This window comes from Nocardia miyunensis NBRC 108239 (assembly GCF_001613065.1).
Taxonomy (GTDB): Bacteria; Actinomycetota; Actinomycetes; order Mycobacteriales; family Mycobacteriaceae; genus Nocardia; species Nocardia miyunensis.
In genome coordinates this window covers 1-57,671 of sequence record NZ_BDBQ01000082.1, presented here as the reverse complement: position 1 = coordinate 57,671, position 57,671 = coordinate 1, and the positions used below count along the sequence as shown (strand labels likewise).

Here is a 57,671-nt window from a genome sequence, read left to right as displayed (position 1 = left end):
ACCGGCATGACCGGGGTGGCGTTCACCGCGATCGGTGACAGCTTCGTCGAGGGTCGCGGAGATGTGCGGCCGGACGGCGCTTTTCGTGGTTGGGTGCCGCGGCTGGGCAGTCAGCTCGGCCTGCGGGGCGGGGCCATCCGCAATCTGGGCGTCCACGGCGCTACCACCTCGACCGTGGTGGAGCGGCAGCTGCCCGCCGCGGTGTCCGCGCGGGCGACGGTGTACGGCGTGGTCGTCGGGGTGAACGATCTGGTCAGCGACTACGACCGGAATCGCTTCGCGGACAACCTCGCCACCGTCTTCAGCACGCTGAATCGCAGCGGCGCAACAGTTTTCACCGCCACCTACCCGGATATTCCGGCGCGGCTGCCGGTTCCGGACCGATTCCGGGACCTGCTGCGCGAGCGGTTCGCCTACGCCAACTCCGCGCTGGCCGAGGTGACCGACCGGACCGGAACCCTGCTGATCGATATCGCGGCCCGCTCGGAGTGGGCCCGGCCGGAGATGTGGACCGAGGACGGGCTGCACCCCAGTTCGCTGGGACATCGCGTCTTCGCGGCCGCTGCGGCCGACGCGATCTCGTCGACCACCGCCACCACCGTGGCCGCCTGACGCGGCCTACCAGGTTCGAGAGGATTACCTGTGACGGACGACAGACGCCTGGCGCGCGACCCGATCGCCATCGTCGGGATGTCGGGGCTCTTGCCCAGAGCCCACAATCATGTTCAGTTCTGGCAGAACATCGTCGACGGTGTCGATTGCATCGAGGAGGTCCCGTCGTCGCGGTGGAACCTCGACGACTATTACGACGCCGACCCCGCGGCGGCGGACAAGACCTACTCCCGGCGCGGCGCGTTCCTGCCCGACGTCGATTTCGATCCGCTGGAGTTCGGCCTGCCGCCGAATCAGCTGGAGGTCACCAGCACCATGCAGACCCTGAGCCTGGGCGTGGCACGGGATCTGCTGGTCGACGCGGGGGCGGTCGGCTCGGACTGGTACGACGCCGCGAGCACGGGTGTCGTGCTGGGCACCACCGGCCCGGTACCGCTGATGCATCCGCTGGCCGCGCGGCTGTCCACGCCGGTGCTCAAGGAGGCCGCGCTTTCGGTAGGTCTGAGCGCGAAGGACGCCGACGCGATCGCCGACCGGTTCGTCACGGCTTTCGCACCGTGGGAAGAGAATTCGTTCCCCGGCCTGCTGGCCAATGTGGTCGCCGGACGGGTCGCGAACCGGCTCGGCCTGGGTGGGATGAACTGCACGGTCGACGCGGCCTGCGCGGCCTCGCTGGCGGCGATCCGCACCGCGATCGCGGAGTTGCAGGACGGCCGCGCCGACATGATGATCACCGGCGGCGTCGACACCGAGAACACCATCTTCATCTACATGTGCTTCAGCAAGGTCGGTGCGCTCTCGCCGACCGGGCGGATCAGCCCGTTCTCCGATCAGGCCAACGGCACCCTGCTCGGTGAGGGCATCACCATGCTCGCGCTGCGCCGGCTGGCCGACGCGCGCCGCGACGGGAACCGGATCTACGCGGTGATCCGCGGCCTGGGATCCTCCAGCGACGGGCGGTCCAAGAGCATCTACGCGCCGCGCGCCGAGGGCCAGCGGGTCGCGCTGGACCGCGCCTACCGCGACGCCGAATGTTCGCCCGCCGACGTGGAACTCATCGAGGCGCACGCCACCGGCACCGCGGTCGGTGACCGGACCGAGCTGACCGCGCTGAACGGGCTGCTGACCGAGGCGACCGAGGAATCCCGGTTCGCGGCGCTGGGCAGCGTCAAATCGCAGATCGGTCACACCAAGGGCGCGGCCGGCACCGCCAGCGTGATGAAGCTGGCGCTCGCGCTGCATCAGAAGGTGCTGCCGGGCACGATCAACGTGGAGGCGCCCAATACCGACTTCGATTGGGAGACAGCGCCGTTCTATGTGAACACTCGCACCCGGCCGTGGATTCGCGATCCGCGACGTCCGGTGCGTCGCGCGGCCGCCTCCGCAATGGGGTTCGGCGGCACCAACTTTCACCTGATTCTGGAGGAGGCCGACGCCGATCGGTCCGCGCAGCGGGTGCTGCACCGGGTGCCGCGCGCCCAGCTGTGGCACGCGCCGGATGTGGCGAGCCTGGCCGAAGCGATGCGCACCACCGAACCCGGTGACGGCGGCGACATTCCGGAGGCGCACGCCCGGATCGGGTTCGTCGCCATCGATGACGAGCACGCCGACCACCTGCGCGATCTGGCGGCGGAGGAACTGCTGCGCAATCCGGACGCCACGGCCTGGGATCATCCCGAGGGCATCCACTTCCGCGCGGCGGCGCTGCCGCGGCGCGTGGCCGGTGCGCTCTTCGCCGGACAGGGCAGCCAGTACGTCGATATGGGATCGACCGCGGCACTGAACAATCCGCCCGTCGGTGCGGCCTTCGACGCGGCCAACGCGGCCTTCGCCGAGGCGTCGCGGCGGCTGGCGAGCGTGGTGTTCCCGGCCCCGGCGTTCGACGAGGACGAACAGGCCGAGCAGGAAAAGTTGTTGCGCCGCACCGATTTCGCGCAACCGGCGATCGGTGCGCTGGCGGTCGGCCAGTTCCGGGTACTGAACGAATTCGGCTTCCGGCCGGACGGGCTGCTGGGCCACAGCTTCGGTGAGCTCACCGCGCTGTGGGCGTCCGGCGCGGTGTCCACCGACGACTATTTCGCCCTGGCGCGGGCGCGTGGCGCGGCCATGGTGGTGCCCGAGGGCGAGGACGCGGGCACCATGACCGCGGTCGGCGCCACCCGCGAGGTGGTGTCCGAGCTGATCGACGGGGTCGGCGATGTGTGGATCTGCAACCACAACGCGCCCGATCAGGTGGTGATCGGCGGTGGTGCGGCCGGAATCGCCGAGGTGGCCGCCCGCGCCGCGCAGCGCGAGATCGCTACCCGGGAGCTGCCGGTCTCGGGAGCCTTCCACACCCCGTACGTGGCGCACGCGGTGGATCGCTTCGCCGCGGCGGTGGCCGAGGTGTCGATCGGCGCGCCCGCGGTTCCGGTCTACGCGAATTCCGCCGGCGCGGAATACAGCGACGATGTCGCGGCCAACCGGGACATACTCACCGGACAGCTCAGCAAGCCGGTGGAGTTCGCGGACGCGCTGAGCGCGATGCGTGCGGCGGGATGCAACGTCTTCGTCGAATTCGGGCCCAAGCAGATTCTCACCTCACTGGTCCGGCGCACCCTCGGCGACGAGGTGATCGCGATCGCCACCGACTCCGGGCCGATCGGCGACGGCGACCTCACCCTGAAGCGGGCAGCCGTGCGACTCGCGGTGCTGGGCTTCGACATTCGCGGGATCAACCGCTATGCCGCGCCCGCACCCGCCGCGCCGCCGAAGCAGCGGGGTATGACCGTGACCCTGTCCGCGCCGGAATATGTGCCCGAGACCCGCCGGGCCGCCCATGCCGCCGCCCTCGGCGACGGCTACCGGGTGACCGCCGCCGCGCCGCAGCCGGTGGCGGCGCTGCCGGTGTCGTCCTCGAATGACGCTGTTTCGCAGACTATTACAGCTATCGCCGCCGAGCCGGACGTCGTCCGCTCGACCGACCTTCCGGAGAATTTCGTGTCATCCCAACCGTCCTACCGCGACGCCGGGGCCACCGCCGTTCCGGACTACACCGCTCTGGACACCGCGCTGGTTCAGCATCTGGACACCCACCGCCAATACCTCGACGGTCAGTTGGATCTGGCACGGAGTCTGGCCGGTGCACTCGCACAGGGTGGCCTGGACGAAGGTACCGTCCGGGCCATCGAGGCGGTGAAGGATCACGGAATCGCCGTCAGCGACAGTCATTCTCGCGCCAGCGAGGTGCTCGCTCAGCTGGCCGGGCTGGAGAATGGTGTCGAGGTGGCACCGGTGCACCGGGTCGCTCCGGTGCCGGTGCGGCGGCCCGCGCTGCAAGCTCCGGTCGCTTCGCCGGTGGCGGAAAGTTCGGTGCCGCAGGCTGTTCCGGCTCCCTCCGCCTTCGTGCAGGAACCGGCTCGTCCGGCAGCTTCCACCGTCAACGGCACCGCTGCGGCCGATGCCGCATCGAACAACGCCGTTTCCAACGGTGCCGCGTCGAACGGTGCCGCGGCACCTGCGGTCGATGTGGCGACGTTGCGTCGTGCGCTGCAAGAGGTGGTCTCCGACAAGACCGGCTATCCGGTCGAGATGGTCGATCCCGCAATGGATCTCGAAGCGGATCTCGGCGTCGATTCCATCAAGCGGGTGCAGGTCATCGGGACGTTGCAGGAACGGTTCCCGGATCTGCCGAGCCTGGGCCCCGAGCAGTTGGGCACCCTGCGGACTCTGGATCAGGTGGCGACACTGCTGGCCGGTTCCGCCGCCGCGACTTCGGCTCCTGTCCCCGCTCCGGCTTCTGCGCCCGGCGCGACCGCTGACGAATTGCGCCGTGCCCTGCAGGAAGTCGTCGCCGACAAGACTGGTTATCCGGTCGAGATGGTGGATCCGGCAATGGATCTCGAGGCGGATCTGGGGGTGGATTCGATCAAGCGGGTGCAGGTGATCGGAGCCCTGCAGGAGCGGTTCCCGCAACTGCCCAGCCTGGGCCCCGAGCAGTTGGGCACCCTGCGCACCCTGGACCAGGTGGCCGACGCGCTCACCGCATCGTCCTCGGCTACTTCTGCGGCGGCTTCGGCCCCCTCGGCTTCCGCCGCCTCGGCCGACGAATTGCGTTCCGCGCTGAAGGAACTGGTCGCCGAGAAGACGGGTTATCCGGTCGAGATGGTCGATCCCGCAATGGATCTCGAAGCGGATCTGGGTGTCGACTCCATCAAGCGCGTCCAGGTGATCGGGGCATTGCAGGAGAGGTTCCCGGATCTACCCAGCCTCGGCCCCGAGCAACTCGGGACCTTGCGCACCCTGGACCTCATCGCCGCCCGGCTCGCGGAGACCGCCGGTGGTGATGCGGACCCAAAAGCTGAGGCCGCGGCCGGTGCGCCGCGGTACGCCATCGATCTGATCACCGTCGCGCCGGTGGACACCCTCGTCGACCCGTATCCCAGCGACGCTTTCGCGGTGGTGCTCGGGATCGGCGACGACACCGGGGCCGACTGCGCCGCGATCACCGACGCTCTGCGTGAGCTGGGCTGGACCGCCCGGCACACCACCGATCCGGCCGCACTGGCCGCCGATCCGGTGGACGCGGTGCTGGTGGTCGTCGGCGTGGCCACGGAATGGCGAGCGGCACAGGATATTCTGACCGAGGCCATCCTCGCGGCCGGTCGTGCGGTGCGGGTGCTGCGGCAGGCCGGTCAGCGGGCGGCCTTCTGCACCGTGACCCGGCTCGACGGGGAACTGGGCTATCGCGGCGACCGGGATCCGGTGTCCGCCCTGATCGGCGGGATCGGGGGCATGGTCAAGACGGTCGCGGCCGAGGAGCCCACGCTGTTCTGCCGTGCGCTCGATATCGACCCGGGGTTGGATGCGGCCTCCGCCGCGGCCCGGGTGGTCACCGAACTGTTCGACGCCGCCACCGATACCGCCGAGATCGGCATCGACGCGGCGGGGGTGCGCCGCGCGCCGGTGCCCAGCAGGCACGCATCCGCGTCAACGGTGACGTGGGTGGATCCGGACCGCGCTCCGGACCCGACGACGCTGTCGGCCGACGATGTCCTGCTGGTCACCGGTGGCGCGCGTGGCGTCACCGCGCTGTGTGTGCTGGCTCTGGCCCGGCGCAGTCCTGCGCGGTTCGTCCTGCTGGGCCGGACCGAACTCGCACCGGAGCCGGAATGGGCTGCGGGCGTCGCGGATCCGGATCTCAAGAGTGCCGCGGTGCGGGCCCTCGCCGGTACCGGCGTGACCCCGCGCGAGATCGACCGGAGTTGCGCCTCGGTGCGCGCGGTTCGCGAGATCCGTTCCACCCTGGCCGAACTCGGCGACCGCGCGGTGTACGCAGCGGCCGACGTCACCGATGCCGAAGCGGTCCGGGCGGCGGTCGAGCCCTGGCGGGACACCCTGACCGGGATCGTGCACGGTGCGGGAGTTCTCGCCGATTCGATGATCGCGGACAAGACCGCGGAATCGGTGACGCGGGTGCTGCGCCCGAAGCTCGCGGGACTGGCCGCGGCGCTCGCGGCGGTGCAGCGGCCACGACATCTGGTGCTGTTCACCTCGGTCGCCGGACTGTTCGGCAATGCCGGGCAGGCCGATTACGCGGCCGCCAACGAGGCGCTGTGCCGGTTCGCGACGAGTTGGCGCACCCGGCATCCGGATTGCCACGCCGTGGCGATCGACTGGGGCGCCTGGGATGGTGGCATGGTCACGCCCGAACTGCGCCGCTTGTTCCGGGATCGCGGAATTCCCTTGCTGGCACCGGAAACCGGTGTCGCGGCCTTCGCCGAACAGTTCACTCCGGCATGCCGCGCCGACACCGTGGTGCTGGTGGGCGAGGCGGTGGCCCTGTCCAGCGCGACGCCGTCTCCCGCACCGGCGCGGGTGCGACGCGGCCTCGCCGGGCTCACCGATGAGCCGGTGATCGCGGCGCATCGCATCGGCGAGCACATCGTGCTGCCCGCGACGTTCGCGCTCGGTGCGCTGATCAATGTCACCGAACGCAGATTGCCCGGACTGACCGTCACCGATGTGCACGATTTCGAGGTCGTCAAGGGCATCGTCTTCGACCGCCCGGTGGACGAGGTCGACATCGTGGCGGACCCCGCCGATACGGCCGACGACCAGGTCACGGTGTCGGTCCGCATGCTGGACGGCCGCACCACGCACTACCGGGCCACCCTGGTGTGCACCCGCGCGCCGGGCGAACCGCCGCGCATCACGGTGCCCGCCGGCCCCGGGTCCGCTGCGGAGTGGATCTACCAGGACGGGGTGCAGTTCCACGGCCCGGCGCTACAGGGGCTGCGCCGGGTGCGCAGCGCTTCGGACATCGCGATGGTCTTCGAATGTGCCCTGCCCGCAACGCGAGTCGGCGCGGGCGCGTACGGCGGGCGATTGCACGATCCGGTCTGCGCGGATCTGATCCTGCAATGCCCGCCGGTGCTGGGACACCGTTTGGTCGGCGCGGCATGCCTGCCACTGGGAATCGGCCGGGCCGAGTACTACCGGCGGCTGCCGGTGAGCGAGCCCTTCCTGGTGGTGGTCGACAATCCACGCGGCGGGTCGTCGTTCGAGGTCTGCATCGATGCGACCGCGACCGACCTGGACGGCACTGTGCTGCAACGGTTCTCGGGCGTCACCGTGGTGACCACCCCGGACCTGACGGAGAAGTTCCAGACCTCGGTAAGGCAGTGGCAATGACAATTCTGGAGTTCGACGGTATCGCCTTCGACCCGACGGGCGCGCCGCGTCCCGGGTCGGGGGTGGCCGAAACCAGCGGCCTGGGACCGGCCGGGATGTCCGACCGCACTCTCGCGCCGCCCGCTGACCCGATGGCCGCCGAGGTGAGGGCAACGGCCACAACATCTCCCGTTGCGGGGCAGTCAGCCGCACTGTATTCCGTTGCGGCCCCGGCGCCTGAGGGTGAGAGGGTCACGGCCGCCACGTATCCCGTGCCAGGCCCGCCATCGGCATCGCATCCCGCCGCCGCTCCGGCGACCGAGGTCGAGGAGGCCACGGCCGCAACGTATCCCGCTGCAATGCAATCGCGCGCGCCGCATTTCGCGGTGACTGCGGTCGAGAAGAGCGCGACCGCGACATATTCGGCTGGAGTGCGGCCGACCGCGCCGAATTCCTCTGCTCCGGCGAGTTCGGGTGAGAAGGATTCGTCAGCAACGTATTCCGACGGGGCTGATGTGCTGGCGGAGATCCGCGCCGGGGTGGTGGCTGCCCATCGGGCGGCGCTGGGCGCACAGGTCGCGGTACAACGCGCGCTGTGGGAGCGGGCTCGTGAGGGCGGAGCCTATTCGGCCGCCGCCGTCGAGCCGTTCACCCGATCCGGACGCACCACCCTCGATCGGGTGGCGTCGGACGCGCAGCGCACCCTTCGGCAGCCTGCCGGGGCAGCCGGAACCGGTATCGCCGGCCCAGCGGCGGCCACGCTTGCCACGGTGGCGACGAATCCTGCGGCGGCCACCGCAATCGCGGCGGAGGATGCCTTCAAGCCGCTCGCCCGATCCGGGCGCACAACACTCGATCGCGCGGCGCTGGAACAGCTGACCCGTGGCGAGGTGACCGACGTGTTCGGCCCGGCCTATCGGCGGGCGGGCGTGGTGTCGGCGGTGCGCGTCGGTGCCGCACAGCCGCTGGTCCTGACTCGGGTCGAGGCGCTGGAGTTGCGCGGCGGCGACGGAAAAGGCCGGGTGGCAGCCGAATTCGAGGGTGATGTGCGCGCGGCGGCCATCCAGGCCGCCGAGGTGTTCGCGATCTTCGCGGGTATTCACCTGTGCCTGTCGGGCAGCACGCTGACCGCCGCGGTGGACGGTGTCGACGGTGGCGGCGCGGGGCGGATCGAGCTGGTGGTCGGTGATATCGATCTGATCCCCCGGCCGCACGTGGCCGCGGTCGCACACACCGCGGCCGGGGTGCTGGCGGTTACGGTCACGGTGGTCGAAGCCGCGGGTGCCGGGGTCGGGCCGGGCGCGGCGGAATCCGGATCGCTGCTCAACGAATTCCACATGGTCCACCTCTCGCGCGGCGATCAAGCCATCGCGATGGGGCCGGAATTCGCGCGGTACACCGGGGTTCGCGCGACGCGGTTGCCGACCGGCGGGCTGCTGCTGGTGGATCGGGTGCTCACCTTCGACGGCGCGCGCGGCGTCCTGGACGGCGCCTCGTACACGAGCGAATACGATTCGCCGGGCGATTCCTGGTACTACGGCGACACCGCCAACGAATCGATGCCGCACTTCGTCTACATGGAGACCTCCTTGCAGGCGGCGCTGCTGATGGGCTACTACGCCGGGCCGACGCTGACCGAGCCGGGCACCACGTTGAGTCTGCGCAACCTCGGCGGCAGCGCACGTGTGCTGCGTCGAATCGATCTGCGGGACAGCACGATTCAACAGTCGTCGCGACTGTTGTCGACCACATTGTTGCCCGGATCCTCGTTGCAGACCTTCGATTACACGCTGTCGGTCGAGGGGGAGCCGTTCTACACGGGCGAGACCATGTTCGGCTATTTCAGCGACCAGGCGCTGGCCAATCAGACCGGACTCGACGCGGGCCGCTCGGTACCCAGCTGGCGGGCCGAGCATCCGCGGGAACCGGCCCGGGTGATCGACGTGGCCGCCCGCCGCGCCGATCCGGCCGCACCGCTGTGCGCGCGCCGGACGCTGGCGCTGATCGACCGCATCGAGGTGGTCGACGGCGGCGGCGAACACGAGGCGGGCTACCTGCACTCACTGCGTGAAATCGACAGCACCGATTGGTATTTCGATCGGCACTTCCACCTCGACCCGGTGATTCCGGGCTCGCTCGGAGTCGAATCGGTGATCCATGCGGTGCAGGAGTGGATGCTCGACGCGGGATTCGCCGACGGGATGACCGATCCGGTGTTCCGCATCCCGTGCGATATCGAATTCTCCTGGCGCTATCGCGGACAGTTCCTGCCCAGCGACGGCACCGTCGAGCTGGAGGCGCACATCAAACAGGTGCGGCGCGACGCGCACACCGTCACCGTGGTCGTGGACGGATCGCTGTGGAAGCCGGGTCTGCGCATCTACGAACTCATCGATCTGGCAATCGAACTCGCCGACCGGGCGGTGCTGCCGTGACCCTCCTATCGAAAGCCGTTGTCGTGCAATCGAAACAACAACACACCCTCGATCCGACTCGCTGTGAACGACTCGATCTCCGGGCGGTTCTCCGATGACGACCTTCGGTGTTCCCGCGCTCGTCCATGATGAGGCGGACATCTCGGCGATTCTGCTGGACGTCGGGGCGCCCTGCTGGGTGGTCCGGCACGAGGGCCGGGTCGGGGTGACCGCTTCGCAGGCGCTGGCGGCCCGCTCGGAGATCCTCACCGCGGTGGGTCCGCTGCCGCCGGAGCGGCTGGGCGACAGCGCGTTTCGGTCGGCGCACGGTGTGCGTGCCGCCTACGCGGCGGGCGCGATGGCCAACGGGATCGCCTCGCCCGGCCTGGTGACGGCCATGTCGCGGGCGGGATATCTGGCCTCCTACGGGGCTGCCGGTGTGTCGCCCGCGGTGGTGGACGCGGCGCTCGGTGAACTCGCCCGCATCTTGTCCGGACATCCGTTCGCCTGCAACCTGATTCACAGTCCGTCCGAACCGGCGCTGGAGCGCGCCATCGTCGACGCCTGCCTGCGACACGGGGTGGAATGTGTGGAGGCATCGGCGTTCATGGATCTCACCGCCGAGGTGGTGCGGTACCGCGCGGCCGGACTGGCGGTGGACCGGCAGGGCAACATCGAATGCCGACATCGGTTGATCGCCAAGGTATCTCGGGTGGAGGTCGCCGAATTGTTCCTGCGGCCCGCTCCCGCCCGGTTGCTCGCGGCGCTGACCGAACGCGGCGAGATCTCCGCCGAACAGGCCCGGCTGGCAGCGCAGGTCCCGATGGCGGACGACATCACCGCCGAGGCGGATTCCGGCGGGCACACCGACCGGCGCCCGCTGACCGTGCTGTTTCCGGAGATCGTCGCCGCCCGCGACCGGATCGCCCGCGATCTGGCGGCGACCGCGCGGGTGCGGATCGGTGTCGCCGGAGGGATCGGCACCCCGGACGCGGTCGCGGCGGCCTTCGCGATGGGCGCGGCCTATGTGGTGACCGGATCGGTGAATCAGTCCTGCCGCGAGGCAGCGCAGTGCGAGCACACCAAGAAGCTCTTGGCCACAGCGGAATTCGCGGACTGCACCATGGCTCCGTCCTCGGATATGTTCGAACTCGGTGTGCAGGTGCAGGTGCTGCGCCGGGGGACCATGTTCGCCTCGCGGGCGCAGCGGCTCTACGAGTTCTACCGGGCTCACGACGGACTCGACGACATCCCGGCCGACCAGCGTCTGGAACTCGAGCGGACGGTGTTGCGGCGGCCGGTGGACGAGATCTGGCGTGACTGCGTCGACTTCTTCTCCGAGCGTGATCCCGCGCAGTTGGCCGGCGCCGCCGAGGACCCGAAACATCGGATGGCCCTGGTGTTCCGGTGGTATCTCGGGTTGTCGTCGGGGTGGAGCATCCGGGGCGAGGCCGACCGTGCCGCGGACTATCAGATCTGGTGCGGCCCCGCGATGGGCGCGTTCAACACCTGGGCGGCGGGCAGTTATCTGGCGGCCCCGAGCAATCGTTACGTGGCGGATGTCGCCGACGAATTGATGTACGGCGCGGCCTATCTCACGCGCGTCGCGCAACTGCGGGCGGCCGGGGCCCGGTTGCCCGCGGGCTGTACCCGGTACGTGCCTCGACCTCTGGAGGAACGATGACCATCCTCGAGACCCGTCCCGCCGCGGCGAGTGCCTGGCGTGGCGACCGAATGCCGCATCAACGCCGAGGATCCCGGCCGCGAATTCGCCCCCGCGCCGGGCACTCTCGCCGAATGCGTGCTGCCCGGCGGGCCGTTCGTGCGGGTGGACACCCATATCGAGACCGGGTATTCGATCCCGCCGCATTATGATTCGCTGCTGGCGAAGATCGTGGTGTGGGCGCCGGACCGGGCCGCGGCCATCGCGCGGATGCGGCGGGCGTTGGCGGAGACCAGGATCGCGGGCCTCGGCGTCGTCACCACCGCGGAATTCCTGCACGACATCCTGGATCATCCGCGCTTCCGGGCCGGTGAGCACGACACCGCGCTGATCGGTTCGCTCACTACGGCGGTACCTGCGCGCTGAGCACGACACAGTTCGGGGCCGGTCCGGGAAATCTCCTGGACCGGCCCCGAAGTCGTTGTTACCAAGCTTATTTCAACCCGGACCGCACGAACGCGTTGACGATCTGCCGCTGCAACACCAGATACAGCAGCAGCACCGGCAGGCACGCCAGGCTGGCCACCGCCATCATCGGGCCCCACTGATCCCGCTCGGCGCTGGACAGGAAGCTGCGCAATCCGAGTTGCAGCACACCATTGGATTTGCGGAGCACGACCGCGGGCCAGAAGTACTCGTTCCACTCGTTGATGAACAGCAGGATCGCCAGGGCGGCCAGGGCGGGCCGCAGATTCGGCACCACCACCGTCCACAGGATCGACCAGGACGAGCGCCCGTCGATCTTGGCCGCCGCCACCAGCTCCTTCGGGAACGCCGCCATGTGCTGACGCAGCAGCAGTACGGCCATCGCCGAACACAGCGTCGGCAGGACCACGCCGATCAGGGTGTTGAGCAGTCCCAGCTGATTGAGCAGGATGTAGTTGGGCAGCATGGTGACCTGGAAGGGCACCAGCCAGGTACCGACGAACGCCAGATACAGCACCCGTTGCAGCGGGAAGGTGTACATGGTGAAGGCGTACGAGGCCAGCAGCGCGACCAGCAGCTGCCCGGCGGCCGACAGGGCGGCGATGAAGAACGTGTTCCCGATCAGGCCGAGCACGTCGACCTGGCGGGCGGCGTCGAGGTAGTTGGCCGTCGAGAGCGGCCACGGGATCGGTGACAGCGACCAGATGTCCTGCGGCCGCCGCAGCGCCGTGGCGAACAGCCAGTAGATCGGGAAGGCGCACAGCAGCGCCGTGACCGCCAGCAGCAGATGGCTGCCGGCGGTGCGCAATCGGTCAATCGTCATGGAAGGAAACCTTTTCCGAGATCCAGACCAGCACTCCGGCGATCGCCCCGAAGCCGAGGAACAGCAGCACGCCCGCGGCCGCGCTCAATCCGGCGTCGAAACTGTGGAAGGCGTAGTCCCACAACAGGTAATAGATATTCGTGGTGGACTGCGTCGGCCCGCCCTGGGTGAGGGTGTCGATCAGGGGGAAGGTCAGCACCGGGCTGAGCAGCACCGTGGTCAGCACCAGGAACAGCAGCGTCGGCGAGAGCATCGGCAGCGTGATCCAGCGCAGGATCTGACCGGGCCGGGCCCCGTCCACCCGGGCCGCCTCGTCGTAATCGCCACTGATACCGGCCAATCCGGCCCACACCACCAGCACCGCGAAACCCAGCAGTTGCCAGCCGGTGATCACGATGATCACCCACGGCGCGCTGGACGGCTCGTACACCCAGTTGCGGTCCGAGCCCAGCACCCGATCCACCACACCGCTGCGCGGGGTGAGCAGCCAGCGCCACACCGCGGCGGCGGCGACCGGCGCGACCAGGAAGGGCGCGAAGACGAATGCCTGGTAGACCGTGCGCGCCCGATCGGACACGCGCCGGGCGGCCAGGGCCAGCAGCAGCGGCAGCAGCACGGTGAACGGCAGCAAACCGGCGATCAGCACCAATGTGCGGACGATCGAGTCGCTGAACGCCGGAAGATCCAGCAGCCGAAGGTAATTCGCCGAACCCACCGATGTCGCCGGTGATGTGGGCAGCAGATTCCAGGAGTAGGTGGACAGCTCCAGCGCCTGAACCAACGGCCGATAGGTCCACACCACCAGCAGTACCAGCGCCGGGGTCAGGTACAGATACGGGACGGCGCGCCGTCCCGCCCGGCGAAGGGCGGGACGACGCACCGGAACCGGCTCTGCCGCAACGGAACTGTGCTGCTGCTCGGCAGTGGTGTCGACGACGAACGTCATTGTGCCTCGGCGGCCGCGGCCGCCAGTTGCTCGAGCATTTCGGACTGCGGCCGGCTGTAGACCTCCGGCGCGGGGGTGGCCTCCACGGCGGTGGCTACGAAGGTGTCGCCCACGACATCGATTCGACTGTAACCGAATCCGCTGATGCCCCGGTGCCGCCCCACGGGCGCCATCGGGTCGAGCCGGTAGGCCACCGCGGGGCCCAGCCACACCGGGATCCCGGCCAGGGCCGCGGCGGCGGTGAAATGGTTGTGCCCGCAGACGATCATCCGCACGTCACTGCCCGCGACGACCGCCGCCAGCTCCTCGGCATTCTGGAGTTTGAGCACCTCCGCCGCCGGATTCGCCGACGAAACCGGCGGATGGTGCAGCACCAGCAACGTGCCGCGCGGCGCGGAAGCGTCCAATTGCTCGGCGAGCCAAGCCAACTGGTCCGCTTCGAGGTATCCCGGGTGTTGGCCCGGGGTGGAACTGTCCAGCGTGATGATCCGCAGTCCGTAAACGCTGACGACCGAATCGTGCGGCTGCCGCGGATCGATGCCGTCCGCGTCCAGGCCGAGCAGTTCGGCCCCGAACGCGACGCGCTCGTCGTGATTGCCCATCGCGTAGACGACCGTCGCGCCGAGTTCGGCGGCCACCGGTTCGACGGCCGCGCGCAATCGGCGGTACGCCTCGGGCGCGCCGTTGTCGGTGAGGTCGCCGGACAGCACCAGCGCATCGATCCGCGAGCCGTTGCACAGCCCCTGCAACACGACGGTCAGATTGGCCATCGTGTCCACGCAACCGTGCAGCAGTTCCCCGGCGGCGCGGATGTGGGTATCGGTCAGCTGGATGACGGTGAGATTGTTCATGAGGCGGCCAGCAGCTGGGCGCCCGCGTTCTGGGCGGCGGTGAGGGTGGACTGGGCATCCTTGCCCTGGAAGACGATCGATTCGACGGCGTCCATCATGCCGTCGCGGACCTGGAGATAACTGTTGCCGGGCATGGACACCCACGGCTCCATCCGGTCCAGCTGGGCGACGTTCGGGGCGAGCAGCGGCTTCTGCTGTGCCCAGGTCTTCAGGCCGTCGGGGTCGTCGAGCAGGCCGGTGCGCAGCGGCAGGTAACCGATGCCCTTGGCGATCAGGGCGTACGCCTGCGGGCTGGTGAGGAACTCGAGCAGCTCCCAGGAAGCGCGCTGCTTGGCCGGGTCTTTGGACAGGATGTGCAGTCCCGCACCGGAATTGGTGGGCACGGTCGGCTTGCCGTCGAAGCTGGGCATCGCCGCGGACTGCAACGACCACTTGTTCTTCGCGCCGCTCTCGAACACGCCCTGGACCGAACTGGTCTCCAGGATCATCCCGACGTCACCGCGCGCGAAGCCCTCGTAACCCTGCTTCTGATCCAGTTTGGGCATCTCGCCGCTGCTCACCAGCTGCTGCCCCAGCTGGGCCACCTGGACGGCGGGAGCGTCGGCGTAGGTCAGCTTCTTGCGGTCCTGGGAGATCACCCGGCCGCCGTTGGAACGCACCATGGACTGGAAGCACCAGTCCTTCGCGGTCTTGGTCAGGCAGTCGATGTAGACACCGCCCTTGCCGGTCTTGTCCACGATGGCGCGGGCGGCGTCGGCGACCTGCTGCCAGGTGGTCGGCGGCTTGGCCGGATCCAGGCCGGCCTGCTGGAACAGCGAGGCGTTGTAGTACAGCACCGGGGTAGAGAACACGAACGGCACGCCGTAGGTGTGGCCGTCCCAGTCGTCCAGGGTCCGGGCGCGCGGCGCGTACGGGTACTTCGGCCCGTCGAATTCGGCCTGTACCGCCTGCTTGCCGACCAACTTGTCCAGTGGTTCGGCGCCCAGCTTGTGGATGGTGAAATCCAGGTCGCTGAAACCTAATTGGGCGACGTCAGGCGGTGTACCGGCGGCCATCTGGTTCTGGATGCTGGAGATGGTGTCGGTGGCCGGGTTGGGGCTGTTGCCCTGCGGCTTCTGGGCGGTGACCTTGATATTCGGGTGCTGCTTGGAGAATTCGGCGATCAGCGCGTTGAAGGTATTGGTCCACGATCCGGCGAGGCCGTAATTGTAGGACTCGAAAACGATCGACACCTGCTGATCCGGTTTCAGTTCCGGGATCTGCGCGACGTTCGTCGCGGTGGCGGATTCGCTGGTGCCGCCGATACCACCGCAGGCGCTCAGCGCCATGGTGCAGGCGAGTACCAGGCCCAGCAGGGGCATGGTGCGTTTCACGGTTTTCTCCTCATCGAGTGGCGGAGCTCAGGGGACCGGCACGACGGGTCGATCGTCGTGCGCGGCGTGGATCGTCGGCTGCGGCTCCTGCCAACGCAGCCGCAACCCGGACTCGGGATCGAACAGGTGCACCCGCTCGGGCGCGACGGTCGCGCCGATGCGGTCGCCGACCGAGACACCGGCCGGGCGTGGCACCCGTACGCACAGGGACTGCTCGCCGATCGAGAAATGGACCAGCTCTTCGCTGCCCAGATTCTCGACCATGCTGACTGTTCCGCGGATATCGGCGCTGCCGGGTTCCAGACGCAGATGTTCCGGGCGGATACCGGCGAGGACCTCGTGTTCTGCGATATAACCGGCGTCGCGTTCCGAATGGTCGGCGACGATATCGAGAGCGGCGTCTATTCCCTCGGCGATCACTCGCAGTCGGCCGTCGCGTTCGCGCACCACGGCGGGGAACAGATTCATCGGCGGCGAACCCAGGAAACCGGCCACGAAAACCGATCGGGGCCGGTCGTAGAGCTCCTCGGGCGCGCCAACCTGTTCCACCCGGCCCGCGTTGAGCAGCGCGATCCGGGTGGCCATCGTCATCGCCTCCACCTGATCGTGGGTGACGTAGAGGAACGTCGCGCCGAGGCGCCGATGCAGCGCTATCAGCTCGGCGCGGGTGGCGCTGCGCAGTTTGGCGTCCAGATTCGACAGCGGCTCGTCCATCAGGAACGCGCCCGGATCGCGAACCATGGCTCGCGCCAACGCGACTCGCTGTCGCTGGCCGCCGGACAGCGCGGCCGGGCGGCGGCCCAGCAACTCGTCCAGTTGCAACGTCGCGGCGACCGCGGCGACCTGTTCGCGGATCCGCGCGCGTCGTCGGCGACGCGCCCGCAGCGGGAAGGCGATGTTCTGCGCCACCGTCAGATGCGGGTACAGCGCGTAGCTCTGGAACACCATCGCCAGATCCCGGCGTTGCGCGGGAGCGTCGGTGATGTCGTTGCCGTCCAGCAGGATTCGCCCGGAGCTGGGTTCCTCCAGTCCCGCGATCATGCGCAGCAGCGTCGACTTGCCGCAGCCGCTGGGACCCAGCAGCACCAGGAATTCACCGTCGGCGATATCGAGGCTCACCTCGTGCACGGCGTGTGTTCCGCCGAACCGTTTGGAAACCGCCTCGAGGCGTAGTCCGGCCACCTACCGCTCCTCGGGCTCGGGCACGGAGCCCGCCGAAATCCACTGCGCCACACCGGCGGCGATCGCGGGGGAATCCTTGATCCAGGCGAAATGGTCGCGGTGCACGACGGCGGAACGCTCGTCCAGATGCCACCGGGTGACCCGCGCCGAGGGCATCCGCGAAACCAGGAAGTCCACATTGGATTTCGGGCCGAGCGGATCCTCCGACAGCGAGATCGCCAGCACCGGCAGCCGCATCGCGGCCAGCAGGGTGTTGTACCGGCGGCGGGTGCCGCGCGGGCGGTAGTAGCTGGTCAGCGAGTGCAGCGACCAGTCCCGCATGACCCCGCCGGGCATCGGGGCCGGGATCAGCACGCCGCCGGGCCAGTGGCCCTTGACCCGCGCCACCAATCCGATCCACTGGATCCGGCTCAGCGCCTCGAACCAGCGCCGCATCCCGAACGCCCACCAGAACACGGTGCCGGTGCCGATCACGGCCACCCCGGCGACCCGCTCCGGTTCGGCGGCGGCGAACAGCAGCGCCACCTGACCGCCCAGGCTGTGCCCGAACAGCCGCAGCGGCCCGCCCGGGAAACGCTCCTGCACCGCGGCCACGATGGCGGGCATGTCGATCTCGAGCATCTCCCGATAGCCGAAGTCGGTGTGCTCACCGAGTGTCGGCCGGGCCTCGCCCTGCGCCCGCAGATCGCAGGTCGCCACCGAAAGGCCCTGTGCGTGAAGCGCTTTCGCGAAGAAGAAGTACGCCTTGGCCTTCATCGCCATGGCGGGCAGCAGCAGCACCACGGGCGCGTCGGCGCGTTCGGCGGGCAGCCAGCGCAGCGTGAACTCCACCCCGTCCGAGGTGGTCACCGTGCTGGACTCCAATGTGCCGAAGCCGGAACGGGATTCGGGGGTGGCGGTGGTCATGACCGGTCCTCGCCCAGCACGACGTCGCAGACGTAGTCGAAGGTGAATTTGGCGACCACCACGTCGTTGTCGTCACGCAGCAGCGCCTTGCCGCCGAGTTCGAAACGTTCGGACCGCTCGGCGGCCAGGATGTTGGCGAGCTCGCGCTGATCCACCGTCGCGATCGCGCGGATGCGGCCCACGGCCGGTTTGCGGTAGGAGGCGGCGCCGCCGCGCAGCACCAGCCGCTCCACGGTGTGCAGCCGGGCGGCGGCCGCGCCGACGAAGGCCGCCGCACCCGCGATATCGGCGGCGGTGAACAACGCACCGGCGTGCACGGTGCCCATGTGGTTGCGGGCGTGGTCGACGGCGGGGATCTCCACCACCGCCTGCTCCGGGCCGACCTCGGTGATCAGGGTGCCCACGTGCCGTCCGAACGGCACCATGTCCTGCGATACCGCGCGCAGATATTCGTAATCGATTGCGGCCGGGTCGAGTTCGGGATAGGCGGCGGCGAATCCGCCGGTCACACGTGCGGTCATGATGTCCTCCTTCGGGTCAGCGCGGTCCGCGCAGGGCACGGCGGGCGATCGACCACCGCAGCACTTCGGACGGGCCTTCGTAGATGCGGAATGCCCTGGCCTCCACCAGGAATCGGGCAACCAGGTGGTCCTCGCAGACGCCGAGCCCGCCGTGCAGCTGCACGGCCCGGTCCAGCACGCGCCAGACCGCCTCGGAGACGAACGTCTTCGCGATCGAGGTCTCGTGCCGGGCCTGCGCGGACACCGCGCCCTCGGCGTCGATGGTGGCGGCGGCGGTTCGGATCAGGCCGCGCGCGGCGGCGATATCGATCTCGCTGTCCGCGATCAGGCCCTGGGCCAGACCGTGTTCGGCGATCGGCGCGCCGAAGGAGGTGCGGCGCACCACGTGATCCAGAGTCAGCTGCTGGGCCCGCACCGCCAGGCCGAGCCAGTTCATGCAGAACGTCAGCCGGGAGGGCGCGAGGCGCACCGCGGCCAGTTCCAGCCCGTGGCCGACCGTGCCGAGCACCGCCGAGTCGGGCACCTCGCAGTCGACGAATTCCACCTCGCAATGCCCGCCGGGGGCGCTGCTGTGGTCCAGCGTCGGCATCCGGCGGCCCACCCGCAGTCCGGGATTGTCCTGGTCGACCAGGAACATGGTCGGCCCGTCCGGAGTCGTGGCCACGCAGATGACGAACGCCGCGCCCTGGGCGCCCGTGGTGAAATGCTTGGCGCCGTTGATGATCCAGCCGCCGTCGGTCTCCTCCGCCGCCGTGCGCAGCATGCGCGGGTCCGATCCGGCGCCGGGGGCCGGTTCGGTCATGGCGATCGCCGAGCGAACCTCACCCGAGGCCAGCGGCGCGAGATAACGTTCCCGCTGCTCGGGGTCGGCGACGTGGGCGAGTAGATGGATGTTGCCGTCGTCGGGAGCCCAGGCGTTCACCGCGAGCGGGCCGATCAGACTGGCGCCCGCGGCCTCCAGCAGCTCGGCCTGCGCCCGGGTGTCCAGCCCCAGACCGCCGTACCGGATATCCGACAGCGGCCCGAAGACGCCCGCGGCCTTGGCCTTCTTCTGCAGGTCCAGGCGCAGCGCGTCGTCCATCACGCGGCCGTCGACCACGACTTCGCGCTCGATCGGTATGACATGCTCTCGAACGAACTCCCTGGTCTTGTCGACCAATTCCGTCACAGGGGTCATGCGCTCAGTGTCGGTCGGGTTCGTCTCGACAACGCGGGGCGATAGTCAACGCCGATCGGTCTAGAAGAGTCCGCGCAACGATCGTGCATCCGGTGCCCGTCTCGGCCACGGTAGTGGCGACGAACGACAGGTCTGAGGGGACAAGGATGACGGAGTTCGCAGTGCGGGTCCAGACCCGCACGGACGAGGCCGAAGGCGTGTTCGGCCTCGAACTCGCCGCCGTCGATGGAGCGCGGCTCCCGGTTTGGTCGCCGGGTGCGCACATCGACGTCGGCGTTGGTCCGCACGGCGTGCGGCAGTACTCACTGTGCGGGGATCCCGCCGACTCGCGGTGCTGGCGAGTCGGGATCCTGCGCGATCCGGCGGGTCGTGGCGGTTCGGAGCATCTGTTCCACACCGCACTGCCCGGTTCGGAACTGCGGGTATCGTTGCCGCGCAACAACTTCGAACTCGTCGAGGGGGCGAAGTACGTCTTCGTCGCGGGCGGTATCGGCATCACTCCGCTGTTGCCGATGGCCGCCGCCGCGGCGGCCGCGGGTGCGGAGTGGACGCTGTACTACGGTGCGCGCAGCCGGGCGCACCTGGCCTTCACCGCCGAATTGGCCCGCTACGGCGGCCGGGTGATGCTGGTGCCGCAGGACGAGGACGGTCTGCTGCCGATCGAGCGCATCCTCGGCGACGCCGGGGATGCCGCGGTGTACTGCTGCGGCCCGGAACCGCTGCTGACGGCGGTGGAGAACGCGGGCACGGCCTCGGACGTCCCGGTGCATCTGGAGCGTTTCGCGCCGAAAGCGTTGGCGCACAGCGAGAATCGCGCCTTCGAGGTGCGGCTCGCGGGTAGCGGCGGCACCTACCGGGTCGGTCCCGGGCAGTCGATCGCCGACGTGCTCGAGGCCGCCGGGATCCCGATCGTCACCTCCTGCCGCGAAGGCACCTGCGGCAGTTGCGAAACCCCGGTGCTGTCCGGCGATATCGAACATCGCGACAGCGTGCTGAGCGAGGACGAGCGCGAGCGCGGCGACACCATGATGCTGTGCGTCTCCCGGGCGCGCTCGCGGGTTCTCACCCTCGACCTGTAACAGCGCTCTATCCCCGAGCGCGTCAATCGGCTGTTCGCCGACGTCACAGACGTGCGCGCAATCGCGCGCCGAACCCACCCGAACACCGATGAGAAGAAAGCAACAAAAGATGAGGAAATTCGCAGCGGCGGCGACGCTTCTGGTCTCGGCGCTGGCCGTCACGACCGGCGTGGCCGGCGCGACGCCCGCAAACAGCGATGTGGTCGACTACAAGGCCACCACCACCCAGAAGGCGACGATCATCTCCACCGACGCGGGCTCGATGACCGCTCAGGACGGTGTCTTCAAGATCAAGGCAGCCAACGGCACGGTGCTGGCCGGCACCGAATTGTCTTTCCGCGTGGACGATTTCGTCTTCCCGATCGCGGCCGACATCCACGACCACACCGCGACGCTGACCCCGCAGTTCGACCTGGCGCACGCGGTCTACAAGCCCGTCGCGCTGCCCTACGAGAACAGCGCGCCGTGGAAGACCCCCTACGACCGTGAGCAGGCGGCCTGGAACCGCATGGTGACCACCATCTCGGCCGGCGCCACGATCGGCACCCTGGTCGGTGGCCTGACCGGCGGCGCGGTGGGCTGCCTGCTCGGCGGTATCGCGGGCGCCACCGTGGCCGCCGCTGCCATCGTCGGCCTGTTCGGCGCCTTCATCCCGGCCGCCGCAGTCGGTTGCCTGGGCGGCATCATCGCTGTCGGTGCGCTGGGCACTCTGGCCGGTCAGCTGCTGGTGACGGCCCCGGTCGCGATCGCGGCCGCGGCCCAGTACTTCACCACGATCAACCAGCCGTTCACCCCGGCCAAGTAGATAAACGCCCCGGCGGGAACGCCGGGGGGACACCAGGCCCCGCCCGGAAATTCCGGGCGGGGTTCTCGGTGTGAGCTCATGTGCGCCGGGTCGTGCGCTCGGGTAGTCCGGCGAGTGATCGCGGTCCCGCGCGTGCCGTCGAAGGTGCGTCGATGATCGCCGATTACCAGCCGCCCGGCGACGCGTTCGTACGTTCGACAGCGAGCAGCTCAGGCTCGTATATGCCTGTCGTGCAACAAGACCGGCAGTTCCACGAGTCCTCGGATCAGCGTGCTCTCGTGCCAGCGCGGGGGAGCGGCGTCGGGATCGGGGCGCAATCCCGGGAAACGCCGCAGCAGTGCGGTGAAGGCGGTGGCGGCCTCCAGGCGGGCCAGCGGGGCGCCGAGGCAGAAGTGGATGCCGTGACCGAAGGCGAGATGGCCGGTGCGGTCGGCGGCGGGGTCCAGGACGTCCGGGTGGGCGAATCGGGACGGGTCGTGATTGGCGGCGGCCAGGGCGATGTAGACCACCTCACCGGCCGGAATCTCGGTGTCGCCCAGAGTGATCGGCGCGGCGGTGTAGCGGGCCATGGACAGATCGATCGGGCCGTCGAAGCGCAGGAACTCCTCGACGGCGGCCGGGACCAGGGTGGGGTCGGCACGCAGTTCGGCCATGCGCTCGGGATTGCGCAGCAGCGCCGAGGCGCCGTTGCCGATCAGGTTGACGGTCGTCTCGTAGCCCGCCACCAGCAGCAGGAAGGACATGGACACCAGTTCGGCGGGGGTGAGGCGATCGCCGTCGTCGGTGGTGTGCGCGAGCGCGGACAGCAGGTCGTCCTCGGGGTGAGTGATCTTGTCCCGCACCAGATCTCCCAGGAACGACGTCATCGCCACCGTGGATTCGCGGCGCTGCTCCTCCCGGCCGACCACACCGACCAGATCGGTGGTCCAGCGTCGGAAGGAGTCCCGGTCCGTGACGGCAACTCCCAGCATCTCGCAGATCACCGTAATCGGCAGCGGCACAGCGAATTCCGTCAGCAGGTCCGCCCGTTCGCGCTCCCGCAGGTCATCGAGCAGGTCATCGGCGATCCGCTCGATCCGCGGCCGCAACTGCGCGATCCGCCGGGCGGTGAACGCCTTGGTGACCAGTCTGCGCAGGCGGGTGTGCTCGGGCGGGTCGCTGTTGAGCATGTGCGAGAGCAGCGCCAGGGTGCGCGGATCGGAGCGGGCGCCGGGGCGCTTGGCGCCGACCACCGCGTCCAGGCCGAAGATATCCTTGCGCAACCGCGAATCGACCAGTGCCACACGGGCTTCCGGATAACCGATCACCACCCAGCGATCGGTCCCGTCCGGGAATCGCACCCGGTGCACCGGCCCCCGGGCGCGCCAGCGCCGGTAGTAGGACTGCGGATCGGCGAAGAAATCGGCGCCCAGCGTCTCGGCCACGGCCGCGACGCTACCGACCGGGCGCGTCCGGCGACGGCCGTGCATCGTGTTCCGATCACCCGATCGGAGTTGGATATCGCCTGGGCGCAGGCCATGCGCAGTTCACCGAGCGCTGTTCGAATGGCTGCGTATCGTTCGGCAGGGAGGAAGAACCTATGACCAGCACCGATATTCAGGCCGATACGGCCGCGAGCCGGGTCGGCGAACTCACCGAGGTCTTCGAGCGTGGCCTGCGGGAGAAGCTCGGGGTCGGCGCGTCGCTCGGCATCCGGCTCGAGAGTGCCGGTCCCGGCTTCACCCGGTACTACCTGGACCCGAACCCGGCGACGATCAACGCCATGTTCACCGTGCACGGCGGGGTGCTCGCGACGCTGATGGACACCGCGATGGGCAGTGCGGTCTTCACCACCCTCGCCGACGGCGTGGCGTACACGACGCTGGAGTTGAAGGTGAACTTCATCCGTTCGGTCGCCCTGGACGGCAGCCGTCTGACCTGTGAAGCCACGGCCGTGCACGTGGGCCGCCGGACCGCGACCGCCGAGGGTCGGATCACCGACGCCGCGGGCAAATTGATCGCACACGGCTCCACCACCATCCTGGTGTTGCAACCGCAGTAGTTCCGCGCGGGTCGGCCCGATCGCCGCGGGGCGACCGGGCCGATCCGGATCAGGGCAGCGAGCGAGTGCTGTCCAGGAACCGAACCAGCTCATCCAGGGGTTCGGTGCGGGTGTCGACCGCCCGATCGATGATCTTCACCAGATGCGTATAAGCGGCGGTGTGGTCGTAGTCGGCGACGTCGGCGATCCGCAGCGCCCACCGCCAGTAACCACGCATGGTGTCCGCCAACGGCATCCGGAATCCGGCGATCACCTCGCGGATCGGCTCCACCACCGCATCGCCCTGGGTCCGCAGATAACGTCCCACCACATCGGCCATGAAACTGAAGTGCCGGGCCTCGTCGCGGGCGAGCCGGGTCAGCACCGCGCCGAGCACCGGATCGCCCGAAACCTCGCGCAGCTGTTGGTAATACATCTGCGTCGCCTTCTCCTGCACCAGCGCGTAGGCGAAGAACTGGACCGGATGCCGGTAGGGCAGATCGAAGGGTTTGCGGCCCTCTATCGCGAGTTCGATACGCAGCGTGGATCTTTCGGCCATTCCGGCAGCCTGCTGATAGCGCGTCAATGCGCGAGCGTGGGTGTCCTCTTCGACCGCCCAGCGCACGGTGAAGTGGTACAGCTCGCGATTGTGCACGAAGGTGTCAAGGTCGACGCGGTCGTCCACCGGGAAATATTGTTGATACACATCGAAATAGCCGGGCAGGTGATCCTCGATATAGGTGACGAACTGCACCGCCGAACGCTGTCCCTCGGTGAGCCGACCGGCATCGGCCGACTCCCAATCGAACGCGGTCTCCACGTCCCAGGCGCGGGCGGCGGGCGAGGCGGCCAGGAAGCCGTCCACCGCCGCGGTCACCTCGTCGGCGGGCAGCAGTACCGCCGCTGTGGGCAGCGCCGCCTCGGGTATGTCTCGGGTCATCGAAAATTCCTCGGGCTAGCGGGCGTTGCGGCAGGTCAGCGCGTAATGCTTGGTGGTGTAACCCCATCCGGCATTGGCGATTTCGAGATAGCGCCGCAACGTCGCGGCCAGGCCCGGACCGTGCGCATCGATCCGGTCGGCGGCGGCGTCCACATTGGCGATCCACGCCTCGATGGTGCGCCGGTAGTCCGCGGTCAGGTCGTCCACCGCGATCACCGAGAAACCGGCGTTCTCCGCACCGGCCACCAGCTCCGACAGCGGGCGCAGCTCGCCGAAGCCGAAGATATCCGACCTGACGAAACGGGTTCCCTCTCGATCATCGAAGGCATTGCGCGCCAATTCGTTCCGGAAACAGCTCTCCGATACGTAGAGCGTGCCGCCGCGACGCAACACACCGCGGGCCCGGGCGAATACCGCGTCCAGATCGGGCATGTGCACGATCGAACCGAGCAGCGTCACCGCGTCGAAACTCTTGGCGGGCAGGTCGAGTCGCTCGAAGTGCCCGACCCGGGTGTGCACCCGGTCGGTCAGGCCGCGGGCGGCAGCCTGCGCGGCGATGTACTCGTGCTGGCGCGGCGCGGGGCTGACTCCCGTTGTGTGGCAGCCCAATTCCTCGGCCATGAACAGGATCAGCGCGCCCCAGCCGCAACCGACATCGAGCAGCCGCTCGCCGCCGCTGAGGCCCAGCCGGTCCGCGACGAACCGCAATTTGTGCCGCTGCGCCTGCTCCAGGGTGTCGTCCGCGCCGAGGTACCGCGCGGAACTGTACTTGCGCAACGGATCCAGGAATTCGCCGAAGATCTCCGGATCGAGATCGTAGTGCTGATTGGTGTCGGCGGTGCCGGTCATGCTGTATCCACTGGGCATGTCCGGAGGCCCTACGTGGTTACGCTCCGCTACCGCCTCCGGGCCTTGACCGGTCATGCCGCCTCCGCTCGCAGCGCCTTGTCCACCACGGTCACCACGTCGGTGAGGGTGGACATGCCGAAGACGTCGGAGTCCTCGAGTTCGATGTCGTAGGTCCGCTCGATGCGGGCCACCATCCGCAGCACGCGCACCGAATCGACTCCGGCCATTCCGCGCAGGTCGACGTCGGGGCGCAGTTCGGTGGCCGCGATGCCGGTCTCGGCGACCGCGATCTCGGTGACGGTGTGCAGGATCTGCTCGCTGGTGGGCTCGGTCATGGGTGAACTCCGTTCCGGTGCAGTGGATTCGAGCCGGGCGGGGCGTCCGGTGCGAAGTGCGCGTCGGGGATCGACAGGGCGTGTTCGAGGCGGGCGACGTCGGCGTCGCCGAGGGTGAGTTGGTGCCGGACGTCGGTGAGGGCGAACGGCCGGTAGACGGCGCTGGACGAGGCGCACAGCCCGTCGTCCTGGTCCAGGATGTCCGCGGCCGCGCCGATCGTCCCCGCCTTGTCGGTGGAAAGTGTTGCGACACAGCGGTAGTCGCGACCTATCAGCAGCGGGGTGAGGAAGCGAGTGCGCTGCGAGACGGTGAAGGCCGGTACCTGCCGGGCCAGTACGATCAGATTGCCCATCACCTCGTCGCAGATCACTCCGATCAGCCCGCCGTGCACCACCCCCGGATAGGACTCGAAGCGGTGATCCAGCCGGAATCGGGCCTGCAATCCGTCCGCGTGCCGGGTGAAGCGCAGTCCCAGACCCGACGAATTATGCGGTGAGCAGCCGAAACAGTGATAGTCCGGCACCACCGACCAGGGCACGCTGATGGTGTCGGCAGGGGGCGCGGCGGCGCGGTCGGTCATGGGGTCAGGCGATCGCATCGGCCAGGGCCCGCCGCACCTTGGCATTGGAGGACAGATCCAGCCCGGTGATACCCGCGAAGATGCGGCGCACCTTGTCCTGCAACACCTCGAGCTCGCCGTCCTCGGCGATCTGCTCCAGGAACAGTTCGAATCCGGTGTCGATCGTCTCGTGGTCGCCGAGTTCGGCGATACCGGACTTGAAGGTGCTCACCGGATGTTTGATCTTCGCCTCGGAGCTGTAGACGTACAGCGTCTCCAGCACCGACGGCAGTTCCTCGGGACGGCGGGCCAGGCGCTGGTTGGTGTAGTGGATGAATTCCCTTGCGTGCCCGGCCTCGTCGCGGCTGGCCGCCATCAGCAGGCGCTGCAACACCGGCTCGGTCACCCACCGCGAGACCGTGCGGTAGACGTGGTTCACGGTGAGTTCGGAGATGATGTTCGTGGCCAGGGTCGCCGACGGGGTGGTGCCCGGCGCGTAGGGCGCGCGCATGGCGTGTACCGCGGCGTCGTCGACACTTTCCCCGATGGCGGCCAGCCAGGCGCGAAAAGCGTAGTGGTGCTGCACTTCCTGGAAACCCCACACCACCGCGAAGGTGGAGAAGTCGTAGTCGTCGACGAATTCGTCGAGGAAGCCGTGCACCGCGGCGATGACATTGGACTCGCCCATGGTGGCGCTCTTGGCGAGGGTCACGTATTCGGGCCGGACCAGCGTCGGATCGATGCTGTCGAGGTTCAGGTCGCCCAGCTTCCAGTGCAGGCGCTCGTAATGGCGGAAGACGTCGTAGCTGTGCACGGTGGCTCCGGTTTCTCTACGGACGGTGTTGCGCGGCAATACCGTTGACGATCAGTTCACGGGCGGCCGGCCGCTGGAGTTTGCCGCTGCTGGTGCGCGGGATGCTGCGCGGCGCGGCCAGGTACACCCGCACCGCGGTCAGGCCCAGTCGGGCGGCGACGCGGTCCTCGACGGCGGTGACGAGGTCTGCGGCGGCCGTATCGGTGTGGTCGGTCTCCACGATGAGAGCGATGATGTCCGCATCGACCGGATCGGTGGTGGCGGTGCACCGGCCCCGGTGGATGCCGTCGAGGTCGCCGACGGCGGCCTCCACGTCCTGCGCGTAGTAGTTGACGCCGCGCACGGTGATCATGTCCTTGCTGCGACCGGTGACGAAAAGCTCCCCGGCGCGCAGGTAGCCGAGATCACCGGTGCGCAGCCAGCCGTCGGTGAACAATTCGGCCGTGCGCGCCGGGTCGGCGGTCAGATAGCCGTCGGTCACCGAATCGCCGCGAATCAGGATTTCCCCGACCTCCCCGTCGGGTATCGCGATCCCCGAGTCGGGATCGACCACTCGCAGTCGCAGCCCGGCCACCGGCCCGCCCACCCCGGCGACCGCGCGAGCGCCCGGAGCATCCGGCGAAACCCGATGCGCCCAACCGGAATCCGACAGCGTGGCGCGATCCACCCAGTCGAACAACGGCTCCCGGCCCAGCGGCGGGAAGGCGACCGCGAGTGTGGCCTCGGCCATGCCGTACACACCGAACATCGCGGCGGGGGAGAATCCGGCCGGGCCGAACCGTTCACAGAACGCGGTCACCACCTCGCGGGAGATGGGTTCGGCGCCGTTGAAGGCGATGCGCCAGTGCCGCAGGTCGTAATCGGCCGCCCGCTCGGGCGGCACCGCGGCCAGCAGCGCCTCGTAACCGAAGTTCGGCATGGCCGTGATAGTCGTTCCGCTGGAGGCGAATTGGCTCAGCCAGCGCGCCGGATCCTTGACGAAGGCGGTGGGCGACCAGATGTGGGCGGGAATGCCGCGCAGGATGGCCGACAACGTGCCGAACAGGCCCATGTCGTGGAACAGCGGCAGCCAGAATCCGCCCTGATCGGACAGGCCGAGGTCGATACCGGTGCGGATGGCGGCCAGACCGGCCAGCACATTGCGGTGGGTCAGCCGCACGCCCTTCGGGGCGGCGGTACTGCCCGAGGTGAACTGCACCACCGCCGGATCCTCCGGACTAACCGGCGGCAGCTCGACGTCCGCGGATTCGGCGAAAAGTATCGCGGTGCCGATGAATTCGACGGGCACATCGGACAACGCGGCGGTCATGGTCGCGAACTGGGGGGAGACCAGGACGGTCCGCATACCCGACGCGGCGGCGATTGCCGCCAGTTTCTCCGGATAGGTCTGCAATTGCCGGGCTCCGGCGGGCAGCGGCAGCGGGGTCGCGGCGGCCCCGGCGGCCGTGACCGCGAACAGGCCGATGAGGAATTCCGGTGCGTTGGGACACAGAATGCCCACCGGTTCGCCGCGGCGCACGCCACGCCGCACCAGCGCCGCTGCCGCGCCGGTCGCCTCCCGGTGCAGTGCGGCGTAGTCCAGGGTCTGCTGCGACAGCGACCAGAACGTTGCCGGTACCTCGGGGTGGCGGGCGGCGATCGCGGCCAGCTGCTCCGGCAGGGTCGCTGCGGACATCGTCATGCGGCCAGCCCAGCAGCGCCGGGTTTCCGGGCCCTGAACGGGTTGTGAAATGCGTCCGGTGATAAATCTCTTCTATCGTCCAATTGCGTTGCCGGGTATGGACATTGGACTATCGGGCGATAGGAGCCGGTGATCGCCGCGGGGCACGCGGCAAGCCGGGACCAGGATGGTCGCCGACACGGTTCGCGCCTCGCCGCCGCGGGACGACGTGGCCGTTTCCTCGGTGCACGTTCATCCTCGAGGAGTTGCCCAGGTGAGTTCAGACGAGACCACGACGGCGCGGACGGCCCCGGCTCGGGCCGACTCGGCGCGACATCCGCGCGCTACCGATGACGTTCCAACGGGCGAGGGGCACGCGATCGTGCTCGGCGCGGGGATCGCCGGACTGCTGGCGGCCCGGGTGCTGGCCGATCGGTTCGCGCGGGTGACGCTGGTCGAGCGGGACGAATTCACCGGAGACGGCGACGGGCAGGAGCCGAGCGGGCCTCGGCGCGGCATTCCGCAGGCCCGGCATCTGCACGGGCTGCTCGATCGCGGCCGCACCGCCATCGAGCAGCTGTATCCGGGCTTCACCAGCGAGATGGCGCGGCGCGGGGCCACCACCGCCGAGGTCTTGATCGGAACCCGCTGGTACGTGGCCGATCTGCGAGTCGCGGCGGCCGAGACCGGGCTGACCTCGGTGATGGCCACCCGGCCGCTGCTCGAGGCGGTGCTGCGCGAGCGCACGCTGGCCATGCCGGGCGTGCGGTTGCAGACGCGCACGACCGCGCGCGGACTGCTCGGAGCCGCGCACCGGGTGACCGGCGTCGTCGCCGCCGCTGATGACGAAACACTCACGCTCACAGGCGATCTGGTGGTTGATGCGACCGGCCGCGGATCGCGGGCCCCGGAATGGCTCACCCGGCTGGGCGCGCGGGCGCCGCAGGAGGAACGGCTCGAGGTCGATCTCGGTTACAGCTCCCAGTTCTACCGGCGCGGCCCGGGCCAGGCCGAAGGGCCCGCCTCGATCATCATCTCCACCGGTGCGAACGGGCACGGCGGCGGCGCGATCCGGGTCGAGGACGACCGCTGGCACGTCACCTTGGCGGGCATGCTCGGTGATCATCCGCCTACCGATCCGGCCGGGTTCGCGGCCTTCGCCGCGGGCCTGGCCGGACCCGATATCCATGACATCGTCACCGGCTGTGAACCGCTCGGCGATCCGGTGCCGCACCGGTTCCGCCATTCGGTGCGGCGGCGTTTCGACCGGCAACCCACTGTCCCGCAGGGGTTTCTGGTCCTGGGTGATGCGCTGTGCAGCTTCAACCCGCTGTACGCGCAGGGGATGACGGTGGCCGCACAGCAGGCGCTGGCATTGCGCGACTGCCTGCACGTACCCGATCGCGAACTACCGGCCCGGTTCTATGCCGCCGCCGGGGCGGCGGTGGCGGCCGCCTGGCAGCTGGCCACCTCGGCGGATCTGGCGCACGCCGGCGTCGTCGGTCAGCGCGGCCTGCGCACCAAGATCACCAATGCCTATGTGGCGCGGGCGCAGCGCGCCGCGCATCTCGATCCGCAGGTGGCGCGCACCTTCCTGCGCGTCGCGAATCTCGTGGAACCGCCTGCGGCCCTGCTCAATCCGCGTATCGCGCGACGAATCCTATTGCACGGCAACGTATGAACCGCAGATTCGGCATCGGAGCCGGTCTCGCACTGATCAGGAGGTAGTCCGAGATGGACCTGACAGCACCGACCGCCGATCCGGCGATCGCCACCGCAATCGAGCACCTCTTCGGCCCGGCCGGTCGCGCCGACCCGTACACCCCGGGCCGGGTGCTGCGCGAGGCGGGCCCGCTGCACGATACGCCGCTGGGCCACAAGGTGATCACCCGCTACGACGACTGCACCGCGGTGTTGTCCACCACGGCGTGGAGTCATGCCGAGGAGGCCGGGATGATGCATCCCACCATCGCCGCGCAGGACGCGCCGGAGGAATTGCCGACCTCGTTCCTGTGGATGGAGCCGCCGGACCACACCCGGCTGCGCAACCTGGTCACCAAGGGCTTCACCCCGCGCATGGTGACCAGGCTGCGTCCCCGGATCACCGAGCTGACCGAACAGCTCGTCGACAATGCCTTGGCCGCAGGCGAATTCGATCTGATCGACATGATCGCCTACCCGCTGCCGCTGACCATCGCCGCCGAGCTGATCGGGGTGCCGAAGGAGGCGTACGGCCAGGTGCATCGCTGGGCGCAGGATCTGGCGCGCGGTTTCGACCACGACTACACGCTGCCGCCGGAGGCGCTGCGCGCCCGCAGCGCCGCCTCGCGCGGCTTCATGGCTTTCTTCCGCGAGCTGCTGGACGAGCGCCGCCGCTGCCCGACCGACGATCTGCTGAGCGTGTTGTCGCAGGTGGAGGATCGCGGCGACGTGCTCACCGAACAGGAACTGCTGGCCACCTGCATCACCACCTTCGTCGCCGGTCACGAGACGACCGCGAACCTGGTCGGCACCGGCATGTTGCAGTTGATGCGCAATCCGGATCAGCTCGAGCTGCTGCGTCAGCGCCCGGAGTTGACCGAGTACGCGCCCGACGAACTGCTGCGCCTCGAGCCGTCGGTGCAGGTCACCACCCGCGCCGCGACCCGGCCGATCACGGTGGCGGGCCACGACTTCGAGACCGGCGAGGGTGTCGTGGTGCTGATCAATTCGGCCAATCGCGACGACGCCGCGTACGCCGACCCGGACAAGGTCGATGTGGCGCGGTACTCCGATCCGATGCGTCCGGCGAAGAAGCATCTGGGCTTCAGCCTCGGCATCCACTACTGCCTCGGCGCACCGCTGGCGCTGCTGGAGATGGAGGTGCTGCTGGATGTGCTCGTGCGCCGGGTCAAGCACCTCGAGGTGCTCACCGAAACCCCTTCGTACAAGCCGAATGTGGTGATCCGCGGGCTGGAGTCGCTGCCGGTCCGCTTCACCGCGGCCTGAGTTGCCCAGTCGAGCCAACCCGCCCGGCCGGGGCTGTCTTGCCTGGCTGGAGCTGTCCTGTCCAGCTGGAGTTGTTTCTGTCTGGTGGGAGCTGTCCTGTTCGGCTGGGGCTGTCTTGCCTCGCTGGAGCTGTTCTGCCCGGCTGGAGTTGTTCTGTCTGGCGGCAGTTGTTCTGCCTGGTGGGAGCTGTCCTGCTCGGTTGGAGCTGTCCTGCCTGGTGGAACCGCTCTGCCTGGCTGGAGTTGTTGTGCCTGGCTGGAGTTGGGCTGTCCGGCCAGCGCTGCCCTGTCCGGCTGGAGTTGCTCTGCCCGGCCGAGCCGTTCTGCTCGGCTGGCACGGGCGGCCATCGCGAATGAAGAGGTGAGCCGGACCGCGGTATGACGCCGCGGTCCGCGCTCTTGCTCCACCGCTCCGCTGCCGTGGCGGCACCGGAATTCCGCGCGTCCGGCCGATCGTTCAGCCGCGACCGTGCCACAGGATCCGCGCGACGGTCCCGGGCCTCAGCAGAGTCTCGGGCGGGTCGACGAGATTGGCGACCCGCATGAACGCGCGGGCGACTGCCGGGTCGACGTGTGCCGCGCGATGTGCCTGTCCCACATAGGAGTTCATGAGCCGGATTCGAGGTGTCCGTCGCCCGACCACGCCGGGGTGATTCAGATCCGCGCCGGTGGACATTCGCCATGCGACCTCGACATGGTGCGCGGCGCGGGTATAGAACCGGGCAGGCAATCGCGCGGTACCTTCCCGCAGGCACGCGCGGAGGGCGAGCGCCTGCTGGGCCGCCACGGTCATGCCCTGCGCGTAGAGCGGATTGAAGCTGCACAGTGAATCGCCCAGCGCGAGAAAGCCTTCCGGATGCGTCGTGAGACGTTCGAAGTACCTGCGGACCGAACCGCGGAATCTGTGCGGCACCGGATCACTCAATGGTTCGGCATCGGTCACGATGCGATGGATGTCGGGAACGGGCAGCGTCGCGGCGAACGCGGTGAAGCCTTCGTGATCGGTCGGCGGGTGATCGCCCAGCATCCCGCCCAGCGTGACATGCCACTTGTCGCCCTCGACGACGATCGCGCCGCCGCCGCGACGACCGGCCATGGTCGAAACGACCACTCCGAGTTGGCCTTCCAGGTGCTCGGGCCGGTGCCGGTAGGTGCGGGACGAGTAGCCCAGGTCGATGACCACGCTGTCCTGTTCGGGCGCTCGCGCACCGACGGCCCGCAGCCACTCGGGTGCGCGCGACGCCCGTCCGGTGCAGTCGAGCACGAGGTCGGCGGCGATGGTCTGGGCGGGGCCGCCAGACTCGCTCACCAGGACTCCGGTGATCCGGCCCGCCTCGGCGACGAGGCCCTGTGCGGCAACGCTTTCCCACATGGTCAGCCCGTCGAGCGCCGCCGCGCGCCGTCGCAATCCCCACTCGAGCAGAGGTCGGCTGGCGAGCAGGGTGACCAGGCCCGTCTCGGTCGGTGCCGCCCGCAGCCCGCTCAGGTACCACCGGGAGCCCGCCAGCACTTCGGTGGTCGGCGCACCGTCGGCCACGATCTCGTCGGTCAGTCCGGGACAGAGCGTTTCGATGATGGCGCGGCCACCCTCCATCAAACCGTGCAGATGCCTGGCCTGGGGGACTCCTCGGCGCGGCTCGCTGCCTGCGAAGGTGTCGCGCTCGAGCACGGTGACGCGCGGGAAATGTTCGGCGAGCACGATGGCGGCCAGCAATCCTGCGATGCCTGCGCCCAGAACGACGGCGTGCGGGGAATCGGAATTCACCCACCGAATCGTCGACCGGCGGCGTAGGCCGGACAAACCATATCGGCCGTTCCTATCGGCCGATCTGAATGGGGTGTATCGGCGCCGACTATGGTTTCATCGAAAACTGCTGTCACCGAGCATAATTCGCGTTTCGTTCACGATTTCGCCACCGTCTGCTGTTGAGCTTCGAACATGAATTCTGCACAAGCGCCGGAGGTTACGTCGCGCTCGTCGGCGCGGTTGTTCTCACCCCACAACGGGCGTCCGGCGTCGCCGGAGATTCTGCTGGGCATATGTCGGAACGCCGTTCCGAAGCCGCCGACAGGCACGCTGCCGTCGACGCCGACTCTCGTCGTCCGTGGCGACTGCCGCCCATACGCGCCGGGCCGCTGGGCGATGCGGACTCGTCTCGCGCCCCTGCCGACGCGCTCGCAGCCCGTGGAAGGGGCTGAGCGATGACCGGCACACTGGACCCGTTCTCCCCGGAACTGCGTGCCGACCCGGCTCCGGCCTACCGATCGCTGCGGGCGGCGGGGCGACTGCACGAATTCCGGCCCGGCATCCATCTCGTGTCGCACTATGCCGACTGCGACGCGGTATTCGGCGATCCGGCCTTCGGACACGGTTACTTCTCCGGCATCAACCCGTTCCGACCCGGCGTCGATCCTCGGACGCTGCCCGGTTCGTTCCTGCTGATGGACCCGCCCGAGCACACCCGGCTGCGCTCGATGGTCGCGCCGTCCTTCACCGCCCGAGCGACCGCCGCGTTGCGTGCGCAGATCACCCGCACGGCCGTCGCCCTGCTGGACCGCGCCGCCGCCGCGGGCGAAGTCGACTTCGTCTCCGAGGTCGCATACCCGTTGCCGCTCAACACGATCTGCACGATGCTCGGCGTCCCCGCCGCCGACCACGCGCGGTTCGGCGTGTGGACCGCCGCGATCAGCCGGGGCCTGGACCCCGACGCCCTGCTGTCGGACGAGGAAAAACGCGCTCGCGTGGACGCCGTGGGTGCGTTCGGCGAATACTTCGCCGACCTCATCGAACGCCGCCGCGCCGACCCCGGCACGGACCTGCTCTCCGAGCTCGCGACACGAGGCTCGCTCGAGCTGACCGAACTCGTCGACATGGCGGTGCTCCTGCTCATCGCGGGCCACGAGACCACGATGAACCTCATCGCGACCGGCCTGCTGGCCCTCGCCCGCAATCCCGACCAACGCGCCATCCTCCGAGCCGACCCGCAATCGAGCCGACACGCGGTGGAGGAGTTCCTCCGATTCGACACGCCCGTGCCGTTCCCGACCCGCGTAACCATGCGCGACGTCGAATTCGCCGGGCAGACACTGCCGCGTGGCACAGGCCTGATCCTGCTCGTCGGCTCGGCGAACCGAGACCCGGAGGCGTTCCCCGACCCCGACGCACTGGATGTGCTCAGATTCGCGGGCAATCGCCCAACCTCGCGCCATCTCGCCTTCAGCCACGGCCCGCACTTCTGCGTCGGCGCCCCTCTGGCTAGACTGCAAGGCGAAATCCTGTTCACCGAACTCGTGCGCCGCGCACCCGATTTCGAACTACTCGACCACACACCGGCCTTCCGGAATACGGTTTCGATGCGCGGCCCGAAAGCGCTTCCCGTCCGAATGCCCACGTGAATCGCTTCCGGTAACGGTCTCGACAAGTCGTTCGCCGAGAAGATCAGTCGACCACCGTCCGGGAGAACTGCTCGTTCCCCGCTGCCCTCGAGGGCGGTTCCTCAGGTGGCCCAGAACGCGTTCATGCCGAACCCCGTGCGTCCTCGGAGCTGGTTCAGGACGTCTTCTCGGCGATGAAGACGAACTCCCGTCCGGGACGATCGGGTGCGTCCCGGACGTCGCGAACCTGGTAGCCGTGAGCTGACAGATCCGCTTCGACTTCCGCTCGGTCGCGGAATCGCAGCGTCGAATCCGACACGACGACAGCGCTATCCGTGGCGAAGGTGTAGATGTGCCGGAACGATACAAGCGGGAGTTGAACGGCAGTGACATCGAGACGTTGCTCCACATGTCCGACGCCGGGGACGTCGCGGACCACAGGCTCCGCTCGCCTCGACCAGTCCTCCCAGATGCGCCGCTCCGGGCGTCTGGTCTCGAAAACGAGGTGGCCGCCGAGTCGCAGGGCTCGACCGATGGCAGTCAACGCGTCGGACCACTCTTCGTCGGTCACGAACACCTGCGCGACATTTCCGCTCATGATTGCCAGGTCGGCACCGGTCTCGGGTGCGTCCGTGGCATCGCCGTGCAGCCAGGTGACAGCTGGCGGTGCGTCTTTCGTCTTCGCGATCTCCAGGGATGCCTCGGCTGGATCGATGGCCAGCACCGTGCGCCCGGACCGCGCCAGCAGAACAGCGAGAGTGCCTGTCCCGCAACCGATATCGATGACCATATCAGCCTCGAGCTGGTCGGCGATGTCGATGTAGGCGAGCAAGTCCTCGCGGTCGCCTTCGAACTCGTCATAGACCAGCGCCAAACGAGAGTGAGCGAAGATCGCATCAGGCACCGGGTGACCATATCCGTGCACGTGCGACCCGTACCACGGATTTTCATCGACAGACGCGTCCACAGCCGCTACCCGCGTACCGGCCACAGAACCAATCGGCGAACGCGCTGGACCCTGTGCGCGGGCTCTGCGAGATCGCTTGTCCAGCATAGGATTGTATGACGCAGTCCTACGTGGCAACCGGTGGTGGACGAGGAATCGGCCGTGCGATCACGGAGCGGATGCTTCGGCGTGGGCACCCGGTCGTGGTGGTCGAGCGTGACACCGAAAACCTTTCCTGGACTGCGGGATCGGTAATGGTGGTGGCCGGAGACGCGGGCGCTGAACAGATCACAGAGCAGGCGGCCGATCGCGCCCAGCAGGTCGGCACCCTTACCGGCTGGGTCAACAACGCCGCCATCTTCGGGGACGCGTCCCTGCACGACTCCGGCCCGGATCGGGTGTTGGACCTCATCGATGCCAACCTGCGCCCGGTCGTGGTCGGGTGTGGTACCGCGGTTCGCCGGTTCCTGGCCTCCGCTAGCCAGGGCTCGATCGTCAACATCAGTTCTCACCAGGCACGTCGAGCGGTCCCCGGTGCGCTGCCCTACAGCACCGCCAAGGCGGCGATCGAAGGACTGACCAGGGCGCTTGCGGTGGAATACGGCCGGCACCGAATCCGGGTGAACGCGGTGGCGCCGGGCTCGGTCGCCACCGAGCGCTATGCCGGATATCTGTCATCACTGACACCGGAGTCCGCGGCGGCCGTCGAACGCGACATGGCCGCACTTCATCCGTTGGGCCGCGTCGCGACGAGCGATGAGGTGGCCGCCGCGGCCGAGTTCCTGCTGTCCACGAACGGCGGGTTCATCAACGGCGCAACCGTTCCGGTCGCTGGTGGTCGTTCGGTGCTGGCCTCGGACCCCGAAGCTCGATAAGTCCGTGTCGATCCGGAGCGGCTGGCCGAATTCGACCCGGTCGATGTCCGGGAACGGACTGTCGGGCCGAAAATCGGCCATTCTTGTTCGTGTCGGAAATTTATGTATCGAATCACCTCGAATGTCTCCACGCATGTCGAGAGCTGACGAAGATAAAGGTCTCGAAACGGTGCTGCATAAAGGTCACGGAATGGGGACGCATAAAGGAATGCTCCACGCTTCGAGCGGACTGGCGGTGCCAAGATCGAGCGAGTAGCGTTTTTCGGGCAGGACACCGAAGTTTCATCGAGGCGATTGCGAAGGAGTGTTGAGTATGAGTATTGACGTGTCCGCAGCCAAGTGGTTCAAGAGCAGCCGCAGCATGAGCAGCCGGTACTGCGTCGAAGTCGCCCACTTGGATGGTGGGATGGTCGGAGTGCGTGACTCGAAGAATCCTGTCGGTCCGGTACTGGTCTTCTCGCCGTCGGAGTGGGACGCCTTCACGGCTGGAGTGCAGAACGGCGCTTTCCACCGGCCCGCTTAGGAACTCGGCCTCTGGTAGGGAATCTCGGAACGTTCGGTGGCGACGCGGCGAATCGCGGCCAATCCGCCGTGATTTCGAGATTCCCCATCTCTAATTAATTGTAACGCTCGGCCGCCGGTCGTTCGGCGGGGGCATGATCAACCTCTTCAACGCTGCCCCAACTCTCACAAAGGGGCGGTCTCTCCTCCGGCAGTGGAGAGCGCATCCGTCAGGCAGGCTCACGCGGCGGCCCAGCCTTCGATGGAGAGGGATCAATATGCGCGCCATCCAGATTGAACAGTTCGGCGACCCCGCGCAGGTACTCCGCGTCGTCGACATCGAGGAGCCGCCGCCACCGGGCCCGCATGAGGTTCTGTTGAGCGTCGAGGTCTCGCCGTTGAACAAGCACGACCTGCTGGTTGTCGCCGGCATGCTGGCGCGGCCATCCCTGCCGCACATACCGGGCGCGGAGGGCGTCGCGCGCGTTCTTGCCACTGGCGCCGAGGTCGATGGACTTCGAGTCGGCGATCTGGTCGTGCTACCCCTGTATGCCGGTGCGTGGCGTGAGCGGCTCGTCGTGCCCGCCGACGGCCTGTTCGCACTCCCCGCCGGCGGCAACGTCGAGCAGTACTCGATGCTGGGCAGCAACCCCCCGGCGGCAGGTTTGATGCTCAGTGAATGCACCCCCCTGCAGCCCGGTGACTGGGTGGTTCAGAACGCCGCGAACTCCGGTGTGGGACGGTCATTGATTGCGTTGGCAAAACTTCGTGGGCTGAAGACGATCAACCTGGCCCGTGACGACGCGACGTTCGCAGAGCTCACCGCAGCCGGGGCCGACGTGGTCCACGTCGACGACCGCGATGCGGTCGGCGATGTTCGAGCAGTGATCGGCGACGCGCGAGTGGCGCTGGCAGTGGAAGCCGTCGGTGGTCCAGTGGTGCGGCGGCTGCTCGAATTGCTTTCCGACGGTGGATGGTTGGTCAGCTATGCCTGGGCCAGGGACGAGCCCATGTGGGTCGACACCTCGACACTGGTCGGCAAGCACCTCACCGTTCGCGGATTCTTTGTCGGCGACTTCGACTACCGCGACAAGGTGGTGCCTGTCATTCGTGAGGCGGCACCGCTGGTGGCCGACGGCACCCTTGTCGTCCCCGTGGCGGGCGTGTACCCCCTGGAGCACATCCAGGACGCGGTGCGGCATCTCCTTCGTGGCGGCAAGATCCTGCTGAAAGTGGCCGGGCGATGAACGCGCCGGTAGGTGCGGGGAAGTTCGGTTAGCGCCATCACGAGACCCTGCTCGGTGTCATCCGGACGGTAGATAAGGAATTCCGATCCGCCGATCGGCAGACGCGTACGGAGCCGGGACCGGGCCCGATCGGCGTTACCGTCGAAATCGACCGGGCGAGAACCGGTTCCGGTATTCGTGAAGGTGTTGGATGCAGATGACCACAGACCATGATCCGGACGGTTCCCCGGGTTCCGGGGACGAGGCCGGGAAGCGTGCGCCGCGTCGGAAGACGATCGACAGTCCGTATATTCACCGGTTGCAGCGCAGGCATTTTCTGCTGTTCGATGTGATGCCGATATTCGGGACGGTCGGCGCTCTGGCTTTCCTGCTGGTGCGGCCGTTCGGGATCGTCGAATTCGCACTGCTGTTCGTGATGTGGATGGTGACCGGACTGGGCGTGACGGTCGGTTACCACCGGTTGTTCACGCACCGCACGTTCAAGGCCGCGCCGTGGGTGGCCTCGGGGCTGGCGATCGCGGGCTCGATGGCCGGGCAGGGGGCGGTGGTGTCGTGGGTGGCGCTGCATCGGCGGCATCACGAGTACAGCGATCGCGCGGGAGATCCGCACTCGCCCAACCTTTCTGGTACGGGCTGGCCGGGGCGGCTGCGCGGGCTGATGCACTCGCATTTCCTGTGGATGCGCCGACACGCGTATCCCAACGTCGTGCACTACGCGCCCGACCTGATCAAGGACCGGCCGCTGGTCCGGGTGGCCCGGCTCTACTACTGGTGGGTGGGGCTGGGGCTGCTGATCCCCACCGTGCTGGGCGGACTGCTCACGATGAGCTGGACCGGCGCGGTGGCCGGACTGCTGTGGGGCGGATTCGCGCGAATGTTCCTGCTCGAGCACACCGTCTGGGCGATCAATTCCTTCCTGCACATGTTCGGCACCCGCGCTTACGAATCGCGGGAGAACAGCCACAACGGCGGCATCTTCGCCCTGCTGACCTTCGGTGAATCGTGGCACAACAATCACCACGCCTTCCCGACCTCGCCGTCCTTCGGACTGAATTGGTACCGCCTCGATCCGGGCTACTGGCTCATCAAGGCCTTCGAATTGTTCGGGCTCGCATGGGATCTCGAACTGCCGTCCGGTGAACGCATGGCGGCCAAACGAATTTCCGGAAAAACCACCGCCGCAGGCAACGCGGCAGCAGCGTAAGGAAATACCATCGTGGATACCAGTAAGGACGCCATCGTCGCCTGGTGCCAGGAGTACCTGGCCGATCTGCTCGAGGTGCCCGCCCGGAGCATCGACCCGACCGCCGACTTCGACCGGCTGGGCGTCGACTCGGCACTGGCCGTCGCGCTGCTGATCGAGGTCGAGGATCGCTACGGCATCGACCTGTCGCCCGAGGACCTCTACGAGCACCCCAACCTCGACGCCGTCGCCACCTATCTGCACGAGCAGAGCACACCGAGCGTGGCCTGACCATGGTCGCACCGACCGGCACCGACCGGGACGCCGCCGCGGCGGCCGCGATCCGGCACCACTACGACGTCGGCAACGACTTCTACCGGCTCTGGCTGGATCCCACGCTCAGCTACTCCTGCGCGCTGCGCGAGCATCCCGACGACACCCTCGAGACCGCGCAGCAGCGCAAACTCCGGTACCACCTCGACGCGGTCGACGCCGACCGGGCCCAGGCCGTACTCGATATCGGGTGCGGCTGGGGAGCGATCCTGCGCGAGGCGTCGCAACGGTATCGGGTACCCCGCTCGGTCGGTCTCACGCTGAGCCCAGAACAGGCGGATCACGTTCGCGCGCAGGGTCTTCCGGGTGTCGAGGTGCGCACCGAGAACTGGCTGCACTACCAGCCGGACACTCGTTTCGACGGGATCATCTCGATCGGGGCCTTCGAGCACTTCGCCCGTCCGGACGACTCGAGTGCCGCGAAGATCCGGATCTACCGGGACTTCTTCACCCGCTGCCGGGACTGGCTGACCGATTCCGGGACGTTGTCGTTGCAGACCATCGCCTACGGCAACATGTCTCGCGAGCAGGCCAGCGGTTTCATTCAGCAGGAGATCTTCCCGGACGCCGATCTGCCGACACCGGCGGAGATCACCGCTGCCGCCGAGGGCATATTCGAGATCCGATCGATGACCAGCGAGCGTCTCGACTACGCCTGGACCTGCGCGCAGTGGGCCGCGCGATTGCGGGAGAACCGCACGCGCGCAACGGAACTGGTCGGCATCGAGACCGTGGATCGGTATCGGCGCTATCTGGCGCAGTCGGCGCTGGGCTTCCGGATGGGCAAGATCGGGCTGTACCGGATTGTGCTGCGACCCTATTCGGGGAAGTATTTCGCCGATCGCGCGGGGCGGCCGGAATGACCGTCTCGTCCGGCCGGGTCCGGTTCAATCCCTTCGGGGCCGAGTTCCGCCGCGACCCGTATCCGATGTATCGCCAACTGCGCGAGACGCATCCGGTGCACCGGACGCTGGGAATGTGGGTGCTGACCAGGCACGCCGACGTGCGCGCGGTGCTGCACGACCGGACGTTCAGCGCGGGCCTGATCCCGCGGCTGGTGGACGAGCAGGCCGCGCGGCTGGGACAGGACGGGGTGGACCGGATCGGGCGGTTGGGCCGCAAATCCCTGGTCTTCACCGACAATCCGGACCATGCGCGGCTGCGCGGACTGGTCAACCGGGTGTTCACCGGCCGCGCGGTGGCCGAACTGCGGCCCCTGGTCGGCGCGGTCACCGCACGCCTGATGGAACCGGCCTGGGCCGGCGGACAGCTGGACGTGATCGCGGATCTTGCCGCGCCGCTGCCGATCACGGTGTTGTGCGAGTGGATGGCGCTGCCGCCGGAACTGCGTGCGCAGGTCGGGTCCTGGACGCACGACATCCGGTTCCTGCTGGAGCCGGGCATGATGAAAGCGGCCGACTTCGCCCGGGTGCGCGAGGTGGTGGAGTTGTTCGCCGCCGCGCTGTCGGAGGTGATCGCCGAGCGTCGGCTGCGTCCCGGCGACGACCTGATCAGCCGACTGCTCGACGCCGGTACCGCGGGCGGTGACCGGCTCGGCGACGAGGAGCTGATCTTCGTCTGCATCATGTGCTTCGTCGCCGGTAACGAGACCACGAAATCGCTGATCGGCAACGGCGTGCTCGCCCTGCTGCGGCATCCCGATCAGGACGCGCTGCTGCGGTCGCACCCGGATCTGGTGGATGCCGCGGTCACCGAGGCGTTGCGCTACGACTGCCCCTTACAGCTGACCAAACGGCTGGCCACACGCGACGTCGAGATCGGCGGACAGCCGCTGCACGCGGGTGATCAGGTGCTGGTATGCCTGGGCGCGGCCAACCGAGATCCCGAATCATTCGAACGCCCTGACGAATTCGACCTCACCCGCGATGCGACGGGCCATCTGGCATTCGGCCACGGCATGCACGGTTGCCTGGGCGGTCTGCTGGCCGAACTACAGGCGCGGGTGGTGTTCGAATTCCTGTACCGGCATTCGGCGAGCATGACCCTGCTGACGGACGAATTGCTTTGGCAGGAAGACAGTTTCATCCTGCGCGGGCTGACCGAGCTGCCGGTGACGGTGCGGAGGGCATCGTGAGCGCCGACCGTGAGCTGCTCCCCGACATCCTGGCGCGTCGCGCCGCGGCGGAGCCCGACCGCACCGCCTATGTATTCCTGGACGAGAACGGTACGGAGAGTACCGTTCTGAGCTACCGGGTGCTGCATCGCCGCGCGCTCGCGGTGGCCGCCGAACTTGTCGCGAGCTGCGCACCCGGTGATCGCGCACTACTGATCTTCCCGAACTGTCCCGAATTCCTCGTCGCCTACTTCGGCTGCCTGTACGCGGGAATCGTTGCGGTGCCGCTGAATCCGCCGCGTCACACCGGAATTCCGGAGGCGACCCGATCCATCGTGCGGGACTGCCGACCGGCCGCGGTGCTCGCCCTCGGGGCCGGAGTCGAACTGCTGCGCGCACTGCCGGAGCCGTGGTGTCCGGCGGAGCACTGGATCGGGGTGGACCTGCTGCCGGGCATCGACAGCGGTCCGGTCGTTGCGGCGCAACCGGATTCGACGGCGTTCCTGCAATACACCTCCGGATCGACCGCCGCGCCCAAGGGCGTCATGGTCACGCATCGCAATCTGGTCGCCAACGAGGAGATGATCCGGCGCTCCTTCGGGCACGACCGCGATTCCACGCTGGTCGGCTGGGCCCCGTTCTTCCACGATCAGGGCCTGATCGGCAATGCGCTGCAACCGCTGTACGTGGGGGCGACCGGTGTGCAGATGGCGCCGGCCACGTTCATCCGTCGCCCGCTGCTGTGGCTCTCGGCGATCTCCCGGTATCGCGGACATACCAGCGGCGGACCGAATTTCGCCTTCGACGCCTGCGTCGCGCGCCTGGCGGCGGGGGCCGAACCGGAACCCGGCCTGGATCTGAGCAGCTGGCAGGTCGCCTTCAACGGGGCCGAGCCGATCCGCGCGGATACCCTGAGCCGATTCGCGGAAGCCTTCGCCCCGTACGGATTTCGAGCCCAGGCCCTGTATCCCTGCTATGGGCTGGCGGAGGCCACCCTGCTGGCCGCCGGGAGTGTGAAGGGGGCCGGAGCGCACACCATCGAGGTCGATCCCGACGCTCTGGCGCAACGGCGCTACGCTCCGGCGCGGGACCGCTCCCGCACACTGGTCGCCTCGGGTCGGCCGCCGCGCGGCGAGGTGCTGCGCATCGTGGATCCGGAGACCGGACGGATCTGCCCGCCGGATCGAGTGGGCGAGATCTGGTTGTCCGGAGACCATGTCGCACAAGGCTATTGGGAGCACGACCTGGCTACCGCCGAAACCTTCCACGCCCGTTGCGCCGATGATCCCGGACGCGAGTTCCTGCGCACCGGAGATCTCGGGCTGGTGCTGGAGGACGAGCTGTACGTGGTGGGGCGGCGCAAGGACATCGTGATCATTCGCGGGCGCAACATCTATCCGCAGGACATCGAACTCACCGTGCAGGCCGCGCACCCCGCCCTGCGGACCGGCGGATGCGCCGCCTTCGCGGTGCCCGGCGCCGAGACCGATCGGCTGGTGGTGGTGCAGGAGATGCGGCGTGAGCACATCGACACCGCCGATGCCGCCGATGTGCTCGGCGCGATCCGGGCAGCGGTCCTGCGCGAACACGAGCTGTCCCTCGGCGATCTGCTGCTGACGCTGCCGAGCCGGTTGCCCAAGACCAGCAGTGGGAAGATCATGCGCGCGGCGGCGCGCAGGCACTATCTGGCGGCCGAATTCGAGACCTGGCCGCAGCAGCCCTCGCCGCGGCAAGCCACCGAACCGCAGCGGAGGAGCTGACGCGTGCAGACCTGGGAAGCGACCAATCCGGACTTCGCGCGGACGGTGCGAGAGGCGGTGCTCAGCATGCCCGCCGCCCGGCATCTGGGATTCGGCTTCGGCGCGATCACGCCGGGGCACGTCGAGATCGTGCAACCGCATCGCCCGGAACTGACCCAGCACAACGGATTCCTGCAGGGCGGGGTGCTCGGTTCGCTCGCGGATTTCGCGGCCGGTTCGGCGGCCGGGACGCTGCTCCAGCCGGGCTGGGTGAACATGACCATCGACTACACCGTGAAGATCCTCGCACCGGCCAAGGGCGCGACGGTGCTGGCTCGCGGCCGGGTGGTCAATCCCGGCGCACTGCTGACGGTCGCGGCGGCGGATGTCTTCTCCGTCGATCCGGGGGGCGAAATCCTCTGTGCCACAGCACTGGTCACCATGCGCAACGTGAAACTGGCCAAATCCTGAACGGGAGCCGCCATGACCGAGACATTCGTATTCGATCCGTTCGCCGCGGACTTCGGCGCCGACCCCTATCCGCACTACGCCCGGCTGCGCGACGAGGCCCCCGCGCACGAACATCCGCTCGGTTTCTGGCTGGTGTCGAGATACGCGGATGTGACTGCGCTGCAACGTTCCTCGATCCAGTCGGTGGACGAACGGCATCTGACCCGACTGCCCGCCTGGAAGAGCGACAGTGCCCGGCTCGGCAGGGGGAACCGCATCATGGGCGGGCTGTCGATGCTGGATCAGGATCCGCCCGATCACACGCGGCTGCGGCGGTTGGTCTCGAAGGCGTTCACGCCCCGGGCCGTTGATGTCCTGCAACCGCGGGTGCACGCACACGTGGACGAGGCCCTGGACCGGATCGCGGCGGCCGGGCGGGCGGATATCGTTGCGGAACTGGCATTTCCGCTGCCGTTCACGATCATCTCCGAGATGCTGGGCATCCCGGTGCTGGAGAGCACCCGCCTGCGCGAACTGACCGCCGTCCTGGTGCTCGCCCTCGAACCACTCGCGGATCCGGCCCTGCAGACCAGGATCCGGGCGGCCGACGCGGAACTGCGCACGATGGTGGCCGATCTGGTCCGCTGGAAACGCGACAATCCCGGTGACGACCTGCTCACCCGGCTCATCGCCGCCGAGCACGAGGGCGATGTGCTCTGCGAGGAGGAACTGGTGGCGCAGATCATGCTGCTCTACATCGCCGGGCACGAGACGACGGTGAACCACCTCGCCACCGGCATCCTGGCCCTGCTGCGCAACCCCGGCCAGGCGCGGCTGCTGCGCGAGGAGCCGGAGCTGGCCGGTAACGCGGTGGAGGAACTGCTGCGCTACGACACCCCGGTACATCTCATGCGGCGGGTGACCGTGACGCCGGTTCGCGTGTGCGACAACGAGATTCCGGCAGGCTCCTGGGTGGTGGCCGGTCTGGCGGCGGCCAATCGCGATCCCGGGTTCTGGGGCGCGGACGCGGACCGGCTCCGGCTGGACCGGCCCGACGCCGCCCGCAACGTGACCTTCGGCGCGGGCATCCACCGCTGTCTCGGCGCCGCCCTGGTCCGGACGCAAGCGCGAATCACGTTCCCGCGCTTCGTGTCCCGCTTCCCGTCCGCCGAAGTGGACGAGGTGCGCTGGAACGGCCGGATCAATGTGCGCGGACCGGCGCTGCTGTCGGTGACGGTGTGAGCGCCGCGACATCGCGGCCGGAAACGAGGAGATCATGCCAACCATCGCCATCGACGGCGTGCCCATCGCGTACACCGACACCGGTGTCCCGCCCGGCCGTCCGGACGCCGCCACCATCGTGTTCGGGCACGGATTGCTGTTCGGCGGCTGGATGTTCGGGCCGCAGATCCAGGCCCTGCGCGAGCATTACCGATGCGTGAGCATCGACTGGCGAGGCCAGGGCGGCACCCCCGCCACCCCCGACGGCTACGACATGGACACCCTGGCCGATGACGCGCTGGCGCTGATCCGCGCACTGGACCCGCGTCCGGTGCATTGGGTCGGGTTGTCGATGGGCGGTTTCGTCGGCCTGCGCCTCGCCGCCCGCCATGGCGCGCTGCTGCGCTCGCTGACCCTCCTGGACACCAGTGCCGGCCCCGAAGTACCCGCGAAGATCGGCGAATACAAGCGCCTGGCCCGCGCTCTGCTATGGCTCGGTGTGCGGCCGATCCGCGGATTGATCGCACCGCACCTGTTCGGTCCATCGATACGCGCCGACCGCTCGCGCCGGCCCGTGATCGATGAGTGGGCCGCGCGGCTGTCCCGCTGCGACCGCTCCGGTATCCGCCGCGCCGTCCTCGGCGTGGCCGATCGGGTCTCGGTCGAGAACGAGATATCCGCGATCACGGTCCCCACCCTGGTCGCGGTCGGTGCGGACGACCACGCCACCCCGCCCGACCGCTCCCAGCGCATCGTCGCCCTGATCCCCGGCGCCCGGTATCACCTGATCCCCGACTGCGGCCACACCAGCACACTGGAACAACCCGAGGCAGTGACCGCCATGCTGACTCGATTCCTCGAATCCGTGGATCGAGACGAACCGGAGGCGAACGTTTCTTCCGCCGAATTGCCTTCCGCCGGAGGCTGATTCGATTCAGCGACCGGTGACGGCCAGTCCGGCCTGCGCACCGGTCGCAGTGAACAACCCGATCTGCTCGGCTACCCGTAGGTGGTTCGGATGTCATCACCCGTACCCGGTCGCCGTTGCCGCGTCAGATCGCTCCGAATAGGCTGTCGTGCAAGGGGTTCGAAGGATCTGGCCGGGGTCGTCGCGCTACCCCATGGTCTTGGCGCCGTCGAGGGATTCGCGGAGGATGTCGGCGTGGCCCGCGTGCTGGGCGGTTTCGGCGATGATGTGCAGCAGAACGCGGCGTGCGGAGCGGCCGGCGTCCGACTGGAACCACGGAGCCCGCGGCAAGGGGTGCGAAACGTCGAGGTCGGGCAGTGTGGCCACGAGTTCATCGGTGCGCTCGGCCACCCGGTCGTACTCGGCGAGCAGACCGGCCAGTGTTTCGCCCGGCAACATGCGGAACTCGGCGGCGCGCACGGCGTAATCCTCTTCGGTCCAGTCGATGAAGTCCTTGCCGCCGGTCAGTGCGGCGGGACCGTGCAGGATGAACTCGGCCCAACCGTGCTCGACGGCCGTCACATGCTTGATCAACCCGCCCAGGCACAGTTCGCTCGCCGTGGTGCGCCGCGCCGCCTGCTCGTCGGTGAGTTCGCGGGTCGTGAAGCGCAGGAAGTCGCGGTGGGTCCGCAAGGTTTCGAGCAGTTCGGCACGCTCACCGGTGAGTGTGGTCGAGGCGGGTGCGGTGCTGGTCATGGCGTTCCTCTCATCGTCTTTCGTTGCTGTGTCCCCTACGCTATGAGTAATTAGTGTCAGTTTCTGTCCTGAATCAACCGGAGCCGAGAAAAAGATGGCAGACACCAGTTTGCGGATGCTGCGGCTGCTCTCGTTGTTGCAGACGCACCGCTTCTGGCCGGGCGACGAATTGGCGGATCGGCTGGATGTCTCGATCCGCACCCTGCGTCGCGATATCGACCGGCTGCGGGAGCTCGGCTACCCGGTTCGCGCGCAGCGCGGCGTGGACGGCGGGTACCAGCTCATCGCGGGCGCGGCGTTACCGCCGCTGGTGCTCGAGGACGAGGAAGCCATCGCACTGGCGCTCGGACTGCAATCCGCCGCGCACTCGGCGGTCTCCGGTATCGCCGAATCGTCCGTGCGCGCGTTGACCAAGCTCGTCCAGGTGATGCCGCCGCGGTTGCGCCGCCGGGTCGACGCCGTGCGCGCGATGACCGAATCCACCGAAGAGCCTGTGCCCGAACGGGTTCCGGTCATCGACCCCGACGCGCTGGTCGTCCTGGCCCAGGCATGCCGGGACACCGAACGCCTCGAATTCGACTACCTCGCCGCGGACGGCAAGGCATCGGCCCGCCACGTCGAACCGCTGCGGCTGGTCTCCGCCCGCCGTCGGTGGTATCTGATCTGCTACGACCTGGATCGGCACGACTGGCGCAGCTTCCGGCTCGACCGACTGAGCCACCCCCGGACCACCGGAGCCCGGTTCCGCCCCCGTGAACTCCCGGCCGCGGACGCCGCCACCTTCCTGCGGTCCCGCATCGACAACCTCCCCACGCCCTACCGTGTCGAAGTCCTGTTGCACACCGGCGTCGACACCGCACGTTCGGTGATCGGCCGCTGGGCCGAACTGGAGCCCGTCGCCCCCGACCGCTGCGTGATGCGCATGCAAGTCGATCAACTCGAATGGCCCGCACATGCGCTGGGCATGGTCGGAGCCGATTTCACCGTCCGCTCACCACCCGAACTGTCCGCATTGCTGACCGACTGGAGCGAACGCTTCGCCCGAGCAACAGGCAGCTGACCCGGCCGCCGTATCCGCTCGGTATCGACAGCGCGGCAGGGTCTCGTCGTCGTCCGTGGTGGTGGCCGTTCCGGCGTATCGGTGGCCCGGATGCTGGTAAGTCGTCGGAAAGGGGTCCGGCAAGGGAGTTGCGCGAGCCTCGAACCGTGGCACAGGGAAGTCGGGCAGCGATGAGATTCGAGGTATTGGGGCCCGTTCGCGGCTGGCGCGGGCCGACCGAGCTGGATCTGGGCACGCCCAAGCAGCGGGAGATGCTGGCGGCGCTGCTGCTGGCCGGTGGCCGGCCGCTGAGTATCGATCAGCTGATCGACGCGGTCTGGGGTGTGGACGTGCCGAAGGCTCCGGAACGGTCGTTGTGGGTCTACGCTGCCCGGTTGCGTCGGGCCTTCGGTGACGCCGATGCGCTGATCTCGCTCAATCGCGGTTATCGCCTGGATCTCGCGCCCGGACAACTGGACCTGACGGCATTCGAGGAGGCCGTCGCGAGCGCCGGACAGGCCCGCGCTGCGGGCGATTGTCTTGCGGCCGTGGGGTTGTGGGATCGGGCGCTTTCGCTGTGCCGAGCGCAGCCGCTGCTGGGACTGGGCAGTCCCGGCGTCGTCGCCGCGCGTGCGCGGCTGACCGAACGGCTGCTCGCCGTGCGGGAGGATCGGTTCGAAGCGCTGCTGACCGTCGGCCGGCCCGGCGAGATGATCGACGAGTTGACCGCGCACTGTCATGCCCACCCACTGCGCGAACGTCCGCACGCGCTGCGCATGCTGGCCCTCTACCACTGCGGGCGGCAGTCGGAAGCGCTGGAGGTCTACACCCGGATCCGCCGCCTGCTCGATGACGAACTGGGGGTTGAGCCCGGCCCGGATCTGCATGCGGCACAACGACAGATCCTCCGCGCGGATCTCCCGGGCGCACCGGCACCGGCCCTGCCGGATCGCGCGCAGGTCCGGCGCGGGCCCCAGCCGCCGCCTGCCCAATTGCCCGTCGACGTGGTCGATTTCGTCGGCAGGCACACGCTGGTCGCGGGACTCGAAAGGCATCTGGACGACCGCGCGGACCGCCCGGGGCTGCTGACGATAACAGGTATGGCAGGGATCGGAAAGACCACGCTCGCAGTACATTTGGCGCATCGGGCGCGCGAGAGTCACCCGGACGGGCAGTTGTTCGTCGAGCTCGGCGGTAGTGCCGGCCGTCCGGTCGAACCGGACGCCGTGCTCGGCTCGCTGCTGCGGACGATCGGGGTCGCCGAGGACGAGATTCCGTCGAACGGCGGTGCGCGAGCGGCCTTGTGGCGCAGCCTGCTCGCCGACAAGCGGTTGCTGCTGGTACTGGATGACGCCCTGGACGCCGAGCAGGTCCGGCCGCTGCTGCCCGGCACTGCCACCGCCACCGTGCTCGTCACGAGCCGAGCCGCCATGGTCGGGCTGCTCGGCGCGCGCCTGGTGCCGTTGGCGGCGTTCACACCGGGGGAGTCGCTGGAACTGCTGGGCAGCATGGTGGACGCGCGTCGGCTCGCCGCGGAACCGCCCGCCGCTCGCCGGATCGTCGCGGCCTGCGGACATCTCCCGCTCGCGGTGCGAATCATGGGCGCACGCCTGGCCGCTCGGCCCGGCTGGTCGATGGCCGCGGTCGCACAGCGCCTGGCCGATGAGCGTCGCAGGCTCGGCGAGCTGGTCGTCGGTGACGTGCGGATCGAATCGACTTTCCGGAACAGCTATCGTCAGCTCGCGCCCGAGGCGGCACGGGCGTTCGTGTTGCTGGCGATTCCGGCGGTCACGGAGCTGTCGGCCGCAGCGGCGGCGGAGGTACTCGAGCGGGAACCGCATGTGGCCGAACAGATCTGCGAGCAACTGGTCGATCTCGGGCTGTTGCAGTCGCCTGCGCCGGGCCGCTATCGATACCATGATCTGCTGCGGCTGTTCGCTTTCGAACTGTCGGCCGAGGCGGTCCCCGAGCGCACTCGAGCGTCGTCGCGGCCGCTGGACTCGGCTCGGGTGCACCGCGCGTGCCCGCGTATCGGGGCGGCCGTCGTGCGAAGCGAACCCCTCGGCGCATCGCACAACGGAGTTCGAGCCCGAACGGTCTATCGCAAACGACGGGATGCGGGACCTCCTGTCCCATAACGCAATTCACTGGTGGCCCGCTCGGACCCGCGGCCCGGCCCTCTCACCGGTTCGGTGGAATCCGTTCGGAATCGGTACGTTCCGGTGTCCGCCGCAGTGCTCGTCGCCGGACCACGCTGTCCCGCAACAGGTCATGGGCGGCAGCTCCCGCGGCTTCCTTTCATTGTTTCGACCGCTGTACGATTACGGCGTGGTCGAGGAGGTGCACCGTTGAGCGGGGAGGCTCGGGTCGACCTTCGAGTGCTGGGCCCGGTCGAGCTGCGGCTGGGTGATGCCACCGTTGCGATCGGGGGTCGTAATCCATCGGCCATGCTGGCCCTGCTCATGTTGAATCGCGATCGGGTCGTGCGGTCCGATGAGCTCATCCACCAGATCTGGGGCAGCGACGCGGCGCAGGCTCCGCCGGCACGATTGCACGTGCTGGTCTCGAAACTGCGCAGCCAGTTGCGCGGCCAATCCGTGGACGACGCCGCCGTGATTGCCTCGGACGCGGCAGGCTACCGGCTCGCTCTCGATGACGCCCACTGCGATCTGGGGCGTTTCGAATCGGCCAGGTCCGCTGCCGCCGCCGCATCCGCGGCCGGTGATCATGCCGAGGCCGCGCGGCTGTATCGCGTGGCGCTCGCCGAATGGCGCGGAGCCCCACTGTCGAACCTGCGTGGGTTCGACTTCGCCGACAGCGCGAGCCTGGTCCTGGACGAGGGGCGCTGGAATTGCCTGGAGGCCCGGATCGATGCCGATCTGGCGTGCGGATCGAGTGCGGACCTCATCGGTGAACTCACCGCCCTCACACACGACAGAGCGCTCCGGTTGCGCGAGCCCCTGTGGGCGCAGTTGGCCACCGCGCAGTACCGGCGGGACCGGCAGGCCGACGCGCTGGAAACGCTTCGGCGAGTACGCCGAATCCTCGCCGACGAGCTGGGGGTTTCCCTCGGCCCGGCATTGATCGAACTCGAACGCAAGATCCTCAACCAGGAGCCGGTGAGCCCGCGACCGCAGCCACCGGCCGACCCGCTTCGGGTGGCGCCCACCGTGGCCCGCGATCCGCAGCGGCTCACCGGACGACTCCGGCTCGATGACGGCCGGCTCGTCGACATCGGCCCGACCAGCCTGAAGATCGGACGCATGGCCGACAACGATCTCGCGCTCGACGACGTCGAGGTCAGCCGTTACCACGCCAAAATCTCGCAGAACCCGGTCGGACTCGTCATCCGTGATCTCGATTCCACGAACGGCGTCGCCGTCAACGGCGAGCGCATCGATCAGGCCAGGGTGCTCGAGGACGCGGACACCATCCAGATCGGCTCCACGACAATGAGTTTCACGAGGATCGAAGAGCGTTCGGCCGGAAAGCCGGGAACACCGGGATGCTGACCGATCTGCGGCCCGACGCGGTATTCGCCGGGTACACCATCGAACGCCGTCTCGGCGCCGGTGGCTGGGGGACGGTGTACCTGGCGAAGGATCCGCTGCTGCCTCGATTCGTGGCACTCAAGCTGCTGACCCACAATGCCGGCGGCGAGGAGTCGCGTCAGCGATTCATCCGGGAAGGCGACCTGGCTTCCCGCCTGGTGCATCCCAACATCGTCACCATTCACGACCGCGGCGTCGAGGACGGTGTCATGTGGATATCCATGCAGTACGTCCCGGGCACCGACGCATCCGCGGTGATCGTCCCGCTGGTCGTCGAGCGGGCGACCTGGATCGGCGCCGAGATCGCCGCCGCCCTGGACTACGCACACGACGAGGGCATCCTGCACCGCGACGTCAAACCCTCCAATATCCTGCTCGCTCCCGGACACGGAGGTCCCGAGCAAGTGGTGCTCACCGATTTCGGTGTCGCCCGGCTGTATCAGGACACCGCGCACCTCACCAAGACCGGAGCCGTCATCGGCACCGGAGCCTTCGTCTCGCCCGAGCAGGTGTCCGGGGCGCCGATCGGCCATCGCTCGGATCAATACTCGTTGGCCTGCACACTGTTTCAGTTGTTGACCGGCCATCAGGTATTCCCGATGCGGGACGCCCTGGCGCTGATGGCCGCGCACGTGCAGCAACCACCTCGAACCATCAGCGACGTCCGTCCGGATCTGGGCGCGCTCGATCCGGTGTTCGCCAGAGCGCTCTCGAAACAGCCGCACGATCGATTCGACAGTTGTACCGAATTCGTCGCAGCGATCGAACGGGCGCTGCACACGGCGGGATCGGACAGTGTTCCGCCGACCGGCCCGCGGCCGCGCATCCGATCGGAACTCACCTCGACCACCCTGCCGCAGACGCGGGATACTCGGGCGAGCGGGCCGACCGATATGCCGACGATGCCGTCCACTTCTTCCGATCGGACGCGGCACCCCGGCCACCGGGCAGGCGGCGGGTGACCGGGTACGGCGGGATCAGGCGAACATATCGGGGCTCAGGTAGACGTCGACCTTCTTGCCGCCCCAGTCCACTCGCATCTCCGCCTTGTAGTCGTGTCCGGGAGCCGGGTTGGCCAGGCCGCCGGGACGGTAGTCCTGCGGACCGGTCGCGGCCGGGAAATCGGTCGTGAAAACCCTTACGCCGCCGGGTTTCTCGGTGTAATCCCACAGCCACAGGTGAATCGTGCCGGTGGCGCCGTTGGCGAAATCGGTGTGCCCGGTGTAGTCGACGGTGCCGCCGTTCCTGCTGATGCACACGTAGGCGTAACCGGGCCCACCGCAGCCGCCATTGTCGGCGGCCGACGCCGTGCCCGTCGAGACCGCAACCGTCGCCGCTGCCACCGCGAGCCCGCTGCACAGCACCCCCGCGCGGCCGATCGTGGACTTCATCATGTGTTTCTCCTCCCGAAAACCTGTTGCTCCGAACAGGTCTGGACTTCCCACCGGGTTGATGGTGGGTCGGTGTCCATCCTGTCCGGGTGTGTTTCACGTCGGTTCAACGTCGGTTCAACGCGGCACCGAACGAGCGCGGAGTCCGGCGAAACTCGTTCGTCGTCAATCGAGTTCGACGAACCGTCGGACGCGCTGCCGACCGGCCTGCGGTAGGGTCGGCGCAGGCGTCGAGGCCGGTCGGATGTGGACAGGGGCGCCCGAGATGACCGGAAGGGAACGATGATCGAGCTCGAGGCCGGTGAGTCGTTCGCCGGCTACATCATCGACCGCGAACTCGGTGCGGGCGGTTGGGGCATCGTCTATCTGGCGCAGGACCCCAGGTTGCCCAGGGCGGTGGCACTGAAACTGCTCGATCCGACCAAGGCCGATCCGGAGGCTCGGCAGCGGTTCGAACACGAAGCCGATTTCACCGCCCGGCTGGACCATCCGAATATCGTGACCATCTTCGATCGCGGGATTACCAGCGATATCCACTGGATCGCAATGCAATTCGTGCACGGGACCGATGCCGGCGCGATCACCGACGCCGATCCCGACCGGGTGCTCCGGATCGGCACGCAGATCGCGGATGCCCTCGACTACGCGCATCAGGCCGGAGTGCTGCACCGGGATGTGAAGCCCTCGAATTTTCTCATCACCGTCCCCGAGCCGGGCCGCCCGGAACGGGTGCTGCTGACCGATTTCGGTGTCGCCCGGCTGCGCGACGCGACCACCGGTCTGACCAGAACCGGTTCGATGACCGGGACGGTCGCCTATATCTCGCCGGAACAGGTCTCCGGCGGGGCCGTCGATCACCGGTCCGACCAGTACTCCCTGGCATGCAGTCTGTTCGTATTGCTGACCGGGCAGCCGCCGTTCCCGGTGACCGGTCCGATCGCCCTGGCCTACGCGCACGTGCACACACCGCCGCTGCTGCCGGGGGATCTACTGCCGGAGCTGGCGGCGCTGGATCCCGTGTTCGCCAGGGCGCTGGCCAAGGAACCGGCGGATCGCTTCCCGAGTTGTGGCGAGTTCATCGCCGCGGTGCAGCGGGCCCGACCGGTGGAAAGCGATGTCCCAGCCGTACCGGAAGCGTCGAAAAGCCGAACACCCCAGCGTAGTTCACGAGGTATTCGAGTTTCGGCGCGCCGCGCGCTGCCGGTGGCCGCCGGGGCCGTGGTGGTGATTCTCGCGGTGGTCGCCTACCTGGTCCTGGGGACCGATCTGTTCGATGCCTCGCGCGAAACCGATGCGGCCGCCCCGGTCCCGCCGCCCGGCACCGCATCGGGATGGGACACCCGGCACGCCCCCGCCGCGGTGGCATTCCCCGGACTCATCGGCGGTATGAACGCCAATACCGGCTGGCACGGGACGACCTGCACACAGAACGACCCGGGCTCCACGGAACAGCCGCCCGACCACGACTACGCCCGCATCTCATGTCTGGTCCCGATGGGGGACCAGAGCGTCAACCCGCTGAAGGTCGATGTCATGGACCGCGCCGGATCGGCGCACGCGGCTCTCGGTCTCGATGCACTGGTCTCGAAGTTCTTCGATCTCGGGCTGTGCGAGCGGCGTTCCCAGACTCTGCCCCATCCGGAGCAGGCCCAACCTGCCCTGGTCGTCACCTGCGCCGGCACCGATTACAGCCGTGACATCAACCATCCCCCGGTATGGACGTTCTTCCCGGACCCCGCCTACTCCCGGTTCGTGGTGGTGATGACCTGGTCCGGACACACCATCGATCAGATACTCCAACAGTGGCGACAGCTTCCGCTGGGAAGCTAGCCACTCACCGCGGCCGGGGCCGGCTTATCCGCGGGCCGGGCGGGGTGTCGGCGGGGTCCGCGGTGAGGCCGTACAGCTTGCTGAGGTCGAGTGAGTCGAGCGGGCTGTGCTGGGTGTCCGCGGTGCGGTCGACCTGGCTGTGCAGGGCTTCCATCTTCTCGTCCAGCTGGGCGGCGACCTCGGCGGCCTGGGCCAGGTCGCTCTGCAGGTTCGAGGGGACCTCGCCGCTGTACTTGTAGTAGATCTTGTGCTCGAGGCTCGCCCAGAAGTCCATCGCGATGGTGCGGATCTGGATTTCGACCGGCATGCGGTCGGTGCGGTTGGAGCGGAACACCGGGATCGAGACGATCAGGTGCAGACTCTGGTAGCCGTTCGGTTTGCGGTGGGTGATGTAGTCGCGCTCCTCGAGGAGCGTGATGTCTTCCTGCCCGACCAGCATGTCCCGGATCAGGGCGATATCGGAGATGAAGCTGCAGACCACCCGGACCCCGGCGATATCGAGCACGTTCTCCCGGATGGAGGCCAGGTTCATCGGATAGTTCTTGCGCTGAACCTTCTCCAGCACGCTCTCGGGTGACTTGAGCCGCGATCCCACGTGCTCGATGGGGTTGTACTCGTGCGTGTTGTTGAAGTCCTCGCGCAAGATATTGATCTTGGTCGTGATCTCGTCGATGGCGAATTTGTAGCCGAGCATGAAGTCGAAGAACTGCTCGCGGAGCGCGCGGACGTCGTCGATGGAGACCCGGTCCTGGTTGCCGGGGGAGTGGTCGTGGGCGCCGGGGGTCGGCTGCAAGGCTCTCACCCGGTTCATTGTGCCCGCTGTGCCACGAGGAGGTTGCCGCGCCGACCGCCGCATATCCGTCGCGGCTGCTCACGTTCTCGCGGGGTCTGGTATCAGTGCGTTCTCATCCAGCGCTTTCGAGCCGGGCCACCGCTTTGTCGGTGAGCAATCGCACGTCTTCCTCGTTCATCGCGATTGCCGTGTACACGACGTCGAGGTCGAGGCCACCGAGCCGCTCGTTGGCGATCACGAACAGCGACGAGCCGAACACGTCGAGTGAAACCGCCCTGGTGATGTCCTCGAGTGTGTAGGCGCCGTAGCCGGTTCGGAGGCCGGACTCGTCTGCCGTGGTGACCGCGAGTCCATCGAGGCGTCGTCTGTTCCGGAGCGTTGGCACGGCTTCGTGCCGATACACCTCCCAATCGGGAAACTTCAGGATCGAGGCGGATTCCGGGTCCTTGGCCAGCGTGGCGATCATCTTGAACGAGGCGTCGCGGGCGGTTGCCCAGAAGTCGTCGGTTACGGAGTGCTCGGTGCGCACGATGTCGGCGTAGCAGCCGTAGGTCTCCTGCGGCAGCGAGAGGGTACTGAGGCGGCGGAGGTCGACCGTGGTCAACACGGTCATGACGTCGAGCCCGTACTGCTCGTGTATCGCGAGCAGGAAGGCGGCCGTCAGCGCACCGTGCAGTGTCGTTCGGTTGGTTTTGACGGCATCCGCGAGTGTTGCCGTCACGGTGGGCTCGAGGTGACGCGCCAGTACTCGCGTTTCCTTCTTCGGATTGCGTATCTTCTGCTTCGGCAGCCGAATGGCCGGCTTATAGGCGGTCCTGTTTCCAGCGCCGGTCTTCTTGCCGCTGCCGGATTTATCGGGCAGACCGGCCTCGATCGGCGGGGGCAGGGCCGTGTCGATCGGCGGTTTCAGTTCCGCCGTGGCCGGGTCGGCGAGGAATTCCAGAAGCTGGCGAGCGAACATGTTGGCGGACCGGGCGTCGAGCGTCGCGTGATCGGCGCAGATGAGGATGTGATTGAGGTGGGCGTCGGGCGACTGCCGCACCAGCGTCGTCCGCAGGCGCGGATGGTTGCCCTTCCGGATCGGTGCGCGCATGTCGTCGGCGAGAACCTTGCGCCAGGCGTCCGGGTCGGCGTCGTCGAGCACCGTCAACGGGATCTGTGTGGTGCCCTCGGTGTCGAACCAGCGCCGGCGATAGGCGAAGGGCGGCAGCGGTCGCCAGATGATCTTGCCGTAGCGGATATGCGCGCGAAGAATGGTGTGCTGGGCCTGTAGCCAGTCGAGCGCGCGCCGCACCAGCGCCGGATCGAGGTGGCCGCGCACATGCAGCACCTGCATGGTGATCAGCCCTCGACGGACATGCAAATGGTTGAGCAGTTGTTCCCGTTCGCCCAGCGGACGCGTTTCGCCCACGTCGTCCTCCCGTGTTGTCGAATTTCATTTCAGGTCGCGATGAAATTGGCTGATATGCTGACTGCACAAGGGGCCGAACCATGAACGATATCGAACAACCGATAATCGAGTATATCTCCGCTATGGTGGCTGAAATCGGCGGAGGGCCGGTCGATCGCGGGACCGCTCTGCTGGAGATCGGCCTGCTGGATTCGATCAGTCTGGTGAAACTGGTGCATTTCCTCGAGGAGCGATTCGAGGTCAGCATCCCCGACACGGAGATACGGGCGGACCTGTTTGAATCGCCCGCGCATCTGGCAGCCTACGTTTCGCAGCGAGCGGCTCGGTTGGTCTAGAGTTCGCGCAGCCGCGCGCAGCACCTTGCCCGCCGCGCTCCGCGGCAGCGCGTCGACGAG

50 protein-coding genes (1 of these 50 running past the window's edge) are annotated in these 57,671 nt (G+C 68.2%); 29 read left to right on the top strand and 21 right to left on the bottom strand.

What is annotated here, in order from left to right; genetic code table 11:
- The 6 genes from NM2_RS33030 to NM2_RS33005 form a co-directional block, all read left to right on the top strand.
- Positions 1-10 carry the end of an NAD(P)/FAD-dependent oxidoreductase gene (locus NM2_RS33030; RefSeq protein WP_067677136.1) on the top strand. Its footprint begins 1,244 nt before the window's first position, so 10 of the gene's 1,254 nt are visible here — the last part of the coding sequence; its start codon lies off the left edge, out of view; the stop codon is at positions 8-10.
- Positions 7-612: an SGNH/GDSL hydrolase family protein gene (locus tag NM2_RS33025; protein WP_067677134.1), complete on the top strand. Its 606-nt coding sequence runs from the start codon at positions 7-9 to the stop codon at positions 610-612. The genes NM2_RS33030 and NM2_RS33025 overlap by 4 nt, the downstream gene beginning before the upstream one ends.
- A gap of 30 nt (positions 613-642) precedes the next feature.
- A complete protein-coding gene (locus tag NM2_RS33020; RefSeq protein ID WP_067677132.1) occupies positions 643-7,284 on the top strand; it encodes a type I polyketide synthase in 6,642 nt (2,213 codons plus the stop codon).
- Positions 7,281-9,698 carry a beta-ketoacyl synthase gene (locus NM2_RS33015; protein WP_245718328.1) on the top strand — a complete coding sequence of 806 codons (2,418 nt, stop codon included), beginning with the start codon at positions 7,281-7,283 and terminating at the stop codon, positions 9,696-9,698. The genes NM2_RS33020 and NM2_RS33015 overlap by 4 nt, the downstream gene beginning before the upstream one ends.
- A 94-nt stretch (positions 9,699-9,792) precedes the next feature.
- Complete coding sequence (locus tag NM2_RS33010; RefSeq protein ID WP_067677128.1) at positions 9,793-11,361, top strand: PfaD family polyunsaturated fatty acid/polyketide biosynthesis protein; 1,569 nt, start codon at positions 9,793-9,795, stop codon at positions 11,359-11,361.
- Between the two features lie 39 nt (positions 11,362-11,400).
- A complete protein-coding gene (locus NM2_RS33005; protein ID WP_067677126.1) occupies positions 11,401-11,766 on the top strand; it encodes a hypothetical protein in 366 nt (121 codons plus the stop codon).
- Positions 11,767-11,833: 67 nt separating this feature from the next.
- On the opposite strand, the gene NM2_RS33000 is transcribed toward NM2_RS33005, so the two are convergent.
- The 8 genes from NM2_RS33000 to NM2_RS32965 are packed head-to-tail and all read right to left on the bottom strand — an operon-like array spanning position 11,834 to position 19,605.
- A complete protein-coding gene (locus tag NM2_RS33000; RefSeq protein WP_067677123.1) occupies positions 11,834-12,649 on the bottom strand; it encodes a carbohydrate ABC transporter permease in 816 nt (271 codons plus the stop codon).
- Entirely contained in the window at positions 12,639-13,595 is a 957-nt protein-coding gene (locus NM2_RS32995; protein WP_084531809.1) for a carbohydrate ABC transporter permease, read from the bottom strand. The genes NM2_RS33000 and NM2_RS32995 overlap by 11 nt, the downstream gene beginning before the upstream one ends.
- Complete coding sequence (locus NM2_RS32990; RefSeq protein ID WP_067677121.1) at positions 13,592-14,446, bottom strand: metallophosphoesterase; 855 nt, start codon at positions 14,444-14,446, stop codon at positions 13,592-13,594. Before NM2_RS32990 ends, NM2_RS32995 begins: the two co-directional genes overlap by 4 nt.
- Entirely contained in the window at positions 14,443-15,819 is a 1,377-nt protein-coding gene (locus tag NM2_RS32985) for an ABC transporter substrate-binding protein (RefSeq protein ID WP_245718327.1), read from the bottom strand. Before NM2_RS32985 ends, NM2_RS32990 begins: the two co-directional genes overlap by 4 nt.
- A 27-nt stretch (positions 15,820-15,846) precedes the next feature.
- Positions 15,847-17,001 (bottom strand): ABC transporter ATP-binding protein, encoded by a 1,155-nt coding sequence (locus NM2_RS32980; protein WP_067677119.1) that lies wholly within the window; start codon positions 16,999-17,001, stop codon positions 15,847-15,849.
- Positions 17,002-17,907: an alpha/beta hydrolase family protein gene (locus tag NM2_RS32975; protein ID WP_067677117.1), complete on the bottom strand. Its 906-nt coding sequence runs from the start codon at positions 17,905-17,907 to the stop codon at positions 17,002-17,004.
- A complete protein-coding gene (locus NM2_RS32970) occupies positions 17,904-18,428 on the bottom strand; it encodes a YiiD C-terminal domain-containing protein (RefSeq protein ID WP_067677190.1) in 525 nt (174 codons plus the stop codon). Before NM2_RS32970 ends, NM2_RS32975 begins: the two co-directional genes overlap by 4 nt.
- 16 nt (positions 18,429-18,444) lie before the next feature.
- A complete protein-coding gene (locus NM2_RS32965; RefSeq protein ID WP_067677115.1) occupies positions 18,445-19,605 on the bottom strand; it encodes an acyl-CoA dehydrogenase family protein in 1,161 nt (386 codons plus the stop codon).
- A gap of 146 nt (positions 19,606-19,751) precedes the next feature.
- Here NM2_RS32965 and NM2_RS32960 point away from each other — a divergent pair, with 146 nt between their 5' ends.
- A complete protein-coding gene (locus tag NM2_RS32960) occupies positions 19,752-20,684 on the top strand; it encodes a PDR/VanB family oxidoreductase (protein WP_067677113.1) in 933 nt (310 codons plus the stop codon).
- A gap of 109 nt (positions 20,685-20,793) precedes the next feature.
- Positions 20,794-21,489, top strand: coding sequence for a DUF8020 domain-containing protein (locus NM2_RS32955; protein ID WP_067677111.1), 696 nt, complete (start codon positions 20,794-20,796; stop codon positions 21,487-21,489).
- 209 nt (positions 21,490-21,698) lie between these two features.
- Here NM2_RS32955 and NM2_RS32950 read toward each other — a convergent pair whose 3' ends face one another.
- Positions 21,699-22,913, bottom strand: coding sequence for a cytochrome P450 family protein (locus NM2_RS32950; protein WP_245718326.1), 1,215 nt, complete (start codon positions 22,911-22,913; stop codon positions 21,699-21,701).
- Between the two features lie 155 nt (positions 22,914-23,068).
- Here NM2_RS32950 and NM2_RS32945 point away from each other — a divergent pair, with 155 nt between their 5' ends.
- Entirely contained in the window at positions 23,069-23,530 is a 462-nt protein-coding gene (locus NM2_RS32945; RefSeq protein WP_067677107.1) for a PaaI family thioesterase, read from the top strand.
- 49 nt (positions 23,531-23,579) lie between these two features.
- On the opposite strand, the gene NM2_RS32940 is transcribed toward NM2_RS32945, so the two are convergent.
- The 6 genes from NM2_RS32940 to NM2_RS32915 all read right to left on the bottom strand — a co-directional run bounded on the left by NM2_RS32940 (position 23,580) and on the right by NM2_RS32915 (position 28,688).
- The gene (locus NM2_RS32940; RefSeq protein WP_067677105.1) at positions 23,580-24,449 is read right to left on the bottom strand and encodes an acyl-ACP desaturase; all 870 of its coding nucleotides are present in this window, start codon (positions 24,447-24,449) and stop codon (positions 23,580-23,582) included.
- Positions 24,450-24,464: 15 nt separating this feature from the next.
- Positions 24,465-25,298, bottom strand: coding sequence for an SAM-dependent methyltransferase (locus NM2_RS32935; RefSeq protein ID WP_067677103.1), 834 nt, complete (start codon positions 25,296-25,298; stop codon positions 24,465-24,467).
- A 71-nt stretch (positions 25,299-25,369) separates the two neighbouring features.
- Positions 25,370-25,633, bottom strand: a complete 264-nt coding sequence (locus NM2_RS32930; protein ID WP_067677102.1) for an acyl carrier protein — start codon at positions 25,631-25,633, stop codon at positions 25,370-25,372.
- A complete protein-coding gene (locus NM2_RS32925; RefSeq protein ID WP_067677100.1) occupies positions 25,630-26,214 on the bottom strand; it encodes a PaaI family thioesterase in 585 nt (194 codons plus the stop codon). Before NM2_RS32925 ends, NM2_RS32930 begins: the two co-directional genes overlap by 4 nt.
- Before the next feature lie 4 nt (positions 26,215-26,218).
- Positions 26,219-27,007 carry a ferritin-like domain-containing protein gene (locus NM2_RS32920; protein ID WP_067677188.1) on the bottom strand — a complete coding sequence of 263 codons (789 nt, stop codon included), beginning with the start codon at positions 27,005-27,007 and terminating at the stop codon, positions 26,219-26,221.
- Positions 27,008-27,023: 16 nt separating this feature from the next.
- Entirely contained in the window at positions 27,024-28,688 is a 1,665-nt protein-coding gene (locus NM2_RS32915) for an AMP-binding protein (RefSeq protein ID WP_067677098.1), read from the bottom strand.
- Positions 28,689-28,941: 253 nt separating this feature from the next.
- On the opposite strand from NM2_RS32915, the gene NM2_RS32910 reads away from it, so the two are divergent.
- Complete coding sequence (locus NM2_RS32910; RefSeq protein WP_245718325.1) at positions 28,942-30,348, top strand: NAD(P)/FAD-dependent oxidoreductase; 1,407 nt, start codon at positions 28,942-28,944, stop codon at positions 30,346-30,348.
- 53 nt (positions 30,349-30,401) lie between these two features.
- On the top strand, positions 30,402-31,655 hold the full coding sequence (locus NM2_RS32905; RefSeq protein ID WP_067677096.1) for a cytochrome P450: 1,254 nt from the start codon (positions 30,402-30,404) through the stop codon (positions 31,653-31,655).
- Between the two features lie 456 nt (positions 31,656-32,111).
- Here NM2_RS32905 and NM2_RS32900 read toward each other — a convergent pair whose 3' ends face one another.
- Positions 32,112-33,419 (bottom strand): NAD(P)/FAD-dependent oxidoreductase, encoded by a 1,308-nt coding sequence (locus tag NM2_RS32900; RefSeq protein WP_067677095.1) that lies wholly within the window; start codon positions 33,417-33,419, stop codon positions 32,112-32,114.
- Between the two features lie 437 nt (positions 33,420-33,856).
- Here NM2_RS32900 and NM2_RS32895 point away from each other — a divergent pair, with 437 nt between their 5' ends.
- On the top strand, positions 33,857-35,050 hold the full coding sequence (locus NM2_RS32895) for a cytochrome P450 (protein WP_067677092.1): 1,194 nt from the start codon (positions 33,857-33,859) through the stop codon (positions 35,048-35,050).
- Positions 35,051-35,204: 154 nt separating this feature from the next.
- On the opposite strand, the gene NM2_RS32890 is transcribed toward NM2_RS32895, so the two are convergent.
- Positions 35,205-35,933: a class I SAM-dependent methyltransferase gene (locus NM2_RS32890; protein ID WP_067677184.1), complete on the bottom strand. Its 729-nt coding sequence runs from the start codon at positions 35,931-35,933 to the stop codon at positions 35,205-35,207.
- Between the two features lie 158 nt (positions 35,934-36,091).
- Between NM2_RS32890 and NM2_RS32885 the strand changes: the two genes are divergently transcribed.
- From NM2_RS32885 to NM2_RS32835, 11 genes are all read left to right on the top strand, one after another.
- Complete coding sequence (locus NM2_RS32885; RefSeq protein ID WP_067677090.1) at positions 36,092-36,850, top strand: SDR family NAD(P)-dependent oxidoreductase; 759 nt, start codon at positions 36,092-36,094, stop codon at positions 36,848-36,850.
- 313 nt (positions 36,851-37,163) lie between these two features.
- Positions 37,164-37,373, top strand: coding sequence for a DUF397 domain-containing protein (locus NM2_RS32880; protein WP_067677088.1), 210 nt, complete (start codon positions 37,164-37,166; stop codon positions 37,371-37,373).
- A 256-nt stretch (positions 37,374-37,629) separates the two neighbouring features.
- The gene (locus NM2_RS32875; RefSeq protein WP_067677086.1) at positions 37,630-38,598 is read left to right on the top strand and encodes a zinc-dependent alcohol dehydrogenase family protein; all 969 of its coding nucleotides are present in this window, start codon (positions 37,630-37,632) and stop codon (positions 38,596-38,598) included.
- Between the two features lie 196 nt (positions 38,599-38,794).
- Entirely contained in the window at positions 38,795-39,802 is a 1,008-nt protein-coding gene (locus NM2_RS32870; RefSeq protein ID WP_067677183.1) for an acyl-CoA desaturase, read from the top strand.
- A 12-nt stretch (positions 39,803-39,814) separates the two neighbouring features.
- On the top strand, positions 39,815-40,072 hold the full coding sequence (locus NM2_RS32865) for an acyl carrier protein (protein WP_067677084.1): 258 nt from the start codon (positions 39,815-39,817) through the stop codon (positions 40,070-40,072).
- A 2-nt stretch (positions 40,073-40,074) separates the two neighbouring features.
- On the top strand, positions 40,075-40,977 hold the full coding sequence (locus NM2_RS32860; RefSeq protein ID WP_067677083.1) for an SAM-dependent methyltransferase: 903 nt from the start codon (positions 40,075-40,077) through the stop codon (positions 40,975-40,977).
- Complete coding sequence (locus NM2_RS32855; RefSeq protein WP_067677081.1) at positions 40,974-42,209, top strand: cytochrome P450; 1,236 nt, start codon at positions 40,974-40,976, stop codon at positions 42,207-42,209. The genes NM2_RS32860 and NM2_RS32855 overlap by 4 nt, the downstream gene beginning before the upstream one ends.
- Entirely contained in the window at positions 42,206-43,948 is a 1,743-nt protein-coding gene (locus NM2_RS32850) for a fatty acyl-AMP ligase (protein ID WP_067677079.1), read from the top strand. The genes NM2_RS32855 and NM2_RS32850 overlap by 4 nt, the downstream gene beginning before the upstream one ends.
- 3 nt (positions 43,949-43,951) lie before the next feature.
- Entirely contained in the window at positions 43,952-44,398 is a 447-nt protein-coding gene (locus NM2_RS32845) for a PaaI family thioesterase (RefSeq protein WP_245718324.1), read from the top strand.
- A 12-nt stretch (positions 44,399-44,410) separates the two neighbouring features.
- The gene (locus tag NM2_RS32840) at positions 44,411-45,619 is read left to right on the top strand and encodes a cytochrome P450 (protein WP_067677077.1); all 1,209 of its coding nucleotides are present in this window, start codon (positions 44,411-44,413) and stop codon (positions 45,617-45,619) included.
- Between the two features lie 34 nt (positions 45,620-45,653).
- Entirely contained in the window at positions 45,654-46,526 is an 873-nt protein-coding gene (locus tag NM2_RS32835; protein WP_067677075.1) for an alpha/beta fold hydrolase, read from the top strand.
- A gap of 186 nt (positions 46,527-46,712) precedes the next feature.
- Here NM2_RS32835 and NM2_RS32830 read toward each other — a convergent pair whose 3' ends face one another.
- A complete protein-coding gene (locus NM2_RS32830) occupies positions 46,713-47,261 on the bottom strand; it encodes a DinB family protein (protein WP_067677073.1) in 549 nt (182 codons plus the stop codon).
- Between the two features lie 94 nt (positions 47,262-47,355).
- Between NM2_RS32830 and NM2_RS32825 the strand changes: the two genes are divergently transcribed.
- The 4 genes from NM2_RS32825 to NM2_RS32810 all read left to right on the top strand — a co-directional run bounded on the left by NM2_RS32825 (position 47,356) and on the right by NM2_RS32810 (position 52,813).
- Positions 47,356-48,321 carry a helix-turn-helix transcriptional regulator gene (locus tag NM2_RS32825; protein ID WP_067677071.1) on the top strand — a complete coding sequence of 322 codons (966 nt, stop codon included), beginning with the start codon at positions 47,356-47,358 and terminating at the stop codon, positions 48,319-48,321.
- A 170-nt stretch (positions 48,322-48,491) separates the two neighbouring features.
- On the top strand, positions 48,492-50,438 hold the full coding sequence (locus tag NM2_RS32820; RefSeq protein ID WP_067677069.1) for an AfsR/SARP family transcriptional regulator: 1,947 nt from the start codon (positions 48,492-48,494) through the stop codon (positions 50,436-50,438).
- 210 nt (positions 50,439-50,648) lie between these two features.
- Positions 50,649-51,812, top strand: a complete 1,164-nt coding sequence (locus tag NM2_RS32815; RefSeq protein WP_067677067.1) for a BTAD domain-containing putative transcriptional regulator — start codon at positions 50,649-50,651, stop codon at positions 51,810-51,812.
- Complete coding sequence (locus NM2_RS32810) at positions 51,806-52,813, top strand: serine/threonine-protein kinase (RefSeq protein ID WP_067677065.1); 1,008 nt, start codon at positions 51,806-51,808, stop codon at positions 52,811-52,813. The genes NM2_RS32815 and NM2_RS32810 overlap by 7 nt, the downstream gene beginning before the upstream one ends.
- Before the next feature lie 15 nt (positions 52,814-52,828).
- On the opposite strand, the gene NM2_RS32805 is transcribed toward NM2_RS32810, so the two are convergent.
- The gene (locus NM2_RS32805) at positions 52,829-53,245 is read right to left on the bottom strand and encodes a hypothetical protein (RefSeq protein ID WP_067677063.1); all 417 of its coding nucleotides are present in this window, start codon (positions 53,243-53,245) and stop codon (positions 52,829-52,831) included.
- A gap of 279 nt (positions 53,246-53,524) precedes the next feature.
- Between NM2_RS32805 and NM2_RS32800 the strand changes: the two genes are divergently transcribed.
- Positions 53,525-55,072 (top strand): serine/threonine-protein kinase, encoded by a 1,548-nt coding sequence (locus NM2_RS32800; protein WP_067677061.1) that lies wholly within the window; start codon positions 53,525-53,527, stop codon positions 55,070-55,072.
- Between the two features lie 4 nt (positions 55,073-55,076).
- On the opposite strand, the gene NM2_RS32795 is transcribed toward NM2_RS32800, so the two are convergent.
- The gene (locus NM2_RS32795; protein WP_369690348.1) at positions 55,077-55,874 is read right to left on the bottom strand and encodes a GTP pyrophosphokinase; all 798 of its coding nucleotides are present in this window, start codon (positions 55,872-55,874) and stop codon (positions 55,077-55,079) included.
- 103 nt (positions 55,875-55,977) lie between these two features.
- The gene (locus tag NM2_RS32790; protein WP_067677059.1) at positions 55,978-57,276 is read right to left on the bottom strand and encodes a condensation domain-containing protein; all 1,299 of its coding nucleotides are present in this window, start codon (positions 57,274-57,276) and stop codon (positions 55,978-55,980) included.
- Positions 57,277-57,356: 80 nt separating this feature from the next.
- On the opposite strand from NM2_RS32790, the gene NM2_RS32785 reads away from it, so the two are divergent.
- Positions 57,357-57,611, top strand: coding sequence for an acyl carrier protein (locus NM2_RS32785; RefSeq protein WP_067677057.1), 255 nt, complete (start codon positions 57,357-57,359; stop codon positions 57,609-57,611).
- Positions 57,612-57,671 lie beyond the last annotated feature (60 nt).

Coding starts and splice junctions, on each gene's coding strand:
- NM2_RS33025 (WP_067677134.1), top strand. CDS start 7: ATGACCGGGGTGGCGTTCACCGCGATCGGTGACAGCTTCGTCGAGGGT.
- NM2_RS33015 (WP_245718328.1), top strand. CDS start 7,281: ATGACAATTCTGGAGTTCGACGGTATCGCCTTCGACCCGACGGGCGCG.
- NM2_RS33010 (WP_067677128.1), top strand. CDS start 9,793: ATGACGACCTTCGGTGTTCCCGCGCTCGTCCATGATGAGGCGGACATC.
- NM2_RS33000 (WP_067677123.1), bottom strand. CDS start 12,649: ATGACGATTGACCGATTGCGCACCGCCGGCAGCCATCTGCTGCTGGCG.
- NM2_RS32995 (WP_084531809.1), bottom strand. CDS start 13,595: ATGACGTTCGTCGTCGACACCACTGCCGAGCAGCAGCACAGTTCCGTT.
- NM2_RS32990 (WP_067677121.1), bottom strand. CDS start 14,446: ATGAACAATCTCACCGTCATCCAGCTGACCGATACCCACATCCGCGCC.
- NM2_RS32975 (WP_067677117.1), bottom strand. CDS start 17,907: ATGACCACCGCCACCCCCGAATCCCGTTCCGGCTTCGGCACATTGGAG.
- NM2_RS32970 (WP_067677190.1), bottom strand. CDS start 18,428: ATGACCGCACGTGTGACCGGCGGATTCGCCGCCGCCTATCCCGAACTC.
- NM2_RS32965 (WP_067677115.1), bottom strand. CDS start 19,605: ATGACCCCTGTGACGGAATTGGTCGACAAGACCAGGGAGTTCGTTCGA.
- NM2_RS32960 (WP_067677113.1), top strand. CDS start 19,752: ATGACGGAGTTCGCAGTGCGGGTCCAGACCCGCACGGACGAGGCCGAA.
- NM2_RS32955 (WP_067677111.1), top strand. CDS start 20,794: ATGAGGAAATTCGCAGCGGCGGCGACGCTTCTGGTCTCGGCGCTGGCC.
- NM2_RS32945 (WP_067677107.1), top strand. CDS start 23,069: ATGACCAGCACCGATATTCAGGCCGATACGGCCGCGAGCCGGGTCGGC.
- NM2_RS32940 (WP_067677105.1), bottom strand. CDS start 24,449: ATGACCCGAGACATACCCGAGGCGGCGCTGCCCACAGCGGCGGTACTG.
- NM2_RS32935 (WP_067677103.1), bottom strand. CDS start 25,298: ATGACCGGCACCGCCGACACCAATCAGCACTACGATCTCGATCCGGAG.
- NM2_RS32930 (WP_067677102.1), bottom strand. CDS start 25,633: ATGACCGAGCCCACCAGCGAGCAGATCCTGCACACCGTCACCGAGATC.
- NM2_RS32925 (WP_067677100.1), bottom strand. CDS start 26,214: ATGACCGACCGCGCCGCCGCGCCCCCTGCCGACACCATCAGCGTGCCC.
- NM2_RS32915 (WP_067677098.1), bottom strand. CDS start 28,688: ATGACGATGTCCGCAGCGACCCTGCCGGAGCAGCTGGCCGCGATCGCC.
- NM2_RS32905 (WP_067677096.1), top strand. CDS start 30,402: ATGGACCTGACAGCACCGACCGCCGATCCGGCGATCGCCACCGCAATC.
- NM2_RS32895 (WP_067677092.1), top strand. CDS start 33,857: ATGACCGGCACACTGGACCCGTTCTCCCCGGAACTGCGTGCCGACCCG.
- NM2_RS32885 (WP_067677090.1), top strand. CDS start 36,092: ATGACGCAGTCCTACGTGGCAACCGGTGGTGGACGAGGAATCGGCCGT.
- NM2_RS32880 (WP_067677088.1), top strand. CDS start 37,164: ATGAGTATTGACGTGTCCGCAGCCAAGTGGTTCAAGAGCAGCCGCAGC.
- NM2_RS32875 (WP_067677086.1), top strand. CDS start 37,630: ATGCGCGCCATCCAGATTGAACAGTTCGGCGACCCCGCGCAGGTACTC.
- NM2_RS32870 (WP_067677183.1), top strand. CDS start 38,795: ATGACCACAGACCATGATCCGGACGGTTCCCCGGGTTCCGGGGACGAG.
- NM2_RS32860 (WP_067677083.1), top strand. CDS start 40,075: ATGGTCGCACCGACCGGCACCGACCGGGACGCCGCCGCGGCGGCCGCG.
- NM2_RS32855 (WP_067677081.1), top strand. CDS start 40,974: ATGACCGTCTCGTCCGGCCGGGTCCGGTTCAATCCCTTCGGGGCCGAG.
- NM2_RS32840 (WP_067677077.1), top strand. CDS start 44,411: ATGACCGAGACATTCGTATTCGATCCGTTCGCCGCGGACTTCGGCGCC.
- NM2_RS32835 (WP_067677075.1), top strand. CDS start 45,654: ATGCCAACCATCGCCATCGACGGCGTGCCCATCGCGTACACCGACACC.
- NM2_RS32830 (WP_067677073.1), bottom strand. CDS start 47,261: ATGACCAGCACCGCACCCGCCTCGACCACACTCACCGGTGAGCGTGCC.
- NM2_RS32825 (WP_067677071.1), top strand. CDS start 47,356: ATGGCAGACACCAGTTTGCGGATGCTGCGGCTGCTCTCGTTGTTGCAG.
- NM2_RS32820 (WP_067677069.1), top strand. CDS start 48,492: ATGAGATTCGAGGTATTGGGGCCCGTTCGCGGCTGGCGCGGGCCGACC.
- NM2_RS32810 (WP_067677065.1), top strand. CDS start 51,806: ATGCTGACCGATCTGCGGCCCGACGCGGTATTCGCCGGGTACACCATC.
- NM2_RS32805 (WP_067677063.1), bottom strand. CDS start 53,245: ATGATGAAGTCCACGATCGGCCGCGCGGGGGTGCTGTGCAGCGGGCTC.
- NM2_RS32800 (WP_067677061.1), top strand. CDS start 53,525: ATGATCGAGCTCGAGGCCGGTGAGTCGTTCGCCGGCTACATCATCGAC.
- NM2_RS32785 (WP_067677057.1), top strand. CDS start 57,357: ATGAACGATATCGAACAACCGATAATCGAGTATATCTCCGCTATGGTG.